This is a genomic window from Arthrobacter sp. UYNi723, assembly GCF_054057635.1.
Genome location: NZ_JBSRZM010000032.1, coordinates 1 through 41,574, shown reverse-complemented (window position 1 = coordinate 41,574; position 41,574 = coordinate 1). Strand labels below are relative to the sequence as shown.

Sequence of the window (41,574 nt, the reverse complement as noted above, 5' to 3'; positions counted from 1 at the left end):
GAGGGTCCGATCATTTCCCAGCAGACGGTGGAAGTGGACCACACCTACGGCCCCGAGGACCTGGTGGCCGCCGGACGCGACACCGAATGCAAGGCACTCAGCAACGCCGTGCGCTGGCACTGCGAAGGCCGCGTGATCCTGCAGGGCAACAGGACGGTGGTGCTCGGCTGACGTTCCCCGCTCTCCCCCGTCTCCTGCCTCACCCCGACGCGGCGAGCCGGGTGGCCAGGTGCAGCGCAGCGAGCCTGCCCGTTCCGCGGGGGTCTCCGCCGCAGAGGGAGAAGATCCGCTGCAGTCGCTGATGCATCGACTGCCGCTCTAGGTGCAGCTCACGCGCAGCTTGCGCCGTGTTGCAGCCAGAATCCAGCCAGACCCGCAGCGTCTCGACCAGCGCGGAGTTTCGTTGGGAATCGTGGACGAGGATGGCACCGAGCTGCTGGCCGACAAATTCCGTGCGCTGGGTATCATCCAAGGAATGGAAAGCAAGCCGCTCCACCGCGAAGGTCTCGGCGTCGAGGACCACTCCGGACCGTCCCGACCCGGCCCTGAGCGGTCCCGCGCCCGCCCCGAGGTCAAGGGTCAGCCGGGCTTCCGTTAAGGACCATGGCGCGGCGGAAATTCCATGGGCCACCGGTCCGACGGCGCTGACAGTTCCCTCCGGCAATGCAAGCGACTGCAGTCCGGCCACAATTGCGTCCCGGTCTTCCTGCGTCCTGGCCGGGCGGAGGACGGCCAGCGCCAAGAGTTCTGCGTTGTCCGCGTAGCTTGCGCCGTAATGCACCACCCGCTCCAGCAGTTGCTCCACAGCCATCCTGGGCTGCCTTGAGCCAGGGGACCGAACCACCACGGCCACCAGTTGCGCGGACAACGGGATCCCGGCAGCCGGGGCGAGCTGCTGGAGCCGCCAGTTTTGCGTTCCTGAATCGACGGCGCGGATCAGCGCCGCACCCGCCATCTCCTTCAGGCCAGGGGGCATGCGCTGCAGCAGGGCCAACGCCAGAATGTCCACCGAGCGGTTCCCGGCGATCCTCGTCAGGTTCACATCCGCCCCGGCAAGGGCGTGAAGGGTGAGGCGGGCCGAAGGGATGCCACGCACGGACACGTCAACCTGGATGATTCGTGCCCGATCCGGCGCGGGCTCGATGGACGCTGTGGGTTCCGGCTCCTCCGCATGGCCTGCCGGCAGTGCACTGGCCAGCGGGGCGCCAGAGGTGGACGTCAAGACAACTTCCGCGCCGGTAGCGTCCGCCAGGACTGCCAGGATCCGGTCAAGACTGCCGCCATGGGCAAGCTCCACCGCCATGGCATGGCTGGCCCGGTCAGCCTGCTGCAGGTGGGCAGCTGACTCGCTCACAAGCAGCGAGTTGATGGCTTCCATGACGCCGACAAAGGGCACCACTTTTCGAAGCTCTATCAAGGGAAGACCGGCGGCTTCAGCTGCCGCCACCATCGAGGACGGAATCGACGGCAGCACAGTACCCGTCTCGATGGCCAGCGCAGCCACGCCACGTTCCGCCAGCTCCCAGATGTAGCCGACACGCCGTTCATCCGTTGCGGAGACGAGGGCCTGGCCGCCGGTGAGCAACAGTTCACCGCCGCCAAGCAGCGGCGCAATGTCCAAGACCTCACTGGAGTGAATCCAGCGCAGCTGCGTCTGGGCCGCGATGGCCGCCGCTGCCCGGATTACGGGATCCGCGGGGGTGAGGGTGGAGTGTTTCAAAACATCCTGCAGGCGTATAGACATGACACTCCGTCGCGTTTTCTGATGAACTTCACGACACATTGTATATGGATTATGTGGTCTGGCCCACATAACCTTGAGGAATTCCCATCCCCTCAACGGAGGCCCCAATGCAGCAGCCCACCTCAACCGCAGGAGCCGGACCGCAATCTGCTTCTGAAGATTGCGAAGCCTGGCTTCAGCCCATCCCCGAGTCCCAGCGCACGCACAAAGTCTCCGGTCAGTTCTGGATCTGGGCTGGCGCAAATCTTGCGCCGATCAACTGGGTGCTCGGTGCGCTCGGCATCCACCTCGGCCTCGGCTTTGCCGACACAGTCACCGTCCTGGTTTTGGGGAACCTGATCGGCATGCTCTTATTCGGCTGCTTCGTGCTGCTTGGCCAGAAGACCGGCGCCACCGGCATGGTCCTGGCCCGCGCCGCCTTCGGCCGCCGCGGCAACTACCTTCCTGCCTCCATCCAGGCGCTCCTGGTGATCGGCTGGTGCGCGGTCAACACGTGGATCATCCTGGACCTGGTCATGGCCCTCTTCGGCACGCTCGGCTGGGTTGATGCCACCGCCCACAACTACGCCTGGAAGATCGGCGTGGCCACCGGCATCATGGCCGCACAGGTAGCCATCGCCTGGTTCGGTTACAAAGCCATCGCGGCATTCGAAAAGTGGACGGTCCCGCCCACCATCATCATCCTGGCCGTGATGTCCGCGGTGGCCTGGTTCGGCATGAAAATCGACTGGGGCTACGCCGGCCCGGCCGGTCAGATTTTGGAAGGATCCGAGCGCATCGCCGCCATGAGCGCCGTGATGACAGCCATCGGCATCGGCTGGGGCATCACCTGGTTTACCTATGCCGCTGACTACTCCCGGTTTGTGAGCACCGAAGTCCCCAAGCGGAAGGTCTACCTGGCATCAGTCCTGGGCCAGTTCATCCCCGTCGTGTGGCTGGGAATCCTCGGCGCCAGCCTCGCCACCAACAGCGGTGAAATCGACCCCGGTAAGCTCATCGTCCAGAACTTCGGCGTCCTCGCACTGCCGGTGCTGCTGATGGTGCTGCACGGGCCCATCGCCACCAACATCCTGAACATCTACACCTTCTCGGTCGCAACCCAGTCGCTGGACATCACTATCAGCCGCCGCAAGCTCAACCTGTTCGTCGGTGTTTTCTCCCTCGCCGCGGTCGTATTCTTCATCTTCCAGGAAGACTTCGCCACCGTCCTGGATGCGTGGCTCATCGGGCTCGTCGCCTGGGTAGCTGCCTGGGGCGGAGTCATGCTGGTTCACTACTTCTGGCTTGAGAAGCGTTGGCCGGGCAACCCGGACAGGCTGTTCGACGCCGTCGGAACCAAGCGACTCCCAGGTGTCAACTGGGCAGGCGTCACCTCCCTTCTGGTCGGCATCTTCGCCACCTGGCTGTTCATGTACGGACTCGTACCGGCGATGCAGGGCCCCATTGCAGTGGCCATGGGCGGCTTGGACCTCTCCTGGCTCGCAGGCGGCCTGGCGAGCGCAGGCTGCTACGCAATCCTCGGCCCGAGGTACCACCGCAGGTACCTTGACTCCGCGCTGCCGGCTGACACTGTGCGGCAGGCGACTGCCGACCTGGGCTTCGCCACAGAGCCCAGCGCTCCCGCCGGACGCTGAAACACCGACACCCTGCCGGACCTGAAACTCTAGGAAACAAGACATGAGCTTTGAAGCATTCGCGGATTCCTCCCATCCCATCACCTGGCCTGAGGGTAAGCGGGCAGCAGCTTCGTTCACGTTCGACGTCGACGCCGAGTCCTGCACCATCGCCCACGATCCGAAGAGCACGCGCCGGATGTCCCTGATGACCCACCAGTCCTACGGGCCCAAAGTGGCGGTGCCGCGCCTGCTGCAAATTCTCCAGCGGCAGGACATCCGGGCCACCTTCTTCGTTCCCGGCTTCACGGCAGACTGTTACCCGGACACGGTCCGGCGCATCGTGGACGCCGGGCACGAGGTGGCCCACCACGGTTACCTGCACGAACCCATGCAGGGGATCGACGCCGGGACCGAGGCACGGTACATCGACCGCGGGCTGGAAGCTCTCGCCAAGGTCGGCGTGGAGCCGGTAGGTTACCGGGCGCCGTGGTGGGAACTGAATTGGCATTCCCCGGCGCTCCTGGCGGACCGCGGCTTCCTCTATGATTCGAGCCTGCTCGACGGCGACGCACCCTACCGCGTCAGCGTCGCCCCCGGCGACAACCGGGACATCGTGGAGATCCCGGTCGACTGGACCCTTGACGACTGGGAACAGTACGCGTTCTATCCTGGCGTCACCGGCAGCGGAGTCATCGAAAGCCCGGCCAAGGTCCTGGAAATGTGGACCCTGGAGGCGGAGGCACACCATGCCCAAGGCAGTTGCTTTGTCTTGACCAACCACCCGTTCATTTCGGGTCGGCCGTCCAAGGCAGTGGCCCTGGAACAGCTGATTGACCGCGTGAAATCAATGGACGGCATGTGGGTGACCACCATGGAGGAGATCGCCGAGCACACCCGCAGGACGGTCGAGGAGGTCCACAGCCACGCCCGGATCGAGGTCCAGTCCTTCCCGGACACCGGAGCCAGGTTCACCGCGGCCGCCGTTCACCTGTCGCCGTCGGCGTTTTCCGCGGTTCCTCGTTGACGTCAGTCGGTCACAGAGGGTGTCCATCCGAAGCGACCACGCGCGCCACGTCCGCCACCTCGGGATAGGCGGCCTGCGTTCCCTTGCGGGTGGTGGCCAGCGCGGCGGCAACCGAGGCGAAGGCGGCGGCGTCAGCCAGCGGCGCGCCGGCTGCCAGGCGGGCTGCCACGGCACCCGTGAAGGCGTCGCCCGCGCCGGTGGTATCCACGGCCTTGACCTTGATAGGCGCCACCCGGACCAGCTGTTGCCCGGAAGGCGCCAGCGAATCCAGCACCATTGAACCGTGGGCCCCCAGCGTGACCAGGACGCGCTGGAGTCCCCGCTCGGCGAAGCGCAGCCTGACCGTTTCCCAGTCGCTGGCATCCGCGTCACTGCCGGGAATCGCGGCGGAGCCAAGGAACAGCGACACCTCATGGGCGTTGACCAGCAGGACGTCGGTCAGGTCCGCCAGCTGCTGCGGGATCTCCGCGTAAGGCGAGAGGTTCAGCAGAACTGTGGCGCCGGCGTCGTGCCCTGCCCGGGCGGCGGCCTCCACCGTGTCAAAGCTGACCTCCAGGCAGAGACAGACCACCGCGGCGCCGTCGAAAAGTTCCGCCGCGGCGGCGACGTCCGCCGTCGAGAGGGTGCCGTTGGCGCCAGCCGAGATGATGATGTTGTTCTCGCCGTTGGCGTCCACGGCGATGACGGCGACGCCGGTGGCCTCAGTTGTTGAGGTCCGCACACCGGAGATGTCCACCCCGGCGCCGGCAGCAGAGGAGAGGAGCATGTCGCCATTGGCGTCCACACCGACGGCGCCCACAAGGCTGACGGCACCGCCCAGCAGGCTGGCTGCGACGGCCTGGTTGGCGCTCTTGCCACCCGGGTTCACGGCGAATCCGTTACCGTGCACCGTCTCACCGGGCAACGGCAGCCGCTCGCAATAAATGGTCAGGTCCGCGTTCAGGGAACCGACGACGACGATCCTGCCTTGGGAGCCGGCTGTTGCGGAGTTCATTCGGTCACCTCGGCCTCGACGGGCTTGGGGATGAGGAGCGACGCGGCGAACGCGGCCACCGTGATGACCAGGCCCGTCACAACCACGGAAAGGTAGGACGCCTGGGCGTCGCCGAGGGCCGAGGCGGCCACCAGCACGGCAGGCAGCACCAGGAAGCTCAGGCCGGCGCCCAGGTTGAAGGCGCCCGCGTTCATGCCGGGAAGGAACCCCGGGTTTCCGGCGGGTGAGAGGACAACTCCGAGTCCGTTCAGCATGATGTTGACCGTACCGGCGTACATGATGCCCAGCAAGACGGTTCCGGCGATCATCATGGGCAGGCTGCTGAGGCCGAAGAACGCGATGATGGCCAGGGCGGCGATGCTGCCCAGCATGCCGAGGCGCAGCACCTTGGTGTAGCCGAGAATGGGCGCGAGCCTGCCGCTGAGGGGACCCACCAGCCAGCCGAGCAGGGCGTACGTGGTGAGGATGATGAGCGACATTTCGGTCGGGCCGATGCCGAATCCCGGGTCCGCGGCCTGCACATACGCCGGCACGATCCCGTTGATGACGGCGAAGATGCCGGTCATGGTCAGCGTGGTGGTCAGCAGCGGTGCCCAGGTGGAGCGCTGCCGCAGGTGGACGGTTTCCACCATGGGCTGTTTGGCCCGCTTTTCCACGGTCCAGAAGCAGTAGAACGCGACGGCGGCAACCACCACCAGCCCGATGGCCAGCAGGAGGGTGCCGGAGGCGAAGGCGCCCACCAGCTTGGAGCCCTCGTTGAGGGCGGTGAGCAACGCACCCACGGCGACGACGATGAAGAACACGCCCAGCCAGTCCATGGAGGTGCCGGCGGCGGGCTTGCTTTCCCCGGCGAGGAAGGCGATCAGGGCGGTGGCGACGACGGCCAGGACCACCATGAGCCAGAAGATGCTGCGGAACCCGAAGTGCTCGGCGAAGTAGCCGCCCACAAACGAGTCCACGCCGGCCACGCCGCCGTTGACCGCGGTGATGAGGCCCATAAGCGTCCCGTATTTGCGCGGGTTGCTGACTGCGGAGCGCAGCATGATCAGGCACAACGGCACGGTGGGGCCACTGACGCCCTGGATGATGCGGCCCACAAAGAGCCAGGTGACGTCCGGGGCCATGGCCGCAATGACGGATCCGACGGCCATCAGGATCATCATGCCGATCAGGATCTTCTTGCGGCCGATGATGTCGCTCAGGCGGGGCAGGAAGAGGGAGAACAGGGCGGCTGCGGTGAAGAACCAGGTCTGGGAGAGGCCGATCACGGCCTGATCGGTGTTCAGTTCCTTGCCCATGGTGACCAGTGCAGGGCTGAGCATGGAGGCGTTGAGCTGGAAGGCGACGCACGCGGCCAGCAGGGCGACCATCAGGGCGGTGACGTTGCCCCGGCTGGTCTTTGCCTCGGTGAGGGTGGCACTCATCTACTTGCCTCCCGTGGCTGCTGCACGGCCGGCAGCTTCAAGAACGGCCGGTTCGCCGATGCGCACCAGGGCATCTGTGACGAGGTCCCAGAAACGGGCGTGGTCCAGGTCAACGGCCACAGACGTGGTGCAGTCGTCCGGCGCGGGGGCCCGGAAGTCGGCCACGGTCATGCCAAGGGTCAGCGTGCCCTGGAGCTCGATGTCCACCGGAACCTTGCGGGTGGTGACGATGCTGGGATCGATCACGTAGGCCACGGCGCACGGATCGTGGACGGGCGGGAAGTCAAAGCCCTGGGCGTCCTTATAGGTCTGGGTGAAGAACTCCATCAGTTCCATCACGAACTTGGCGGGTCCGGTGCCCACGGCGGCGATCTTCTCGACGACGTCCGGGGTGGCCAGGGCCTGGTGAGTGAGGTCCAGGCCCACCATCACCACCGGCCACTTCTCGTTGAACACGATGTGGGCGGCCTCGGGGTCGATGATGATGTTGAATTCGGCCACGGCGCTCCAGTTGCCCACGTGGTAGCCGCCGCCCATCAGGACGACTTCCTTGACGCGTTCCACAATGCGCGGTTCCTTGCGGGCTGCCAGCGCGATGTTGGTGAGGCCGCCGGTGGGAACAAGCGTGACCGTGCCGGCTTCGTGGGCCATCACGGTCTCAATGATGAGGTCGACTGCGTGGCGCGGGTCCAGTTCGATGGTGGACTCGGGCTGCGCGGGGCCGTCCATGCCCGTCTCGCCGTGGATGGACGGCGCGGTTTCGATGGTGCGGACCAGGGGCCGGCCGCAACCGGCGGCAAAAGGCACCCCGGTGATACCGGCGATGGTCCCGACTGCGAGCGCGTTCCGGGTGACCTTTTCGAGCGTCTGGTTGCCCACGACGGTGGTGACTGCCAGAAGCTCAATGTCAGGGTTGCCGTGCGCAAGCAGGATAGCCACGGCGTCGTCATGCCCAGGGTCACAGTCAAGAATGATCTTCTTGCGGGCGGGTTTTATCGGTTTGGATTCCACGTTAAATCTCCACGTCATTGGGGCCTGCCGAGGCAGTGGCCGAAAGTATTCAGTGTGATCATGGCACCCGTCCGGGCCGCGCGTCAAGCGCTTAACGTTGGCGCACGTCAAGCGCTTGACGACGTGGTGTGCGGTTTTGCGTCCCCCGCCTACTACGATCGGAGGTATGGAATCCGTCGAGCAGGTGCAGCACCCTGGACGCACGGCGCGCATCACGGCGGCCATGGTGGCGGCCCGCGCCGGCGTCTCGACGGCGACGGTTTCGTTGGTGGCCAACGGCAAGACTGCTGGCCGCGTTTCTGAGGACAATATCGCCAGGGTGCGGGACGCCATTTCCGAGCTCGGGTACGTGGTGGACGGCATCGGCAGCTCGCTGGCCAAAGGTGTCAGCTCCATCGTCATCCTCGTGTCTCCGGACATTTCCAACCCGTTTTTCGCCAAGGTGATCGCAGGGGTCCGGGAGTCACTCGGGGCCGATTACCAGCTGCTGCTGTCCGTCACCGACGCGGGTAAATTTCCGCAGGCCGGCGATGTCCGGAAGCTGATGGCGCTCCGGCCAGCCGGGCTGCTGGTGGGTGCCCCCAACGCCGAATTCCTGGAAGAACTTTCCGCCGCCGGGCCCGTGGTCCTGCTCGATGCTCCGGGGCTGGAGGCCTACGCCCCGTCCGTTAATCTGGACGTTGCGCACGGCGCGCGCCAGCTGGCCGCGCACCTGGCCGGGTCTGGCCACCGCAGGGTGGCCTACGTGGACAGCGTCACCGGCACGGCAACGTTCGCCATCCGCCGCGAAGCCTTCCTGGACGAGGCAGCGGCCCACGGAATTACGGTGGGGCCCGACCACATCATCCGGACCACCATCGACGTCGGGGCGTCCGCCGCGGCGTTCGCCGCCGCCTGGCCGGCGTGGCAGCAGTCCGGGGTGACCGCCGTCGTCTGCTGCACGGACACCCACGCCTACGGCGTGCTGCAGGAAGCCCGGGTGGCAGGCCTGCAAATCCCGGGCCAGCTGGCCATCGCCGGCTTCGATGATCTGCCGTACTCCGCGACCAGCAATCCCAGCCTGACCAGCGTCCACCTGCCGGCATCCTCCCTGGGACTGAAGGCAGGCGGGCAGCTGCGCCGGCTTATGGAGGGCCGCCGGCTGGAGCAGCCGCAGCTGACGCTGGAGAGCTCCCTGGTGGTTCGGAACTCCACATCGGCATGACACCGAGCCGGGCATGACAGCCCGCTGTCACACCCCCGCCGTAAGCTGGGAGCATGCCGAGTAACTGGGACAGCCTGGACATCAGCCTGCGTGAATCCGTGCAGGAAAACGTGGAGATCTACGAGCGCGTCCGCCCTGCCCTGAAGCTGGTCACCAAGGACGTCCTCCACATCCTGCGCGACATGCTGAAGGACACCGAGGTCACGCCGCTGTTTGTCACCGGGCGCACCAAGTCGGTGGAATCGTTCCGGGAGAAGATTTCCCGGATTGAGGAACCGCTGGAACCCGGCGGCCCCCCGGTGCTGAAGTTCCCGGACCCGTTCCGCACCCTCAATGACATGGTGGGCGTGCGCGTTATCACCAAGCTGCCCGCGGAGAATGCCTTGGTGGCCAACATCATCAAGCGCCAGCGCCAGGTGTTCGACTGCCGCGGCGACCGCGAGAAGGACATCGGCTCCATCGAGTCCGGCACGTACGGCTACTCCAGCCGCCACCTCATCCTGCGCACTATCCAGAACGAGGCCGTCAAGGATTACCAGCAGGCCTTCAACCCGGACATTCCGGCCAACGGCAGCTATTTTTTTGAATGCCAGATCCGCACCGTCTTCGCCCACGCGTGGAGCGAGATCGAGCACGACATCCGTTTCAAGGCAGAGGACCCCCGCGCCTGGACGCCGCATTTCGACCGCCAGTTCACCGCCACCGCCGCCATGCTGGAAACCGTAGAGAGTGCCTTCGCGGACCTGCACGAACGCTATGAGGAAGTCCGCAGCTACTGGGACCTCGACGGCGAGGGCGCCGCGCAGCTCACGCCCAACCGGATCCGGGACGTCTGGCGCACGCTGCTGCCGCACGTGGACCGCAAAGTGGATGACGATTGGGGCTGGGCCGCCGAGCTCATGGCCGCCCACGGCCTCAACCAGACCGTCCAGCTGGCCGGCCTGCTCAGCGCCCAGCGGATCACGGAGGTCCGCAAGGCGCTGGACCACCGCTACTCCCCCGGCCCCGACCGCCTGCTGGATGACCTCCTGCTCTGGCAGTACGGCACCAAGCACATCGACCTCACCGCAGAAGCGCCCGACGCCGTCCCGCACCCACGGCGCGACAGCCTCCTGCGGCGGCTCAAGCAGATCGAGCGCTACCGCCAGACCAAGTCCGAGTAGGTCAATCGCGGAGCCGCAGGATTATTGGGCACCCGTGACATTCAACTACCCTTGACTCAAGGTGGAGGCTGTTGTAAGCGGACCTCCGATGCTCCCGGTTCCAGCCCAGCGGCAAGATCCGGCACCTGTTTTTGCCCCTCTCTGACAAGGATTCCGCCATTTCCACGGACGCATTCTTCGCCACGCTCACACGGATCCGCAATGTCGTCCTGCCTGCGGCCGCACGGTCCTGGCTGAACATGCCGCGGGGGCTCCTCGCCGGCTTCATCCTGGTGCACCTGGGCTTCCTGATCTTCGCTGCGCTGCTGTCCCTGCGCGGCGAAGCCTTCAGTGACACCTTCATTTACCGCGACTGGGCCCGGGCGGGTTTCGACGAAGCGAACCTCAGCGGCGGCCCCAGCCCGTGGGTGTACCCCATCCTCGCGCTGATCCCCATGGCGCTGGCAGGCCTTGCCGGTCCCGGACCGTTCTTCTTCCTCTGGGTGCTGATGACCACCATCCTCAACGGCTGGGGCCTGGCCAAGCTCACTGACCGCGGCCGCAACCAGAACGCCATCCCCGCGGGCTGGTGGTGGCTGATCTTCACGCTGCTGATGGGCTGGCTCGGCTTCGCACGCGTGGACGGCCTCACAGCACCGATCGTCCTGGTGGCCCTGGCCTACGGCGCGGGCCAGCCGTTCATCGCCTCGATACTGCTCGCCACGGCCACCTGGGTGAAGGTCTGGCCGGCAGCAGTGATGCTGGCCCTCTTCGCCGTCGTCAAGAACCGCCTGCTGGTGGTACTTGCCGGCGTGGCCACGTCAGCGGTGGTGGTGGCACTCGCCGCCGCGATTGGCAGCGGGCCCAAGCTACTGAACTTCCTCACCCAGCAGGGTGACAGGGGCATGCAGCTTGAGGCGACGTTCACCACCCCGTGGCTGTGGCTGTCCGTGTTGAACATCGGCGATTCCCGGATGTACATGAACACCGATATCAACTCCATGCAGGTGGACGGCCCCGGCACCGCGGTGATGTCAGTACTGATGCAGCCGCTCCTCATCCTTGCCGCGCTGCTCGTGGCCGGCCTGACCTTCTGGGCGCTGCACAACGGCAAGCTCAACGGCACCGGCAAGGCCGACGGCGGCGTGGACCGCACCGAGCTGCTGCTGGCCGGAGCACTCACCCTGGCCACCGCCTTTGTGGTGTTCAACAAGGTGGGCTCGCCCCAGTTCATGGTGTGGCTGGCCCCGGCCGTGGCGGTGGGCCTGGCGCACAGCTGGCGTGAGTGGCGGGTCCCTGCGGCCATGCTCATCGCCATCGCGGTGGCAACGTTCTTCATCTACCCGCTCTTCTACGATGCCCTCAGCCACAACAACCCAGTCATGGCCGGCGTGCTGACCATCCGCAACGTCCTCCTGGTTGTCCTGTTCCTGTGGTCGGTCCGGCGCCTGTACTCGTTGGGTAAGAAGACGTCCGCGTCCGTCCCCGCGCTCAAGGAGTCCTGAGATTTCCACGAAGTTCTTCGACCGGCTGGTCAGCGTCCGCAGCACCGTCCTGCCCGCGCGAGTGGTGGACTGGTTTGCCCGTCCTTCCAGCGTCTGGTGGGGCTTTGCAGTCATCCACCTGTATTTCCTGGGCTGGATGGCGTCGTTCTTCCTCAACGGCGATACGTTCAGCGACACCGAGCAGTACCGTCAGTGGGCCACGGACGGCTACAACCCGGACAGTCTTGACGGCAAGATCAGCCCCTGGGTGTACCCGGTGCTGGCGCAGATCCCGATCTTCCTCGCGAATATTGCCGGACCCAGCCTGTACCTCCTGTGCTGGTTTCTGATCATCACAGCCCTCAACGCCGTCGGGCTTGCTTTCCTGACCCGCGGACCGCGGAAGGTGAAGGGCATCGCCCCGGCCTGGTGGTGGCTGTTTTTCACCGTCTTTATGGGTTACCTCAGCTTCGCCCGGGTGGAGGGCATCACGGCCCCCATCGTGCTGATTGCCCTGCTGTACGCGGCCGAACGCCCCGTGGTGGCGGGGATCCTGCTGAGCATCGCCACCTGGCTCAAGGTGTGGCCGGCAGCGGTACTGGTGCCGATCGTTATTGCCAGCCGTAAGCGGATCCAGGTGCTGGCCTCCGGGGTGGCGGTCACCGCCGTCGTGGGCCTGGGCACGTTCCTGTCCGGCGGCCTGACGCACATCATGGACTTCCTGACCAACCAGGGCGAGCGTGGCATGCAGCTTGAGGCCACGTTTTCCACGCCGTGGGTGTGGCTCAGTGTCTTCAACATTGCCGGGTCCAAGATGGCGGACAACACGGCCATCAACTCCACCGAGGTCTACGGCCCCGGCGCCGACGTGGCCGCGTTCCTGATGCAGCCGCTGCTGATCCTCGCCGCCATGGTGGCGGCCGTCCTGCTGGTCCGGGCACTGAACCGCGGCGCCGAGCGGGAGGAGCTCTTCCTCGAGGGCGCGTTGATGATGACCACCGCGTTCATCGTGTTCAACAAGGTGGGTTCGCCACAGTTCATCATCTGGCTGGCGCCGGTGATCATCGCGGGCCTCACGCACGACTGGGAGCGGTGGAAGGTACCTGCTGCGCTGATGATGGGAATCGCGATGACCACGTTTGTGATCTACCCGCTGTTCTACACACCGCTCATCCACGCCCACCCGGTCATGGCTGCCATCCTGACAACACGCAATGTTCTCCTGGTGGTGCTGCTGTGGTGGTCGGTGAAGAGGACCGCGGAGCTTGGCCGCAAATCTCAGGCGGCCCCGCAGGCGCGGGCCGCCTGAGGTGACACTCCCCGTCGAGTTTCGGGGCAACACCGCCGTTTCCCGTGCCACAAAACAGAACCATACCTTCCCCCGGGGGGCCGGAGGAGCCTACCCAAAAAGGTAGTTTGAACCATCCCGAATTGGCGTTTCGCCTGCCTGCAAAAGACTGGACGATGGATGTCAGGACTAGCTGTCCACACCCACCTGTAGTTCACGGCAGAAAGAAACAACACCATGAAGCTCCAAGTTGCTATCGACCTCCTGACCACCGAAGCCGCCCTCGAACTTGCCGGCCAGGTCGCCGAATTCGTTGACATCATCGAGCTCGGTACGCCGCTGATCAAGGCCGAAGGCCTCTCCGTCGTCACCGCGATCAAGAACGCCCACCCGGACAAGGTCGTCTTCGCTGACCTGAAGACCATGGACGCCGGCGAACTCGAAGCCGACATCGCCTTCAAGGCCGGCGCTGACCTGGTCACCGTGCTTGGTGCCGCCGACGACTCCACCATCGCCGGCGCCGTCAAGGCTGCCAAGGCCCACAACAAGGGCGTTGTCGTTGACCTCATCGGCATCGCAGACAAGGTCACCCGTGCCAAGGAAGTCCGCGCCCTGGGTGCGAAGTTCGTTGAGATGCACGCCGGTCTGGACGAGCAGGCAAAGCCCGGCTTCGACCTGAACGGCCTGCTCCGCGCCGGCGCAGAAGCCCGCGTTCCGTTCTCCGTCGCAGGCGGCGTGAAGCTGGCCACCATCGCAGACGTCCAGAAGGCCGGCGCCGATGTCGCCGTCGCCGGCGGCGCCATCTACGGCGCAGCCGACCCCGCACTGGCAGCCAAGCAACTCCGCGCCGCCATCAACTAACCACCACCCCTCGGAAAGACCGGCGGGTCTCCTGGACCATCTCAGGAGCTGAAGCTCATCCAGACCCGACCCCCATTGGAAAGGCAGCCCGATGCTACAAACTAAAGATTCTTGCCTTGATACGTGGATGGGCCAGGAGGCACTCGCCGAGGCCATGATTCCGGTGATTGGCCGGCTGTACCGCGAAAACAACGTGGTCACCAGCATTCATGGCCGGACCCTGGTCAACAAGTCCACCATGGACATCCTCAAGGCGCACCGGTTCGCGCGCCGGATCAGTAAGGACGAATTGCGTCCGGAAGAGACCGCCCCGCTGCTGGAGACCTTGCTGCGGCTGGAGCCCGGCTCGGCCGCGATCGATATCGCCCTCCTGAGCCAAAAGTTCAAGGCAGAAGGCGACGGCGCCACCCTTGAAGAGTACCTCCGTGCCGAGCTTGCCGATGTAGTGGGCAAGCGCGGTGGCGATGACCGGACCAGCACCGACGTCGTGCTGTACGGTTTTGGCCGGATCGGCCGCCTGCTGGCGCGCCTGCTCATCGAAAAGGCCGGTGGCGGCCAAGGCCTGCGCCTGCGCGCCGTCGTGGTTCGCCGCGGCTCCGATAACGACCTCACCAAGCGCGCCAGCCTCCTGCGCCGCGACTCGGTCCACGGCCCCTTCCGAGGCACCATCCGCGTGGACGAGGACGCCAACACCATCACCGCGAACGGTGTCCAGATCCAGGTCATCTACTCGGATAATCCTGCCACGATCGACTACACCGCCTACGGCATCCACAACGCCCTGGTGGTGGACAACACCGGCCGCTGGCGTGATGCCGAAGGCCTGTCCCAGCACCTGCAGAGCAAGGGCGTTGCCCGGGTACTCCTGACTGCTCCGGGCAAGGGCCCGGTCAAGAACATCGTGCACGGGATCAACCACGGCAGCATCGAGGATTCTGACCGGATCGTCTCGGCAGCGTCCTGCACCACCAACGCCATCGCCCCGGTCCTGAAGGCCATCAACGACAAGTTCGGCGTGATCCACGGCCACGTGGAAACCGTCCACTCCTTCACCAACGACCAGAACCTGATCGACAACTTCCACAACGGCGACCGCCGCGGCCGCTCCGCCGCGCTGAACATGGTCATCACCGAAACCGGTGCCGCCACCGCAGTAGCGAAGGCCCTCCCCGAACTCCAGGGCAAGCTCACCGGCAGCTCCATCAGGGTCCCCACCCCCGACGTTTCGCTGGCCATCCTGAACCTGAGCCTGGAAAACGGCACCACCAAGGACGCGGTCAACAACTTCCTGCGGGAAATGTCACTGCGCTCGGACCTGCGCAGGCAGATCGATTACGTCGATTCTCCTGAGGTCGTTTCCACGGACTTCGTCGGCTCTCGCCGCACCGGCGTCGTGGACGGCCTGGCCACCATCGCCAACGGCAAGAACCTCGTCCTCTATGTCTGGTACGACAACGAGTTCGGTTACAGCTGCCAGGTCGTCCGCGTCATGGAAGAGATGGCGGGCATGAAGCGCCCCTCCTTCCCCGCTACGGATGTCGTTGAGGAAGCCATGTCGGTGCTTGCCGCACTGGCCTAAATTCAACCGCCGCTTATCTCGAGCCGCGGCCACCACCAGCCGGCCGGAGACGCTACCGGCGGGCAGCAACAGAAAGGTACATCAACATGAGCATCACCTTCCAGCCCAGCGAGCTCTTCGCAGGGGAACTCGACGAATCCCTGCTCGGCGCGCCGTTGGCCGAGGTACTCGGCGACGAGATACCAACGCGAATTGCCATTCCCTTTACCAGCGACGACTCCCGCATCCTCTCCGGAGTCTGGGAAGCCGAGCCAGGCCTCTCCCGGTGGGAGTTCCTTGAGCGCGGTGAGGCGATTCATGTCCTTGAAGGCCGCATGGTGGTCACCGAGGACGGCGCTGAACCGATCACCCTGGAGGCCGGAACAGCCGCCATCTTCCCGATCGGTTGGCAGGGGACGTGGGAGATCCAGGAACGGATCAGGAAGTTCTTTGTGATCTTCACGTCCTAACCGCATTAGCTGTGCCGCGTCAGGCCCGGGGGTACCCCCGGGCCTGACAGATTTTGGCACGTGCCGCACCATCAAAAGGCATTCAGGTGCCCTGCTGTAAACCTTCTCCTATGATTTGAGCCGAAACATGAAAATTGGAATCCTCACCAGCGGTGGCGACTGCCCCGGCTTAAACGCCGTTATCCGCGGCGCCGTCTTGAAGGGCATTACCATCCACGGTCACGAATTCGTGGGTTTCCTGGACGGCTGGCGCGGTGTGGTTGAGGGCGACATCATCGATATTCCCCGCACTTTGGTCCGGGGCATCGCGAAGCAGGGCGGAACCATCCTTGGCACCTCCCGCACCAACCCGTTTGAGAACGGCGGCGGGCCCGAGGTCATCAAGGCGCACATGAAGCGATTGGGCATCGACGCCATCATCGCCATCGGCGGTGAGGGAACCCTGGCTGCGGCGAAGCGCCTTACCGACGCCGGGTTGAAGATTGTGGGCGTCCCGAAGACCGTGGACAACGACCTTGACGCCACGGACTACACCTTCGGTTTCGACACCGCAGTGCAGATCGCCACCGAGGCCCTCGACCGGCTGCGCACTACCGGCGAATCGCACCACCGGTGCATGATCGTGGAGGTGATGGGCCGTCACGTGGGCTGGATCGCCCTGCACGCCGGCATGGCGGCAGGCGCCCATGCCATTCTCATTCCGGAGCAGAAGGTCAGCGTCGAGCAGATTGCCCAGTGGGTGAAGGAAGCCCACGCTCGGGGCCGCGCACCACTGGTGGTGGTTGCCGAAGGGTTTGTCCCGGACCATATGGAATCCCCGCACTCCGAGCGTGGCCTGGACAACTTTGGGCGGCCCCGGCTCGGTGGGATCGCGGACCAGCTGGCCCCGGAACTGGAAGCCCGGACCGGCATCGAAACGCGTGCCACCATTCTGGGCCATATCCAGCGCGGCGGCGTGCCGTCAGCCTTCGATCGAGTCCTGGCCACGCGACTGGGCATGGCAGCCGTCGACTCTGTGGTGGAAGGCTTCTGGGGCACCATGGTTGCCCTGAAGGGCACGGACATCGAGCAGGTGAGCTTCAAGGAAGCCCTGGGCCAGCTAAAGACTGTGCCGCAGAACCGCTACGACGAAGCCGCAGTCCTGTTCGGCTGAGCTGCCCAGGCTGGTCGCACGGCGGCCAGCGGGCCGAGGAAATCGGTTCGCTGACCGCGGAGATCCTGCCGGCGTCTGAACGGGGCCCCGCTCAGACGCTACCTTCTTGCTTCCTCGCTGCCTGGTCGAGAGCTTCCAACACCCGGGCGTTGTTTGCCGCGTCCGTGAGGTCGTAGCGGAGCGGGGTTCCGTTGAGGACGCTGTCGGCGAAGTGTTCGCCCATCCGGACGAAGTGGTTTTCGCCCTTGGTCTTGTGATAAATCGTGTCCTGCCCGAAGTGATGCTCCTCCAGGACCGAATCCTCCTCCAGGAGCCCGAAAGGATTGTCGAGGTAGAGCCGGCCCCCGGTGCCCGTGATTTCCAAGAAGTTGCGGCGCTCGAGGTTCACTCCCGTATCAAAAAGCGCTGTTTGGCCGCCGGCAAAGCGGAGCATACCCGCAACGCTGGTGTCGATTCGACCGTCGTCGTTGGCGTCGCGATAGTTGCCAAAGGCGGCGACATGAGCCGGCTCCTGCCCCGTGACCATCCGGCTCATGTTGACGCAGTAGCACCCAGCATCGAAAAGTGCGCCGCCGCCGAGCCCCGCATACCAGCGGATGTTGTCGTCCCCGCCCGCATCGAAGGAGTGTGCAACGTGGGCAAAGGTCAATGTGCCCACCGCACTGGCTGCAAGCAACTCCTGCAGCTTTTCGAAACGCGGGTGGAAACGGTACATAAAGCCTTCTAAGACTTTGAGCCCGGTCTCGTCGGCCTTGCGCGCAATCTCCCCGCACTCGGCGGCGCTCATCGCCAAAGGCTTCTCACAGAGGACGTGCTTGCCCGCGTCCAAGGCTTTAAGAATCCACTCGAGGTGCAGCGCGTTCGGCAGGGCAATATAGACAGCGTCAATGTCCGGGGAACCGAGCAGCGCCTCATACGAACCAAACGCCTGGGGCACGCCGTGCTTATCGGCGTACTCCCTTGAATCGTCCCGGGTTTGATGCCGCTATCTTCTGTGAGAAAGATAGTGACTATGCCCAAGCAGTTCCCGCCCGAAATCCGTGACCGTGCAGTGCGCATGACCATGGATCGATTGTCCGAATATCCGTCTGTTTATGCTGCGTGCAAGGCACTGGCGCCGAAGCTCGGGGTCGGCCCTGAATCGCTGCGCCGCTGGGTTGTCCAGGCCCAGGTCGACGCCGGTGAGAAGACCGGACCGAGCAGTGACGAGCTGGAGGAAATCAAGCGGCTCCGCGCTGAGGTGAGGGACTTGAAAGAGTCCAACGAGATCCTCAAACAGGCCTCGATTTTCTTCGCGAGGGAGCTCGACCCTCGCCGCCGCTGATCTGCCGATTCATCGACGAAATGCGCGCTGAAGGTTATGCGGTCGAGTCGATCTGTGCCGTCCTGCGGGAGCAGGGCGTGCAGGTCGCCGCACGAACCTACCGGGCGTGGAAGAAACGCCTGCCAGCCCTGCGCACCATCGAAGACGCACGCATCACCGACGCGCTCCGTAGCCTGAAAGTCCCCGATGCGAAGGGCCGCCCCCGGCCAGAGATCATCTACGGGCGGCGGAAAATGACGCAGTGGCTGCGGCGTAACGGCTTCCCCGAAGCCTCCAAACACACCGTGGACCGGCTCATGCGCGAAGAGGGCATGAACGGCCTCATCAGAGGCCGTAAGACCCGCACCACCATCCCCGGCAAGGACGGCCGCCGCGCAAGGGACTTGCTGAACAGGGACTTCACCGCCCCGGCCCCGAACGGATCTGGGTCACTGATTTCACGTACGTCCCTGTGTACTCCGGATTCGTCTACGTCGCCCTGGTCATCGACCTGTACTCCCGGGCGATCGTCGGGTGGGAAACCTCAACCGTCAAGGACACCGCGTTCGTCGAACACTGCCTGCGGATGGCCCTGTGGCGGCGCGAACACACCGGCCGACCGGCACCGGCGGGACTGATTCACCACTCAGATTATGCCGAGGAATCGGTTAAGCCGAGGTTGGCGTGTTTGGCCTTTTGATTCGGGGATCTCGGGCCTGTTCCTCGGCTTAATATTCGTGTTTAGCCTGTCTTGTTTCCATGCTCCTAAATGGAAGGACAAGGCAGTGGATACGACAGTTACGGCTATCGGAGATGCCGTTGTGGCAGCGTTGGAAGACGCTGGCTACATGCACTCCACGATTGGCCAGATTCGCAAGTCCATCAAGTGGCTGGGTGTTCTGGCCGAGAAACAGGATGGCATCTAAACAAGCGGGTTGGGTGCGGAATTCGCCTCCATGACGACCAGCCCGCGCACCGGGCGCTACAGCGCCCAGCGCCATATTGATTACAGCCGGCTGGTGTGGTTGTTCGACTCGTTCGTGCTCACCGGCACGGTGGACCTCTCCACACGACCCCGCGGTCAGCACAGGGCAGCACCCAACAATCCTGAATTCTCCGGGCTGCTGGCTTCCTGGTCCCAGGACATGGCGCAGCGTGGCCTCGCGCGTTCAACACAAAACTGTTTCGGTGGACTGGCCTGCGAGTATCTGAATTTCCTGGAGGCGGGCGGGATTTCCTCGTGGAATGCTGCTACAGGGTCCAGTGTCCTGGGATTTGTTCAGTCCCTTCGTGACCGGTGGGCTGACTCGAGCATGTGGTCGGCCGTGGCCAGTTTCCGCCCGTTCCTGAAATACACCTCCCGAACGGACCTGCTCGATGCGCTGGCGCTGACCCGGACCAGGCGGCTCCACGAGATTGTTCCCCTGCTTGATTCCGAGGTTGAACGGAGCGTTGTTGACGCCTGCCAGCAGGGAATGGTGTCAGCACGGGACGCGGCGATTGTCCTGCTGTCGCTGATCACAGGCCTTCGTGCGTGCGATATCCGCAGCCTGCGGCTGGCGGACATCGACTGGCGCGGCGGCACGATCGGGCTCGTGCAGCAAAAGACCGGCAACCCGCTGACCCTACCGCTACCTTCACTCGTTCTCGCGAAACTTGCCCGCTACGTGCTTGACGAGCGGCCGGTATCCGTAGAGCCGGAAGTCTTTTTGCGGCTGAAGGCCCCGCATGTTGCATTGGCTGACCACGCGACGATTTACGTGATCATCAACAAGGTCTTTCGTGCCTCCGGAGTGGAGGATGTGAAGGTTGGATCACGTGCCCTTCGCTACAACGCGGCGTCCAAGTTGCTGCAGGCGGGCACCGCGTTGCCGACGATCTCGGCGATCCTGGGCCATGTCCATAGCGACTCGACCAACGTGTACCTGAACGCTGACACGGAACGACTGCGTGGATGCGTCCTGCCCCTGTCGGGGTCAAGTCCCGTGGAGGGGTCAGGACGATGAGCACGTATGAGTTCACCAGCGTGTTCGCACGGGAACTGACACGGTATCTCGCCTTCAAGCAGAGCATGGGCTGCTACGGAACCTCACGCATCTGGTACCTGCGCAGCTTCGATGCGTACTGCACGGAACACGGGGTGACCTCTTTTGACCAGCAAGCCGTCGAAGGCTGGGTCACCTTCAAGAAGTCCTCCCAGCCGGGCTCTCCACCGTCTTGGATGTCATACATCAGGGATTTTGGCCGCTGGATGCGCACCCACGACAACCCGGAAGCGTATGTGCTCACCGGGTCCTGGAAGAGCGGATTCCGCCGCTCCCAGCCCTACTTGTTGAGCCGCGAAGAAATCTCTCGGTTCTTCCAATCTGCTGCCGAGTTGGAGACCACCTCGCCATGGAAATGGCAGTCCGTCGCCTTTTTTGCGCTGATGCACTCGTGCGGGCTTCGGACCTGCGAAACCCGCAGGCTGCAACCCCGGGATGTTGACCTCGACAAAGGGGAAATCGATGTGCTGTGGTCCAAGGGCAACAGAAGCCGACGCCTGCCAATCACCAGCCAGATCGTCGATATCCTCGCAGACTGCGACCAGATATCCCGCAAGAGATTCGGGCAACAGCGTCCGGGGTTCTTCGTCTCCTCGACCGCAGCCCCGGTCCCACCGGTCTCGATCGGGGTCATGTTCAACCGAATCTGGGACCAAGCCAGGCTGCCGCGAGCCGTTGGTGGCAGCCAGCCCCGCCCCTACTCCTTCCGGCATCATTTTGCTTACGCCAACATCGAACGATGGATGGCCGAAGGCACCGACGTCAACGCGATGCTGCCCTACCTCGCCCGATACATGGGGCACGCATCGCTGGACAGCACGTACTACTACATCCACACATCACCGGACTTCATGGACGGCTACGCAGCCCTCACCCACGACAGTCAAGGCGTATTTCCCGAGGTGGGATTCGAATGAAACGCACAAAGCACGAACCGACCCCAGATTTCTGGAGTTACGCCCGGAACTACCTGCACGACTTCCTGCCCAAGGTCAGGGCCCTGGCGCCCTGCAGCATTGAGGCATACCGGATCAGCCTGGAGAGCTACGTCCAGTACCTGGTCACTCAGAAGCAGGTCCGCCGGCAAGACATCGGTTTTGATCACTTCGACCGGCAAGCCCTCAAGGACTGGCTGGTATGGATGCGGCAAACCAAGAAATACGAGCCGGCAACCATCGGCCTACGCCTGAGCGCCGTCAGGGCCTTCCTGAGTTTCGCCTCCGCGGAAGAGATCACTCTGGTTGCGGTCTACCAAGCGGCCAAGAACATCAAGGCACCGGCAACACCGCGCAAACGCATCGAGTACCTTGAAGAAAACGAGACGACAGCGATACTCGCCGCCCACGACGGCAAGGACCTGAAATCACGCCGGAACCGCATGTTGCTTATCCTGCTCTACGACAGTGGCGCGCGCGTTGGCGAAATCACCGCGCTAACCATTGATGACCTGGCACTGGCAAAACCGGCCCACCTGACCCTCACGGGGAAACGGGACAAGAGCCGCGTCGTGCCCCTGGGAGAGAAAACCGTCGAACACCTGAAGGTCTATCTCGAGGAGTTCCACCCGCAACGGGCAACCCGGTCGGCGACACGTCCCCTCTTCTACAGCTACCACCGCGGCCAAGCAACCGCCCTTTCCAGCGACACCGTCGCCGCGGTACTCACCAAAGCCGGGAACCTCCACCGCGAACAGTGCCCTTCGATCCCGGAGAACCTCCACTGCCATATGCTGCGAAAGACCAAAGCCATGGACCTCTACAAGCAAGGCATACCGTTACCGATCATCATGCAACTGCTCGGCCACGAAAACATGAGCACCACCTCGGCGTTCTACGCCTTCGCCACCCTCGACATGATGCGCGAAGCAATGAATGCCGCCACCCCGGCAATCAGCGACATGAGCACCGAGGCGCTCAGTGAAGATGAACTTCAACTCCTCTACACCCTGAAATAGCACATAACGTTAAGCCGAGTAACAGGCCCGAGATCCCCGAATCAAAAGGCCAAACACGCCAACCTCGGCTTAACCGATTCCTCGGCATAATCGACGTTAAGCCGAATTCGGCTTAACTCCGATGCGGGAAGCCAGTACACCTCCATCCGTTACACCGACACACTGGCCTTGGAGGGCCTGCAGCCGTCCATTGGCAGCGTCGGTGACGCCTATGACAACGCCGCCGCCGAGACCGTGATGGGGCTGTTCAAGAACGAGGCCGTCGCAAAGGAATCACCGTTCCGCAGCGGGGCGTTGAAGACCGAAACCGACGTGATGGAGATCGTCTTCGAGTGGGTCCACTGGTACAACAACGAACGCCTGCATTCCGCCCTGGATCACCAGACACCAGAGGAATATGAGCAAACATATTATGATCTACAAACCGGCCCGTTACCCGACGACGCCGCCAACAAACAGGCGGCATGATTCCCGGGACGGTTCACCTGGCCTTTTCCTCGGTACGGGGGGACGCGATACCTACGACCTCACTACTCTGACTGAGAACAGTACTGTTGGAACGAGCTTCCGCAGACAGGGCCATCCGGTTTCAGTAGATGCGATTTTTACCAGCATCCGAATCGCCATGATTGGGATTAGCGACTGGCTGCCCAAACCCTTCATACCGTATGTGACACCACACGCTTGCAAGGCAACGACCTATCGCCTGAATGTGCTGAGCTCAGAGAGCATGATTTGCCATGGCGGTATAAGTTCCTGCACAACAGACGCGAATTTCAGCGTCAAATCATCCCGTAAAACCCAAACTGAGAGGCACGGACGCTGCCTGAGCTTAGGCGATACGCCATAATTCATTCTGTTCCGGAAAGAGGCATTCCGTTTCTGGCCTGGCAGCTGGTCGACTTCCGGTCCTGAGCGGTAGTGACAGTCATCAGAACACGGCTTCGATCATGATGCGGCCAGCTGGAGTTCGTAGCCATCCTGAATGTGGAACAGGCGGCGGCCATCAACAGGGTCGTGGACCCAAATGATGTCACCGTCCGCTGTCCGGGCGTCTACTAGTCCGACATACTCTGGGCGCCCGCTACCGACCAGCTGCACCTTGTCTCCAACTTGGACATCAACCCAGCCGGACCCTCCCACTCGATTCATCCCTGAAGTCACAGTATTTTCCTTCTTGTTTGTTTAGCCGCATCATCAAATGGACTGACTCAAGCGGACGGCGGGAACCTCTCAATGCAACAGTTGCCGGTGAAATGGGTCGTGGCTGTGCCTCCGTCAATCCCCGTGAGAGGGAAAGTTAAGTCAGCCAGCGTACTCAGGCTGAAACTTGCCTGTTTTGAGTTCGATGACGATGGCTCAACGGGCGGACGGGACACAGGCTGATCCCGGGCGTGTCCGCTAGGAGGAAGACGTTGTTGCCCCACGGACCAATCCGGCACCGAGGCCCGCGACGACGGTCACCGGGCTGTCTGCTCCCAGGTCTCGCCAAACGGAACCGTGTCGCTGAGTTCGAAGGTGTACCGGGCAGGGTCATGCCGGGTGACCCGAATGCCGGCAGACCCATGGGCCATTGCTGCTTGCCGGAGCAAGGCCTCTGCCTCGTTAAGCAACTCGTAAAGTTCCTCAGGCCTATTGACGAGGACTTCCAGGGACTCGGTTGTCTGACTACTCATGTCAATACTTTCTTGTGATATGGACCACTATGTTCTGACTATTTTGCACATGAACGGTTGTTCAAGTCAATTGTTTTCTTTGGGCTCTCGAAAGATCTCGTGATGCGCGCCATGGGACGTCCTCGCCCCTGCAGCAGCAGCAGGGTGTTGGCTAGCTGTTGCTGCAGGGGCAAGTGGCGGTTCCAGTGATCTGATTCATTACCGCCCGATGGGGGAGGCCACGAACGGAGTCGCTTAGGACATGGAGCCGTGGGCAGTGAAGAAGCCCAGGCCGTAGTCGGGGGTCTCGAAGGTGATTTCTGCTCCCTTGGGGAAGAAGAGTACGTCGCGCTCCTTGGCGTGGGTCACTTCTCCTGTAGCCCGGTCGGTGAGGATGAATTCACCTTTCACGACAACCTTCATTTCGTCGCAGGTGTACGTGTAGACCAGCGGCTCGGAGGCCTTGAGCTCGAAGAATCCGGAGCTCATGACCGAACCGTTGGGGTGGGTGAGGGAGTCGCCGATGGCGGCGTCGACGCCCGGGACGTTCATTGACGGCAGTCCGATGAAGCCGTTTTCCACTTTGTGGATGGATCCGGCCTTGGTGAATGTTCCGAGTGTTGTGGTTTCCATGATCTCTCCTGTGGATAGTGTTACGAAATTCTGACTTGTCTTTGTCAGAACTGGTTATCTTTGCCAGAACCGTCCATCTATGGACTGGTTCTCTGTTGATAGCTTTTATCCGTGATTAGAAGATCACGTAGAGCTTGCGCAGTGTCTCGTGAAGCTCCCAGTTGCCGCTCCAGCCGCGGGGGATGAAGATCGTGTCGCCGGGACCCACGAGCTCGGGCTCGCCGCCGTCGGGCGTGATGGTCATGGAGCCTGAGAGGACGTGCACAAATTCGTTCGTTTCGAGTACCCAGCGGGAGGGTCCTGCAGTGCATTCCCAGATGCCGGATTCGGCACCTTTCCCGTCTTTCCACAGATAGATTCCACGGGTGTCCATCGTCTGCGGTCCGGTCGCTTCAGGGCAGGGGCCCCAATCGTCCAGATCCGTAGCGTTCTTCGCGTCGCGGATGAGGGCGGCGGAGATGGAGGTTCTCTGTTGTGTCATTTGTCTTGCCTTTCAAAAAGTTATGGGACTTTTACTGGTGACAGAGGTTTTGCTTCGTTGCGGTCCGGATCGCGCTGAGGCCCGGGCGTTGAAGGGTTTCGGCGGTGCCCGGGTCGTCCCGTCATCAGGGGAATGTCGGGATCAGAGCTCGGAGTACGCGAAGGAGTGTGATTCCAGGCCTTCGGGGTTGGGGCCGTAAATGGTGATCATCCGCGCATAGACGGGTGCCCAGTACCGGCCCAAGCTGCCCGGGTTGACGCGTGCCGAATCGCCCGGCCTCAGGATGACAGTCTTGCCCTTGCTCTCAATATGGAGTTCGCCCTCCAGGACGAAAGCTGTTTCGCTGTGCGGGTGAAAGTCCTCCCAGGCACAGGACTCCAGCGTCCATTCCGAGAGGATAAAGTCGTCCCAGCTGCCCACCGGATGGGAATTGATAAACCGGCAGCGTAGTCGCCCGTATTCACCGCCCAAGGCCTCCAAGGGCTTTGCCGCCCAGAAGTCCACTGCATTTCCCGTCGTCACTGGCGGGGACTGAATGGTGCCTGCATCATTCATGGCTTCAACCGTTTCAAGAGTCGGAAATCTTCTATTTAGACGCGCCCGGTGAACGTCAGTTACATCGCGTGATAGTGAGGTAGATCACCGTGCTGCGATACACACTACATGAACAATTGTTCAGGTCAAGCGTTCATGCTAGATCCATTGAAAATGAGTTGGGTCGGGAAATGGGTTCGCGAAATCTTCAGTTGAACCCTTGACTTGAACATTCGTTCCTGTCACAGTATGTGGACGACCAGCGTGACTGGCATCACACCAGCCGGACTCAAAGCAGAGCCCGGCTGGCCCTCTGGGAATCAGAGGATGCATGGTTCGCAGCAATCTTCTCCGGGAGCCCTGACCGGGCTTCAGAGGTGATCGTCAGCGCAGTCCCCACACAAGTGATGAACAGTTCTTCGATAAATCTTTCGCAGCATCCTACAAAACGCAGGAAAAAGCATCACGATATCTGCCCCAGCGGCATCTGCGGGGAACGTTTCCTCTCAGTACTTCGTCGGGCACCCCTGCACCCGGACGTCTATCCGACCGATCAGTAAGAGACCGCGAACACCACCATGATGTGCTGCGTTCCGCGCGGCCTGAACCACGAATTGGAGTTGGACATTTGAGCATCATTAATATCGATAAAAAACCTGACACCGCGCCCCCCGAACTCACTGAGGAACCCGCGCCTAAGGTCAACTGGCGGGTCTTTATCATCGCGTCAGCCATTATTATTGCTTTCACTATCTGGACGATGCTGGTGCCTGCCGGCGCCCAGTCCACCATGAAGACGGTGATGTCCTGGATCGCGCAGAACCTCGGCTGGTTCTACGTGCTCACCGTCACTGTCGTCATCGGGTTTGTGCTGTGGGTGGCGCTGTCCAAGGTTGGCTCGGTCCGGATGGGCCCGGACCACTCCCGGCCGCAGTACAAGCTTTTCACCTGGGTGGCCTACCTGTTCGCCGCCGGTGTGGGCATCGACATGCTGTTCTACTCCGTGACCGAACCCATTACGCAGTACATGAAACCGCCGGCGGGCGCAGGCGAGACGGCGGAGGCGGCCCACGAAGCCGTGGTGTGGACCATGTTCCACTACGGCGTGGCCGGCTGGGCCATGTATGCGCTCCTCGGCATGGCCATGGGCTACTTCGCCTACCGGTGGGGCACTCCGCTGTCCATCCGCGCAGCCCTCTATCCACTGCTCGGCAAACGCGTCAAGGGCGGGCTCGGCGACACCATCGACATCATCACCCTGGTGGCCACGGTTTTCGGCGTCGCCACGGCCATGGGAATCGGCGTGGTGCTGCTCAACGTCGGAATCGCCATCATGTTCGGCCTGGAGCAGGGCCTGGCCCTGCAGATCGCGCTGGTGATTGTCGCCGTCATACTCACCATCGCCGCATGCACCTCCGGCGTTGACAAAGCGATCCGCTGGGTCGCGGAGCTGAACATCTGGAGCGCGGCGGCCCTGCTGCTGTACATCTTGGTGACCGGCCAGACCTCCTTCCTGCTCAACTCCCTGGTGGAGAACATCGGCCGCTTCGTCTTCACCTTCCCCGAACGCACCCTCCAGACGTTCGCGTACCAGGAAGGCGGTTCGGAGTGGATGGGCGGCTGGACCCTGTTCTTCTGGGCCTTCTGGCTTGCCTGGGGACCGTTCGTGGGCCTGTTCCTCGCCCGTATCTCGCGTGGCCGGACCCTGCGCGAGTTCGTCATCGCCGCCATCACCTTCCCCGTGCTGTGCGACTTCGCGGTCGTGAGCATCTTCGGTAACAGTGCCCTGTACGAGGTCCTGAACGGGAACGAGGCGTTCGCAAAGCTGGCCGTTACCAGCCCGCAAGAGGGCTGGTACGCGCTGCTGGGCATGTTCCCCGGGGCGCCTCTCCTGATCGGACTGGGCACGTTGTCCGGCATGCTGTTCTACCTCACCAGCGCCAACTCAGGCGCCATGATGATGTCCAACTTCTCTTCCCACATCACCAATGCGACCCAGGATGGCGCCAAGTGGCTCCGGATCTTCTGGGCCCTGGTTACCGCGATGCTGACCATCGCGATGCTGGTCGCCGGCGGCGTGACCACCATGGAGTACGCCACGCTGATCTTCGGTCTCCCGGTGACGATCATCGCCTGGCTGGTCATGGCCTCCTTCACAAAGGCCTTGCGGATGGAGAAGGCCGATCGTGAGGGCCGGGCGCTGCGGCGGCAGTCGATGGCGGTGCACGGCGGTAACGTGGCGGACCGCACCTGGGGCCAGCGGCTGGCACGGGTACGCTCCTACCCGTCCAAGAACGACGTGTCGGCGTTTATTGAAGCCACAGCGCAACCGGCGCTGGCCGAAGCCCTCGAGGAGTTCACGAAACAGGGCCATGAGGCAACCCTGCACACCCTCCCGAACGAACACACGGACGTCCCCAGCCATGTGATCGTGGTCACCATCCCGGACCACCGCGACTTCCACTATCAGATACAGGCCGTAGAGGCCTCAATACCGAAATTTGGCAGGCATAAGAACCATGAAACCGATGTCTACTACCGCGTGGAAGTGTTCTCGCAGACCGGCTCCGAGGGCTATGACCTGATGGGCGTGACACAGCAGCAGATCATGGAGGACATACTGATCCGTTACGAAGCCCACCACAGCTTCCTGGCCTACTCGAACGAGTACGACCACCCCACCCTCATCACCCAGCCCGCACCGCCGACCACCGGTACCCTCGCATAGGCGGAGCCTGCGGCGCAGGACACGGATGGGGACGTTCGTGATGAAGCCATCCAGTTCCTCAATGGCCACACGCAACAGCAGGTCCGCTCGGTGACTCCGAAATAACCATGAACGTGGTGGGCAACTTTGTTGCCCACCACGTTCGCTCGCCAACCGCATCATGTCCACGCCGTTCGCGGCCCGCTACACCCAGTGCCATGAACACGTCGGAAAGGACGTTCCGGACAGCTCTTCCCGAGCGGACCGCTCTTTGGTGCGCCAGGACCACAAAGTCTCTAACTGTTCGCGCCTGGCATGCATCCACAGCAGTCGAGCATCAGTGATTCAGGAAGACGCTCCTCAACATGATTCTGATCACGACCCTTAAGTGCACGGGGAGAATCCCGCGTCGCGTATGGCTGCTGAGTGTGAAAGCGGCTGCAGGCCAAAGCTGAACAGTCCTGAATGTCCTGGCGGCGGAGGGGCTTAGACGCCGGCCTTGTTCAGCAGTGCATCAACCATCATCGAGAACAGCGCTCGTGAATCAGTACCCTTCGGGTCGGTCAGGTACTGAATGGCCGCTCCATCGTAGATCATCAAAAAAGCCCTTACCAGCGAAGGGAAGGATATGAGGCACCGTTCCCCGCTGCTTTGGGCGGCGGAGGAGAATATATTTCCCAGCTCCACTTCATAGGCGGGATAAATCTTAGTGGCCAACGGGCTGACATCGGCATTGCGCGTGGCCCACAAAATGAGTTCAATTTCAGCAAGTATGCTTGCGGGCTCTTCCTCCAGGGCACGCCAGTAGCCCTCAGCTACGTGTTCCACGGCCTTCCGAAGTCCCAAGTGGACCGGGGCACCGCTGGAAAAGCGGCTCAAGTTCTCAAACCAAGCCTCGGCGGCCGCATCCATGAGCTCTTCTTTATTGCTGAAGCAATAATGTGCCGTAGCCAAGGGGGCATTAGCCTCTTTGGCGATCGCCCGCATGGTCACCGACTGAACGCCCTCACGACGCATAATTTCAATCGTCGCTGCAATCAGCTGTTCTTTTCGTTCTCGTGCGGGTAACCGCATAGCTCACTCTCCAGTCTCCCGTTTCGGCCAACCGGCGGGCTTTCGTAAGCCTATCGGGAGCCCGAGAAAGATTACCACCTTCGCGGTGAACCGTTGACTTGAACGCAAGTTCATGTCACAGTTTTGACACCAGTGGCCTGCGTCACGTTGGTACAAAGTTCTTCACATTCAACAAGGTATTCCAGAAGCAGATTCCCTATTAAAGAAACGGTGAAAAGATATGGTTACAACCACTCCTCAGCTCCCGACAGTGACAACGGGCGAAGCGATCGATTTCTGGCCAGCGAAGTCCCTGGAAGCCATGCAGGACAAATGGCAGGGATTGCGCTGCAGGTTCATAAATTCTCATCCTGAAGGCCCATGGGACGACTTTATACTTTCCGAGTGGGAACTGGACGCATGCGCCTGGGAGGACTTCCACCCCCATTCAGAGACGAACTTTGTACTGGAGGGCGAACTTCATATCCAGAGCGAAGGCGAGACTGTCATCCTGAGGCCGGGAGATTCTGCACGCGTAAATCCCGGACGAGCAGGCCGTTACTGGGCACCCGTCTACGCGCGGATGGTCACCATTTACGGCCCCAACCCCGAAGGCCTGGAGTCACACTCCTTCAAATACGCCGAGCTCTGAGCCCTGGCATCTCCACCGCCACACCTCGATGGCATATCGGTGCGATGTGAGAAGCGACTGCGGCGAACGTCACGGACTGGACGATCGGGGTACTTGCCCTGAAGCGACCGGACAGCAGATGGACACTCGCGGAAGCCATCTGTGGAGGACGAGAAAGGTGCCGAATCAGGCATTTTGGAATGCACCAAGGGCCCTCCCGCTGGGTCCTTGAAACCAATGAATTCGTACACGTCCCTTCAGGCTCAATGACGGTTCACCCCACTTCGGGAGCGCGGCATCACACTCTCAGAGTCGCAGACCTACCGGCTCGTCGGCCAGAACCCGGACCGCATCTCGTTCCAGGTCCTGGTAGCACTCTGCGACATTTTCAAGGTCGAGGCCAACAAAATCCTCACCTACACCGCAACGGACACCCGCACGCAGCGCCGTCGAACCGTGGTCGGCGACGGCACGGACGCCCCCTGACGGAGGGCTACCGCCCGGTCCGGGCGCGCATTACCCGTCCCGATGAGCAGTGAGTCCAAGCCACGCGGTCATCCCCGCTCAAACAGAACGAGCGAGGGCTGCGACCGCTGCGGGAAGGCCACCGGCAAGATCCGGGTCCGCTGGCCAGACGGACGCATCTGCGGCATCTGCTTCACGAACGCAACACACCGATACGGTCAATGCCCGCTCTGCGGTGCCGACAGGATGCTTCCATGCCGGACCGATGCAGGCGAGGACACCTGTCGCGAGTGCGCCAGCATCACGACGGACCTCACCTGTGACAACTTCGGCCGCGAGGCCGAGCGCTTCCGCGGCGGTCATTGCATCACCTGTGTACTCACCACCAATCTGACGGAGCTTCTGAGGCCGAATGACTTGCCCGACCTGCGGCTAAAACGCCTAATCGCTGACCGAGAGATCGAGCTCTCGCACCAAGCTTTCGATGATCTTCCCAAGACGCCGGCGGTCGAGCACCTCCGGGCCATCCTCACCCACTACCAGCGGGCCCACGGTGCAGCGAGCCACCCTGCGACCTGCGTATACTTTCCTGGCCCCGTAGACACTGTAGTTTTCGCTGTGCACCTTGATGATCGTCTCCGTCATCACAGCGTCGCTGACGGCCGGTTTGGACTCGGGGCGTGTCTTCGCTGCGGAGTAGGTGGAGGGGGCGATCGGCAGCTGCTTGCAGATCGGCTCGACCCCGCCTCTTCCTTGTGCTGGTCGATGAAAGCGATCATCGTCTTGATGGCGATCGAGCTCCGCCGCGAAGAAAGCCGACGCTGATCTCCGGATCACGTTCGCCCGCCGCAACTCAGCTAACCTCGCGCTCCAACTCGGCCAACGGGGTGGCGTCATCGGTGGTGGTGCCAGGACGCACGCACTGATCGCTCTCTTCCGTCCGGAACCAGCCGCGGATCGTGTCGGCCGGGATACCCAGCTGCGCACCGATACGAGTGCAGGCCCCTCGCTGGTCAGCAGGATTCTTCTGGGCGTCCATCACGGGCCGGACGTCAGGCTGGCGTGTACCTAATATTTGTTTGCTTGCTGGATTTCGAGGCCAGCACCGGTCCAGTGCACGGACCGCAGATCAGGGACTACGGCGTCCGGCTGATGTTCGCCGATATCACGGCTGCCGACGCCAAGGACGTGTCCCACCTGAGCGGCGCGTGCCGCGCGAATGCCGGCCGGGGCGTCTTCCACCACGACGCACTGATCTGCCGGCACGCCAAGACGTTGTGCTGCGGCAAGGTAGCCTTCGGGGTGCGGTTTGCCGTGTCTGACGTCGTCGGCCGTTATCCGTACCTCGGGCGCGGTGAGCCCGGCGGCGGACAGACGGGCGTGGGCCAGGTCGCGTGACGCGGAGGTCACTACAGCCCACCGGCCAGCGGGTATTGCTGCCAGGAGCTCGGCGGCGCCGGGGATCTCTGTGGCGGTAGCTGCGTCTTCTATTTCCAGTGCGTCGATCAGTTCCACAGCGGCTGGGCGCTTCGACGGGGAGATGAATTGTGCGACGGTATCGACCGATCGTCGTCCATAAACGGTAGGGAGGACTTCTTCTGGGTCCAGGTTCATCTCGTGCGCCCATCGGGTCCAGGAACGCACAACGGCGGTGTCCGAATCGACGAGCACCCCGTCGCAGTCGAACAGTACGGCAGTGCAGTGCAGGGCAGTCACGGTACGCCCCCCGCCAGTTGTGCTGCGCAGCTCCGACGGGTGCTCTTCTACGCGCCGGTTAAACCGTGCGAAGTGGTCATGAGACGCCATAGTGGGTCCTTTGGTAACTAGGGTTCCTGCGTAGGTCGCGGGAGTTGAGTCTGTGGTGCGCTTGCTGCTCTGGGTCACGCCTCCTCTTGATTCCTCGCTGCCTGGTCGAGAGCTTCCAGCACGCGGGCGTTTTTTGCCGCGTCCGTGAGGTCGTAGCGCAGCGCTGTACCGCTCAGGACGGTGTCGGCGAAGTGTTCCCCCATTCGGACGAAGTGGTTTTCGCCCTTGACGTGGTGATAGACAGTCTCCTGCCCGAAGTGATGCTCCTCCAGGACCGAATCCTCCTCCAGCAGCCCGAAAGGATTGTCCAGGTAGAGCCGGCCCCCGGTGCCCGTGATTTCCAAGAAGTTGCGGCGCTCGAGGTTCACTCCCGTATCAAAAAGCGCTGTTTGGCCGCCGGCAAAGCGGAGCATACCCGCAATGCTGGTGTCGATTCGACCGTCGTCGTTGGCGTCGCGATAGTTGCCAAAGGCGGCGACATGAGCCGGCTCCTGCCCCGTGACCATCCGGCTCATGTTGACGCAGTAGCACCCAGCATCGAAAAGTGCGCCGCCGCCGAGCCCCGCATACCAGCGGATGTTGTCGTCCCCGCCCGCATCGAAGGAGTGTGCAACGTGGACAAAGGTCAATGTGCCCACCGCACTGGCTGCAAGCAACTCCTGCAGCTTCTCGAAACGCGGGTGGAAACGGTACATAAAGCCTTCAAAGACTTTCAGCCCGGTCTCGTCGGCCTTGCGCGCAATCTCCCCGCACTCGGCGGCGCTCATCGCCAAAGGCTTCTCACAGAGGACGTGCTTGCCCGCGTCCAAGGCTTTAAGAATCCACTCAAGGTGCAGCGCGTTCGGCAGCGCAATGTAAACAGCGTCAATGTCCGGGGAACCGAGCAGCGCCTCATACGAACCAAACGCCTGGGGCACGCCGTGCCTATCGGCATACTCCCTGGCCTTTTCCTCGGTACGGGACCCAATACCTACCACCACACCGTTTTTTGTTCCCTGCAACGCGGGAATGGTCTTGCGGACGACGCGTGCGGTGCCCAGGACACCCCAACGCAATTTCTCGCTCATTGAATACTCCTTTTTCAGGCTCTCTGCCCTGGCAGTGCGGCTTCATGCCCGTTCGCAGTTTATGGGTTCGGATCGTAGTGCAGTGAGGGATCTTGGCTCCCAGCCCTCTTCGGCTAGAACGTCTTGCCGAGGGAGCCGAGCTGGCGGGCGGCCTCGACGATGCGCGCAGCCATGCCGGCCTCCGCGGAGGCGCCCCAGACGCGGGGGTCGTAGGTCTTCTTGTTGCCCATTTCGCCGTCGATCTTCAGCACGCCATCGTAGTTGGCGAGCATGTGGCCGGCCACCGGACGGGTAAAGGCGTACTGCGTGTCCGTGTCGATGTTCATCTTGATCACACCATAGGAAACGGCATCAGCGATTTCCTGGTCACTGGAGCCCGAACCGCCGTGGAACACGAGGTCAAACGGGTTCTCCTTGCCGATCTTGGCGCCCACCTCGGCCTGGATCTGCTTGAGCAGCTCCGGGCGCAGCTTCACGCCGCCGGGCTTGTACACACCGTGGACGTTACCGAACGTCAGCGCCGTCAGGTAACGGCCGTTCTCGCCCGTACCCAGGGCCTCGATGGTCGCCAGGGCATCTTCGGTGGTGGTGTACAGCTTCTCGTTGATCTCGTTCTCCACCCCGTCTTCCTCGCCACCGACAGTGCCGATTTCAACCTCAAGCATCATCTTCGCCGCAGCGGAACGCTCCAGCAGCTCGCGGGCAATGCGCAGGTTGTCTTCGAGGGCCTCGTGCGAGCCGTCCCACATGTGCGAGTTGAAGATCGGGTTCCGGCCGGCCTTGACCTCAGCCTCCGAAGCTGCCAGCAACGGCAGGACAAAGCCGTCCAGCTTGTCCTTGGGGCAGTGGTCCGTGTGCAGCGCAATGTTGACGTTGTAATTCTTCGTTACCTCGCGGGCAAAGGCAGCGAAACCGAGCGAACCGGCCACCATATCCTTCACCGATGCACCGGACCAGTACGCTGCGCCACCGGTGGAAACCTGGATAATGCCATCGGACTCAGCCTCGGCGAACCCGCGGATGGCCGCATTCAGGGTCTGCGACGACGTCACATTGACCGCCGGAAACGCAAAGCCCCCTGCCTTGGCACGATCGATCATCTCGGAGTAGATCTCTGGGGTTGCAATGGGCATGCTGACTCCTCAAGTGGATTTTGTTTTTGGGCGCGCCTGCCACAAGCACGTGCCAGACAGTCCCAAGGCCCCACGCAGTCCTTCGTAAGGATTGCGCGGGGCCTCCGTGAAATGAACCTACTCGGCAACCTCGCCGGTGGATTCGTAGGTGGCGATCTTGCCGATGCGGCGCTCGTGGCGTTCGGCCTTGCTATACGGTTCGGCTAGGAACGCCTCGATCAGTTCGGTGGCCTCGTGAACGGTGTGCTGGCGGCCACCCACTGCCACGACGTTGGCGTTGTTGTGTTCGCGGGCCAGTTTGGCGGTGTCGAGATTCCATGCCAAGGCCGCGCGCACGCCTTTGACCTTGTTCGCCGCGATCTGCTCGCCGTTGCCTGAGCCCCCCAGCACGATCCCGAGGGCGTCAACGCCGGCGGCCTGGTCGGCCACGACGGCGGACGCGGCCTTGATGCAGAACGCCGGGTAGTCGTCCTCGGCATCGTAGGCCGCTGGCCCGTGGTCTACCATCTCGTAGCCACTGGCTGAGAGTGCGGTGATGAGGTGAGAGCTAAGCTCCATACCCGCGTGGTCGGTTGCGATGTGAACGCGCATGAGGGGTCCTTCAGACTGGTGGGGTGCGGTGTTGTTGTCGTGCGGCGTCGTTAGCCGAAAGCGAGCTGCCCGTTGGCGCGCAGCGACTCGATGGCGTCCTCAGGCGACGGCCTGCCGTATACGGCGGATCCGGCCACAAAGACGTTGGCACCGGCCTCCGCGGCGCGGGTGATGGTTTCCTCTGTGATGCCGCCGTCCACCTGGATGGCCACGTTCACCCCCGAACCGTCCACTGCCGCGCGGGCACGGCGGATCTTGGGCAGCATGACGTCGAGGAATGCCTGGCCGCCGAAGCCCGGCTCAACGGTCATGATCAACAGCATGTCCAGTTCGGAGAGCATGTCCAGGTACGGTTCCACCGGAGTGGCCGGGCGAAGTGCCATGCCCGCCTTGGCTCCGCGGGCGCGGAGTTCCCGGGCGAGTTTGATGGGGGCATCTGATGCCTCCACGTGGAACGTCACAGAGCTCAGGCCGGCGTCGGCGTACTGCGGCGCCCAACGGTCCACGTTTGCGATCATCAGGTGGGCGTCCAACGGGACGGGGCTGACCTTCTGCAGCCGTTCCACAACAGGCAGGCCGATGGTCAGGTTTGGCACAAAGAGGTTGTCCATAACATCCACGTGCACGGCATCGGCGTTGCTGATGCGGGCAAGCTCGGCCTCGAGGTTGGCGAAGTCGGCCGAGAGGATGCTGGGGTTGATGCAGCATTTCAGAGGTGATGCGGACATGGTGTCTGCCTTTCGGTAGCTGTCAGAGCTCGGATCAGGATGCCTTCCGTGCAGCGGCAAGGGCACCTTCGACGTCGGCCAGCAGTTCCTTCCAGCTGGCTACAAACTTCTCCAGGCCCTCGGATTCGAGGAGTGCAACCACCTCGTTGTAGGAAATACCCAGTGCGTCCAGTGCGTACAGCACGGCCTTGGACTCGGCATAGGCGCCGGTGATGGTGTCCCCGGTGACCACGCCGTGGTCGAACGTGGCGTCCAGGGTCTTCTCCGGCATGGTGTTGACGACGTCGGCAGCAACCAGTCCCGTGACATACAGGGTGTCGGGGTAGGCCGGGTCCTTGACGCCGGTGGACGCCCACAGGGGACGCTGCGGACGTGCGCCGGCTTCGGCCAGGACCTCCCACCGATCGGTGGAAAAGAGCTGCTCGTAGACCTGGTAGGCCAGGCGGGCGTTGGCTACGCCGGCCTTGCCCTTGAGGGCCTTGGCTTCGTCGGTGCCGATGGCGTCAAGGCGCTTGTCGATCTCGGAGTCCACGCGGGAGACGAAGAACGAGGCCACGGAGTGGATCGTGGACAGGTCGTGGCCGTTGTCTTTGGCCAGTTCCAGGCCGGACTGGAAGGCGCTGATGACGGCCCGGTAGCGGTCCAGGGAGAAGATCAGGGTCACGTTAACGCTGATGCCTTCGCCCAGGGTTGCCGTGATGGCCTCAAGGCCTTCGAGGGTTGCGGGGATCTTGATGTGGACGTTGTCCTTGTCCACCTTTTTGTAGAGGTTCTTGGCTTCGGCGATGGTGCCGGTCGTGTCCCAGGCCAGGCGCGGGTCAACTTCGATGGACACGCGTCCGTCAACACCCTTGGTGGCGGCGGCGATCGGAGCGAACAGGTCGCAGGCGTCAGCGACGTCGGTGGTGGTGATCTCGAAGATGGTCTCCTCGACGCCGGCACCCTGCGCGGCAAGTTCGGCGATCTTTGCGTCATAGTCGGAGCCGGAGGTGATCGCGGCCTGGAAGATGGACGGGTTGGTGGTCACGCCGACCACATTCTTTTCGTCGATGAGCTTCTGCAGGCTGCCGCTTGCGAGACGCTCACGCGAAAGGTCGTCGAGCCAGATGGACACGCCGGCGTCGGACAGCTGGGCGGTGGGGGTTGCGTTGGTCATGGCTTCTTCCTTCAAAAATTGTGGACTGGTGACAGTTCGCGGCCGCGCCGCGGGACGTCCCCCATGAGGCCGTCCCGCGGCGCTGGCCGCAGTGCAGGTAAATATCAGTTGCGGGCAGCGGCCAGGGAGTCCTTGGCGGCGGCGGCAACTGCCTCCGCGGTGATGCCGAACTCCTGGAACAGGCGTTTGTAGTCTGCCGAAGCGCCGTAGTGCTCGAGCGAGATGGAACGGCCGGCATCGCCAACGAATTCCCTCCAGCCCAGGGCCAGACCGGCTTCGACGGAGACGCGGGCTTTGACGGCTGCGGGGAGCACGGATTCGCGGTAGGCCGCGTCCTGCTTGTTGAACCACTCCACACACGGCATGGAGATGACGCGGGCGGCGATGCCTTCGACCTGGAGGGCTTCGCGGGCCTGGACGGCCAGCTGGACCTCGGAGCCGGTAGCGATCAGCAGCACGTCGGCCGGAACGGTTGCGCCGTCCTTGGCCGCTTCGGCGAGGACGTAGCCGCCCTTGGCCACACCCGCCGGGGAAGCAAAGGTGTCACCCTGTGCTGCACCGTTACCGCGGGCGAAGGTGGGGACGTTCTGACGGGTCAGAACGATGCCGGCCGGGTTTTCGTGGTTCTCCAGCATGGTCTTCCAGGCTATGCCCACCTCGTTGGCGTCGCCGGGGCGGACTACGTCCAGGCCCACAATGGCGCGCAGTGTGGAGAGCTGCTCCACCGGCTGGTGGGTGGGGCCGTCCTCGCCCAGGCCGATGGAGTCGTGGGACCACACGTAGATGGACGGGACACCCATCAGAGCCGAGAGGCGGATGGCCGGGCGCTGGTAGTCACTGAAGATCAGGAACGTGCCGGAGAACGCCCGGGTCCGGCCGTGCAGCGAAATACCGTTTACGATCGACGCCGCGGCGTGCTCACGGATGCCGAAGTGCAGGACACGGCCGTAAGGGTTGCCCTTCCAGGCATCGGTGGAGCGGGAGACCGGGATGAAGGAGGCCGAGCCTTCGATGGTGGTGTTGTTGGACTCGGCGAGGTCAGCCGAACCGCCCCACAGCTCCGGCATGACCGGGCCCAGCGCGTTCAGGACCTTGCCCGACGCGGCACGGGTGGAGACATCCTTGCCTGCTTCGAAGACCGGCAGGACTGCATCAAGTCCGGCGGGAAGCGTCTTGGCTTCGATCCGCTCCAGCAATGCGGCGCCCTCAGGGTTGGCCGACTGCCACGCCTCAAATGAGGAATCCCATTCGCTGCGGGCGGCAGCGCCGCGGTCGACGACGGCACGGGCGTGGGCCAGTACGTCCTGGTCCACCTCGAAGGACTTGGCCGGATCGAAGCCCAGGACCTCCTTGAGGCCTGCAACTTCGTCAGCACCCAGGGCTGAACCGTGGATCTTGCCGGTGTTCTGCTTCTTGGGCGCCGGGTAGCCGATGATGGTGCGCAGAGAGATGATGGACGGCTTGGACGTCTCAGCCTTCGCGGCCAGCAGAGCCGAGTACAGCTCCTGGACGTCTTCTACGTACTCGCCCGTCTCGGTCCAGTCCACGCGCTGGGTGTGCCAGCCGTAGGCCTCGTAGCGCTTCAGGACATCCTCAGTGAAGGAGATGTCAGTGTCGTCCTCGATGGAGATGTGGTTCTCATCGTAGACCACCACGAGGTTGCCCAGTTCCTGGTGCCCGGCCAGCGATGAAGCCTCGGAGGTCACGCCTTCCTGAATGTCGCCGTCAGAGGCGATGACCCAGATGGTGTGGTCAAACGGGGACGTGCCCTCGGCAGCGTCGGCGTCGAACAGGCCGCGCATCCGGCGCTGCGAGTAGGCGAAGCCCACCGAGGAGGCCAGGCCCTGGCCCAGCGGACCGGTGGTGATCTCCACGCCGGCGGTGTGCTTGTACTCAGGGTGGCCCGGAGTCAGCGAATCCCAAGTACGCAGCGCCTTGAGGTCGTCCAGTTCCAGGCCGTAGCCGGACAGGAACAGCTGGACGTAAAGGGTCAGGGAGGAGTGGCCTGGTGACAGGATGAAACGGTCACGTCCCAGCCAGTCCGGGTCGCGGGGATCGTGGCGCATCAGCTTCTGGAAAAGAAGGTACGCGGCCGGGGCCAGGCTCATGGCCGTACCGGGGTGGCCGTTACCGACCTTCTCCACGGCGTCCGCGGCCAATACACGGGCGGTATCCACGGCGCGCTCGTCCTCGGGCGTCCAGTTGAGTGTTGCTGAGTTTGCAGTGCCGGCGAGCATCACATTTGTTGTCGGGTTCACGGTTTGTCCTTTTGGATCTGGTCGGCCTGGAGCGGCCGGACGGATACTTTCTGGTTGATATCAATGATTGCGAACCAAATGGGCAGGGGTAACACTGTTTTCTGACGGTTCTTACTACCCTTTTGGGTTGGAAGGACGTTTCCGCACGGGTATGCTGTCCAGATGAGTGCAGCGCCGGACCCATCCCTGAAAGAATTCACTGTGCCCCTACCAGACCTGCCGTGGCCGCTTTTGCAGAGTGTGGCAGCATTGGCTGATGCCCCCCTGGCCCAGATAGCGGAGCGCCTGCGTGATGCCACGCTCCCCTACATGGGAAGCAGCGCGCTTGTGATCTTCACGGAAGACTGCACAGGCCGCCCGCAGAAGAAGGCTGGCGACGAAGACATCATTTCCCGGGTCTCCATCACCGAGCTGGACACGCTCCGTGGCACCCTTAAGGATGAGGGACCTTGGTTCGGGGAAGCCGAGCTCGCCGGCAAGACCCGCCCCGTGCTCGCCCTGAAACACGCCTCGAGCAACGCCCTCCTGGTCCTCACCGATCCCCCTGCCGATCCGGGGCGCAATGCCGGGCTGGACCTGGTGACGTATCTATGGCGCCTCACTGCGCGGCGGATCCGGGAGAAGGTGGCTGATGCGCCGCCGTCGTACCTGCTCGAATCGCGGGCGGCATCCGCTGAACGCCTTCGAGTGACAGCAGAACTGACCGATGTGCACTCCACCACCCTGGAGACCCTTCTGGCAGCCCTTCGTGCATCCTCTCTGGACGATGCGGCGGCCCGCACAACCGTTATCGACCTCACCGCCAAGGCTTTGATCGGGCTCCGGACCCACAGTGATCGCACAACAGACCTGGTGAAAGAGCCCGTCGCCAAGGCCTTCGAACGCCTGCGGGAGGACCTGCGGCCGCTCACACGCTACAGCGGCATCGAGATCGAATTTATCGAACCGCCGCTCAACGGACGAGCCCTGCCGGGCGAAGTTGCCCACGCGGCACGGGCAATCGTCCGCGGACTTGTGCTGGCCATGACGGAACAACCGGACGTCAGCAGGGTACGGACGCAATGGGACTGCGACGGCGAAAACCTGCTGATCAACGTCCGCGACGACGGCCGGGGTGCACTCAAAGCCGACGCGCCGAGCATCGCCCGCCTGGACCGCAGGGTCCAGGCGCTCACCGGAACACTGCGGATCGACGTTATGCCGGGCTGGGGTGCGGACGTTTTTGTCACCCTCCCCCTGGACCTGCAAACGTCACGCCCGGCGGGGGATGTCGCCGGCTGGGATCTTGCTGCCCGGGAGCTCGAGGTGCTTGAGCACCTTGTTGCCGGGCACCGCAACCGGACCATCGCCTCCACGCTGGGCATTAGCGAGAACACGGTCAAGTTCCATGTGCGCAACCTGTTCAGGAAGCTCGAGGTCGGTTCACGCACCGAGGCTATCGCCCTGGCACACAGCCACGGACTCCGGTAGCGGCGTAGCTGTTCACTCAAGGTCAACAGCCGGTCAGCCATGTCACCGGGCTCCGGTCATTACCCAAGTTCGAGTGCGGTCTCTGCGTCGTCGAACCAGTAGAGAAGTTGACCCTGCCCAGTAACGAGGACTTCCACTTCCCCGGTTGACTGTGCGGTCCATTTAAGACGAAACGGGCCGGCCCGCTCGTCCAGACCGGCGTGCATGCAGGACCTCGTCTGCGTCCGTCGCTGAGGCTGCCATCTGCCTTGCGCATGTCGAAACCGAGAGCACCAACCGGGGTGCCCCGATGGTGGTGCTGTGGCTGTGGGCCGCGGCCTGCGGCGGATCGCAAGCCCGAACGGCTCGCCGCCGGAGGCCAACGACCCTTCCGCAAAATCCCCCCAACCACGCTCAGAGGCAGGGCCGTAACAGCGGTTCCGGCGCGGCGTTGACGGCTGGAATCCCGCTCCGCAGGTTTCGATCATGTTTCGGTATGTTTCCAACATGTTAACTGCGATGGGAAAATAACCCTGCGAATTTCTCACGTAAATATCCATAAAAGGCTCGCCTCGATGAATTGCATAACGTAGCTTTTTCTACACAGACCGAATGCAAGTGATCAGCGTCATGTTCAGTAGGTTCGGAACAGAGATCGGCTGACACGATGAAAATAACGGATCGGGTTTGCAAACGGTCCGTAGCAGATCAAGAAATTAGTAATCAGCTATGCCCAGGAAAACTTTCGGCATATTCCAGGCCTTACGGGGCAATTCGCCTATCAGGCCGTAGGGATCTCATCCTCAAAGAGAATCAAGGAGAAAAGTATGTCTATCGACATTGAAACCGAAACTGTTGTTGGGGTAGCACACCCTCTCGATCCGCTCTCCCGCGACGAGATTTCCCGGGCCGCGGCCATCCTGAAGGATGGCCAGGCCGCGGCCGAATCGTT

General features: G+C 62.9%; 39 protein-coding genes, 3 pseudogenes and 1 other annotated feature. Of the genes and pseudogenes, 23 read left to right on the top strand and 19 right to left on the bottom strand.

Features of this window, described 5'->3' with window-relative positions:
- A pseudogene (locus tag ACVWY0_RS19420) lies at positions 1 to 171 on the top strand (formyltetrahydrofolate deformylase); the annotation flags it as partial.
- 28 nt (positions 172 to 199) lie between these two features.
- On the opposite strand, the gene ACVWY0_RS19415 reads toward ACVWY0_RS19420, so the two are convergent.
- On the bottom strand, positions 200 to 1,744 hold the full coding sequence (locus ACVWY0_RS19415) for a helix-turn-helix domain-containing protein (protein ID WP_485838127.1): 1,545 nt from the start codon (positions 1,742 to 1,744) through the stop codon (positions 200 to 202).
- A 107-nt stretch (positions 1,745 to 1,851) separates the two neighbouring features.
- On the opposite strand from ACVWY0_RS19415, the gene ACVWY0_RS19410 reads away from it, so the two are divergent.
- Together ACVWY0_RS19410 and ACVWY0_RS19405 are read left to right on the top strand one after the other, a co-directional pair.
- Entirely contained in the window at positions 1,852 to 3,378 is a 1,527-nt protein-coding gene (locus ACVWY0_RS19410; protein ID WP_485838126.1) for a purine-cytosine permease family protein, read from the top strand.
- Positions 3,379 to 3,421: 43 nt separating this feature from the next.
- On the top strand, positions 3,422 to 4,384 hold the full coding sequence (locus tag ACVWY0_RS19405; protein WP_485838125.1) for a polysaccharide deacetylase family protein: 963 nt from the start codon (positions 3,422 to 3,424) through the stop codon (positions 4,382 to 4,384).
- 10 nt (positions 4,385 to 4,394) lie between these two features.
- Here ACVWY0_RS19405 and ACVWY0_RS19400 read toward each other — a convergent pair whose 3' ends face one another.
- From ACVWY0_RS19400 to uriH, 3 genes are read right to left on the bottom strand one after another with little or no spacing between them, the layout of a single operon-like run.
- Positions 4,395 to 5,378: a ribokinase gene (locus ACVWY0_RS19400; RefSeq protein ID WP_485838124.1), complete on the bottom strand. Its 984-nt coding sequence runs from the start codon at positions 5,376 to 5,378 to the stop codon at positions 4,395 to 4,397.
- Positions 5,375 to 6,802, bottom strand: coding sequence for a uridine transporter UriT (gene uriT / locus ACVWY0_RS19395; RefSeq protein WP_485838123.1), 1,428 nt, complete (start codon positions 6,800 to 6,802; stop codon positions 5,375 to 5,377). The genes ACVWY0_RS19400 and uriT overlap by 4 nt, the downstream gene beginning before the upstream one ends.
- Positions 6,803 to 7,831: a uridine-preferring nucleoside hydrolase UriH gene (uriH, locus tag ACVWY0_RS19390; RefSeq protein ID WP_485838122.1), complete on the bottom strand. Its 1,029-nt coding sequence runs from the start codon at positions 7,829 to 7,831 to the stop codon at positions 6,803 to 6,805.
- 205 nt (positions 7,832 to 8,036) lie between these two features.
- Between uriH and ACVWY0_RS19385 the strand changes: the two genes are divergently transcribed.
- The 8 genes from ACVWY0_RS19385 (at position 8,037) to ACVWY0_RS19350 (ending at position 16,973) form a co-directional block, all read left to right on the top strand.
- The gene (locus ACVWY0_RS19385; RefSeq protein ID WP_485838132.1) at positions 8,037 to 9,017 is read left to right on the top strand and encodes a LacI family DNA-binding transcriptional regulator; all 981 of its coding nucleotides are present in this window, start codon (positions 8,037 to 8,039) and stop codon (positions 9,015 to 9,017) included.
- A 53-nt stretch (positions 9,018 to 9,070) separates the two neighbouring features.
- Positions 9,071 to 10,180, top strand: coding sequence for a GTP pyrophosphokinase (locus ACVWY0_RS19380; protein WP_485838121.1), 1,110 nt, complete (start codon positions 9,071 to 9,073; stop codon positions 10,178 to 10,180).
- A 158-nt stretch (positions 10,181 to 10,338) separates the two neighbouring features.
- The gene (locus ACVWY0_RS19375; protein ID WP_485838131.1) at positions 10,339 to 11,664 is read left to right on the top strand and encodes a glycosyltransferase 87 family protein; all 1,326 of its coding nucleotides are present in this window, start codon (positions 10,339 to 10,341) and stop codon (positions 11,662 to 11,664) included.
- 61 nt (positions 11,665 to 11,725) lie between these two features.
- Positions 11,726 to 12,952 carry a glycosyltransferase 87 family protein gene (locus ACVWY0_RS19370; RefSeq protein WP_485838120.1) on the top strand — a complete coding sequence of 409 codons (1,227 nt, stop codon included), beginning with the start codon at positions 11,726 to 11,728 and terminating at the stop codon, positions 12,950 to 12,952.
- 216 nt (positions 12,953 to 13,168) lie between these two features.
- A complete protein-coding gene (hxlA, locus tag ACVWY0_RS19365) occupies positions 13,169 to 13,792 on the top strand; it encodes a 3-hexulose-6-phosphate synthase (protein ID WP_485838119.1) in 624 nt (207 codons plus the stop codon).
- 91 nt (positions 13,793 to 13,883) lie between these two features.
- Complete coding sequence (locus ACVWY0_RS19360; protein WP_485838118.1) at positions 13,884 to 15,371, top strand: glyceraldehyde-3-phosphate dehydrogenase; 1,488 nt, start codon at positions 13,884 to 13,886, stop codon at positions 15,369 to 15,371.
- 86 nt (positions 15,372 to 15,457) lie between these two features.
- Entirely contained in the window at positions 15,458 to 15,820 is a 363-nt protein-coding gene (locus ACVWY0_RS19355; protein WP_354156427.1) for a cupin domain-containing protein, read from the top strand.
- 127 nt (positions 15,821 to 15,947) lie between these two features.
- Positions 15,948 to 16,973, top strand: a complete 1,026-nt coding sequence (locus ACVWY0_RS19350; protein ID WP_485838117.1) for an ATP-dependent 6-phosphofructokinase — start codon at positions 15,948 to 15,950, stop codon at positions 16,971 to 16,973.
- A 91-nt stretch (positions 16,974 to 17,064) separates the two neighbouring features.
- Here the strand turns inward: ACVWY0_RS19350 and ACVWY0_RS19345 are convergent, their stop codons facing one another.
- Both ACVWY0_RS19345 and ACVWY0_RS19340 read right to left on the bottom strand, forming a co-directional pair.
- On the bottom strand, positions 17,065 to 17,688 hold the full coding sequence (locus ACVWY0_RS19345) for a Gfo/Idh/MocA family protein (RefSeq protein WP_485838130.1): 624 nt from the start codon (positions 17,686 to 17,688) through the stop codon (positions 17,065 to 17,067).
- A gap of 15 nt (positions 17,689 to 17,703) precedes the next feature.
- Positions 17,704 to 17,928: pseudogene (locus ACVWY0_RS19340) on the bottom strand (Gfo/Idh/MocA family protein); the annotation flags it as partial.
- Positions 17,929 to 17,985: 57 nt separating this feature from the next.
- Here ACVWY0_RS19340 and ACVWY0_RS19335 point away from each other — a divergent pair.
- The 8 genes and pseudogenes from ACVWY0_RS19335 to ACVWY0_RS19300 all read left to right on the top strand — a co-directional run bounded on the left by ACVWY0_RS19335 (position 17,986) and on the right by ACVWY0_RS19300 (position 22,743).
- On the top strand, positions 17,986 to 18,297 hold the full coding sequence (locus tag ACVWY0_RS19335; RefSeq protein ID WP_485838116.1) for a transposase: 312 nt from the start codon (positions 17,986 to 17,988) through the stop codon (positions 18,295 to 18,297).
- A 20-nt stretch (positions 18,298 to 18,317) separates the two neighbouring features.
- A pseudogene (locus ACVWY0_RS19330) lies at positions 18,318 to 18,623 on the top strand (IS3 family transposase); the annotation flags it as partial.
- 125 nt (positions 18,624 to 18,748) lie between these two features.
- Positions 18,749 to 18,976 carry a DDE-type integrase/transposase/recombinase gene (locus tag ACVWY0_RS19325; RefSeq protein ID WP_485838115.1) on the top strand — a complete coding sequence of 76 codons (228 nt, stop codon included), beginning with the start codon at positions 18,749 to 18,751 and terminating at the stop codon, positions 18,974 to 18,976.
- Positions 18,977 to 19,061: 85 nt separating this feature from the next.
- A complete protein-coding gene (locus tag ACVWY0_RS19320) occupies positions 19,062 to 19,202 on the top strand; it encodes a hypothetical protein (protein ID WP_485838114.1) in 141 nt (46 codons plus the stop codon).
- 30 nt (positions 19,203 to 19,232) lie between these two features.
- On the top strand, positions 19,233 to 20,282 hold the full coding sequence (locus tag ACVWY0_RS19315) for a tyrosine-type recombinase/integrase (protein WP_485838113.1): 1,050 nt from the start codon (positions 19,233 to 19,235) through the stop codon (positions 20,280 to 20,282).
- A complete protein-coding gene (locus ACVWY0_RS19310; RefSeq protein ID WP_485838112.1) occupies positions 20,279 to 21,238 on the top strand; it encodes a tyrosine-type recombinase/integrase in 960 nt (319 codons plus the stop codon). Before ACVWY0_RS19315 ends, ACVWY0_RS19310 begins: the two co-directional genes overlap by 4 nt.
- On the top strand, positions 21,235 to 22,275 hold the full coding sequence (locus ACVWY0_RS19305) for a tyrosine-type recombinase/integrase (RefSeq protein WP_485838111.1): 1,041 nt from the start codon (positions 21,235 to 21,237) through the stop codon (positions 22,273 to 22,275). The genes ACVWY0_RS19310 and ACVWY0_RS19305 overlap by 4 nt, the downstream gene beginning before the upstream one ends.
- Before the next feature lie 168 nt (positions 22,276 to 22,443).
- Complete coding sequence (locus ACVWY0_RS19300) at positions 22,444 to 22,743, top strand: integrase core domain-containing protein (RefSeq protein ID WP_485838110.1); 300 nt, start codon at positions 22,444 to 22,446, stop codon at positions 22,741 to 22,743.
- Positions 22,744 to 23,735: 992 nt separating this feature from the next.
- Here the strand turns inward: ACVWY0_RS19300 and ACVWY0_RS19295 are convergent.
- From ACVWY0_RS19295 to ACVWY0_RS19280, 4 genes are all read right to left on the bottom strand, one after another.
- Positions 23,736 to 23,951 carry a hypothetical protein gene (locus tag ACVWY0_RS19295; RefSeq protein WP_485838109.1) on the bottom strand — a complete coding sequence of 72 codons (216 nt, stop codon included), beginning with the start codon at positions 23,949 to 23,951 and terminating at the stop codon, positions 23,736 to 23,738.
- A gap of 234 nt (positions 23,952 to 24,185) precedes the next feature.
- Entirely contained in the window at positions 24,186 to 24,563 is a 378-nt protein-coding gene (locus ACVWY0_RS19290) for a cupin domain-containing protein (RefSeq protein WP_282331776.1), read from the bottom strand.
- A gap of 115 nt (positions 24,564 to 24,678) precedes the next feature.
- Positions 24,679 to 25,044, bottom strand: coding sequence for a cupin domain-containing protein (locus ACVWY0_RS19285; RefSeq protein ID WP_485838108.1), 366 nt, complete (start codon positions 25,042 to 25,044; stop codon positions 24,679 to 24,681).
- Between the two features lie 141 nt (positions 25,045 to 25,185).
- Entirely contained in the window at positions 25,186 to 25,566 is a 381-nt protein-coding gene (locus tag ACVWY0_RS19280; protein ID WP_485838107.1) for a cupin domain-containing protein, read from the bottom strand.
- Between the two features lie 640 nt (positions 25,567 to 26,206).
- On the opposite strand from ACVWY0_RS19280, the gene betT reads away from it, so the two are divergent.
- Positions 26,207 to 28,306, top strand: coding sequence for a choline BCCT transporter BetT (betT, locus tag ACVWY0_RS19275; protein ID WP_485838106.1), 2,100 nt, complete (start codon positions 26,207 to 26,209; stop codon positions 28,304 to 28,306).
- Between the two features lie 465 nt (positions 28,307 to 28,771).
- On the opposite strand, the gene ACVWY0_RS19270 is transcribed toward betT, so the two are convergent.
- The gene (locus ACVWY0_RS19270; RefSeq protein ID WP_485838105.1) at positions 28,772 to 29,359 is read right to left on the bottom strand and encodes a TetR/AcrR family transcriptional regulator; all 588 of its coding nucleotides are present in this window, start codon (positions 29,357 to 29,359) and stop codon (positions 28,772 to 28,774) included.
- 220 nt (positions 29,360 to 29,579) lie between these two features.
- Here ACVWY0_RS19270 and ACVWY0_RS19265 point away from each other — a divergent pair, with 220 nt between their 5' ends.
- Both ACVWY0_RS19265 and ACVWY0_RS19260 read left to right on the top strand, forming a co-directional pair.
- Positions 29,580 to 29,990, top strand: a complete 411-nt coding sequence (locus tag ACVWY0_RS19265) for a cupin domain-containing protein (RefSeq protein WP_282337334.1) — start codon at positions 29,580 to 29,582, stop codon at positions 29,988 to 29,990.
- 276 nt (positions 29,991 to 30,266) lie between these two features.
- On the top strand, positions 30,267 to 30,455 hold the full coding sequence (locus ACVWY0_RS19260) for a helix-turn-helix domain-containing protein (RefSeq protein WP_485838129.1): 189 nt from the start codon (positions 30,267 to 30,269) through the stop codon (positions 30,453 to 30,455).
- Positions 30,456 to 30,875: 420 nt separating this feature from the next.
- On the opposite strand, the gene ACVWY0_RS19255 is transcribed toward ACVWY0_RS19260, so the two are convergent.
- The 8 genes from ACVWY0_RS19255 to tkt form a co-directional block, all read right to left on the bottom strand.
- The gene (locus ACVWY0_RS19255; RefSeq protein ID WP_485838104.1) at positions 30,876 to 31,286 is read right to left on the bottom strand and encodes a hypothetical protein; all 411 of its coding nucleotides are present in this window, start codon (positions 31,284 to 31,286) and stop codon (positions 30,876 to 30,878) included.
- Positions 31,140 to 31,251 (bottom strand) — a sequence feature (AL1L pseudoknot). (Overlaps the previous gene by 112 nt.)
- Before the next feature lie 216 nt (positions 31,287 to 31,502).
- Complete coding sequence (locus tag ACVWY0_RS19250; RefSeq protein ID WP_485838103.1) at positions 31,503 to 32,150, bottom strand: HAD-IA family hydrolase; 648 nt, start codon at positions 32,148 to 32,150, stop codon at positions 31,503 to 31,505.
- A gap of 164 nt (positions 32,151 to 32,314) precedes the next feature.
- Positions 32,315 to 33,307 (bottom strand): Gfo/Idh/MocA family protein, encoded by a 993-nt coding sequence (locus ACVWY0_RS19245; RefSeq protein ID WP_485838102.1) that lies wholly within the window; start codon positions 33,305 to 33,307, stop codon positions 32,315 to 32,317.
- 113 nt (positions 33,308 to 33,420) lie between these two features.
- Complete coding sequence (gene fbaA / locus ACVWY0_RS19240) at positions 33,421 to 34,440, bottom strand: class II fructose-bisphosphate aldolase (RefSeq protein WP_485838101.1); 1,020 nt, start codon at positions 34,438 to 34,440, stop codon at positions 33,421 to 33,423.
- A gap of 117 nt (positions 34,441 to 34,557) precedes the next feature.
- Entirely contained in the window at positions 34,558 to 35,031 is a 474-nt protein-coding gene (locus ACVWY0_RS19235; protein WP_485838100.1) for a ribose-5-phosphate isomerase, read from the bottom strand.
- Positions 35,032 to 35,081: 50 nt separating this feature from the next.
- The gene (gene rpe / locus ACVWY0_RS19230; RefSeq protein WP_282332033.1) at positions 35,082 to 35,759 is read right to left on the bottom strand and encodes a ribulose-phosphate 3-epimerase; all 678 of its coding nucleotides are present in this window, start codon (positions 35,757 to 35,759) and stop codon (positions 35,082 to 35,084) included.
- A gap of 34 nt (positions 35,760 to 35,793) precedes the next feature.
- The gene (gene tal / locus ACVWY0_RS19225) at positions 35,794 to 36,915 is read right to left on the bottom strand and encodes a transaldolase (protein ID WP_485838099.1); all 1,122 of its coding nucleotides are present in this window, start codon (positions 36,913 to 36,915) and stop codon (positions 35,794 to 35,796) included.
- Between the two features lie 104 nt (positions 36,916 to 37,019).
- On the bottom strand, positions 37,020 to 39,152 hold the full coding sequence (gene tkt, locus ACVWY0_RS19220) for a transketolase (protein ID WP_485838128.1): 2,133 nt from the start codon (positions 39,150 to 39,152) through the stop codon (positions 37,020 to 37,022).
- A gap of 183 nt (positions 39,153 to 39,335) precedes the next feature.
- Between tkt and ACVWY0_RS19215 the strand changes: the two genes are divergently transcribed.
- Positions 39,336 to 40,643 carry a helix-turn-helix transcriptional regulator gene (locus ACVWY0_RS19215; RefSeq protein ID WP_485838098.1) on the top strand — a complete coding sequence of 436 codons (1,308 nt, stop codon included), beginning with the start codon at positions 39,336 to 39,338 and terminating at the stop codon, positions 40,641 to 40,643.
- Positions 40,644 to 41,574 lie beyond the last annotated feature (931 nt).

Bases quoted from the DNA above. Each gene is read 5' to 3' on its own strand.
- ACVWY0_RS19415 (WP_485838127.1), bottom strand. From the start codon at position 1,744: ATGTCTATACGCCTGCAGGATGTTTTGAAACACTCCACCCTCACCCCC.
- ACVWY0_RS19410 (WP_485838126.1), top strand. From the start codon at position 1,852: ATGCAGCAGCCCACCTCAACCGCAGGAGCCGGACCGCAATCTGCTTCT.
- ACVWY0_RS19405 (WP_485838125.1), top strand. From the start codon at position 3,422: ATGAGCTTTGAAGCATTCGCGGATTCCTCCCATCCCATCACCTGGCCT.
- ACVWY0_RS19400 (WP_485838124.1), bottom strand. From the start codon at position 5,378: ATGAACTCCGCAACAGCCGGCTCCCAAGGCAGGATCGTCGTCGTCGGT.
- uriT (WP_485838123.1), bottom strand. From the start codon at position 6,802: ATGAGTGCCACCCTCACCGAGGCAAAGACCAGCCGGGGCAACGTCACC.
- uriH (WP_485838122.1), bottom strand. From the start codon at position 7,831: ATGACGTGGAGATTTAACGTGGAATCCAAACCGATAAAACCCGCCCGC.
- ACVWY0_RS19385 (WP_485838132.1), top strand. From the start codon at position 8,037: ATGGTGGCGGCCCGCGCCGGCGTCTCGACGGCGACGGTTTCGTTGGTG.
- ACVWY0_RS19380 (WP_485838121.1), top strand. From the start codon at position 9,071: ATGCCGAGTAACTGGGACAGCCTGGACATCAGCCTGCGTGAATCCGTG.
- hxlA (WP_485838119.1), top strand. From the start codon at position 13,169: ATGAAGCTCCAAGTTGCTATCGACCTCCTGACCACCGAAGCCGCCCTC.
- ACVWY0_RS19360 (WP_485838118.1), top strand. From the start codon at position 13,884: ATGCTACAAACTAAAGATTCTTGCCTTGATACGTGGATGGGCCAGGAG.
- ACVWY0_RS19355 (WP_354156427.1), top strand. From the start codon at position 15,458: ATGAGCATCACCTTCCAGCCCAGCGAGCTCTTCGCAGGGGAACTCGAC.
- ACVWY0_RS19350 (WP_485838117.1), top strand. From the start codon at position 15,948: ATGAAAATTGGAATCCTCACCAGCGGTGGCGACTGCCCCGGCTTAAAC.
- ACVWY0_RS19345 (WP_485838130.1), bottom strand. From the start codon at position 17,688: ATGTACCGTTTCCACCCGCGTTTCGAAAAGCTGCAGGAGTTGCTTGCA.
- ACVWY0_RS19335 (WP_485838116.1), top strand. From the start codon at position 17,986: ATGCCCAAGCAGTTCCCGCCCGAAATCCGTGACCGTGCAGTGCGCATG.
- ACVWY0_RS19315 (WP_485838113.1), top strand. From the start codon at position 19,233: ATGACGACCAGCCCGCGCACCGGGCGCTACAGCGCCCAGCGCCATATT.
- ACVWY0_RS19310 (WP_485838112.1), top strand. From the start codon at position 20,279: ATGAGCACGTATGAGTTCACCAGCGTGTTCGCACGGGAACTGACACGG.
- ACVWY0_RS19305 (WP_485838111.1), top strand. From the start codon at position 21,235: ATGAAACGCACAAAGCACGAACCGACCCCAGATTTCTGGAGTTACGCC.
- ACVWY0_RS19295 (WP_485838109.1), bottom strand. From the start codon at position 23,951: ATGAGTAGTCAGACAACCGAGTCCCTGGAAGTCCTCGTCAATAGGCCT.
- ACVWY0_RS19290 (WP_282331776.1), bottom strand. From the start codon at position 24,563: ATGGAAACCACAACACTCGGAACATTCACCAAGGCCGGATCCATCCAC.
- ACVWY0_RS19285 (WP_485838108.1), bottom strand. From the start codon at position 25,044: ATGACACAACAGAGAACCTCCATCTCCGCCGCCCTCATCCGCGACGCG.
- ACVWY0_RS19270 (WP_485838105.1), bottom strand. From the start codon at position 29,359: ATGCGGTTACCCGCACGAGAACGAAAAGAACAGCTGATTGCAGCGACG.
- ACVWY0_RS19265 (WP_282337334.1), top strand. From the start codon at position 29,580: ATGGTTACAACCACTCCTCAGCTCCCGACAGTGACAACGGGCGAAGCG.
- ACVWY0_RS19245 (WP_485838102.1), bottom strand. From the start codon at position 33,307: ATGAGCGAGAAATTGCGTTGGGGTGTCCTGGGCACCGCACGCGTCGTC.
- fbaA (WP_485838101.1), bottom strand. From the start codon at position 34,440: ATGCCCATTGCAACCCCAGAGATCTACTCCGAGATGATCGATCGTGCC.
- ACVWY0_RS19235 (WP_485838100.1), bottom strand. From the start codon at position 35,031: ATGCGCGTTCACATCGCAACCGACCACGCGGGTATGGAGCTTAGCTCT.
- rpe (WP_282332033.1), bottom strand. From the start codon at position 35,759: ATGTCCGCATCACCTCTGAAATGCTGCATCAACCCCAGCATCCTCTCG.
- tal (WP_485838099.1), bottom strand. From the start codon at position 36,915: ATGACCAACGCAACCCCCACCGCCCAGCTGTCCGACGCCGGCGTGTCC.
- tkt (WP_485838128.1), bottom strand. From the start codon at position 39,152: ATGCTCGCCGGCACTGCAAACTCAGCAACACTCAACTGGACGCCCGAG.
- ACVWY0_RS19215 (WP_485838098.1), top strand. From the start codon at position 39,336: ATGAGTGCAGCGCCGGACCCATCCCTGAAAGAATTCACTGTGCCCCTA.